The 46,726-nt window shown below is 71.3% G+C and carries 49 protein-coding genes and 1 tRNA gene; 30 read left to right on the top strand and 20 right to left on the bottom strand.

The window, feature by feature from the left end:
- Positions 1–207: 207 nt before the first annotated feature.
- From ABZ215_RS27460 to ABZ215_RS27475, 4 genes are read left to right on the top strand one after another with little or no spacing between them, the layout of a single operon-like run.
- Positions 208–498, top strand: coding sequence for a DUF6403 family protein (locus tag ABZ215_RS27460; RefSeq protein ID WP_020416247.1), 291 nt, complete (start codon positions 208–210; stop codon positions 496–498).
- Entirely contained in the window at positions 495–1,808 is a 1,314-nt protein-coding gene (locus tag ABZ215_RS27465) for a hypothetical protein (protein WP_354952704.1), read from the top strand. The genes ABZ215_RS27460 and ABZ215_RS27465 overlap by 4 nt, the downstream gene beginning before the upstream one ends.
- Positions 1,805–2,641: a hypothetical protein gene (locus tag ABZ215_RS27470; RefSeq protein WP_354952706.1), complete on the top strand. Its 837-nt coding sequence runs from the start codon at positions 1,805–1,807 to the stop codon at positions 2,639–2,641. The genes ABZ215_RS27465 and ABZ215_RS27470 overlap by 4 nt, the downstream gene beginning before the upstream one ends.
- A gap of 10 nt (positions 2,642–2,651) precedes the next feature.
- Complete coding sequence (locus ABZ215_RS27475) at positions 2,652–3,530, top strand: fused MFS/spermidine synthase (protein ID WP_020416250.1); 879 nt, start codon at positions 2,652–2,654, stop codon at positions 3,528–3,530.
- On the opposite strand, the gene ABZ215_RS27480 is transcribed toward ABZ215_RS27475, so the two are convergent.
- Positions 3,520–4,149, bottom strand: a complete 630-nt coding sequence (locus ABZ215_RS27480; protein ID WP_354952708.1) for a helix-turn-helix transcriptional regulator — start codon at positions 4,147–4,149, stop codon at positions 3,520–3,522. The genes ABZ215_RS27475 and ABZ215_RS27480 overlap by 11 nt on opposite strands.
- Positions 4,150–4,182: 33 nt before the next feature.
- On the bottom strand, positions 4,183–5,214 hold the full coding sequence (locus ABZ215_RS27485; RefSeq protein WP_235716043.1) for a M14 family metallopeptidase: 1,032 nt from the start codon (positions 5,212–5,214) through the stop codon (positions 4,183–4,185).
- A 99-nt stretch (positions 5,215–5,313) separates the two neighbouring features.
- On the opposite strand from ABZ215_RS27485, the gene ABZ215_RS27490 reads away from it, so the two are divergent.
- Together ABZ215_RS27490 and ABZ215_RS27495 are read left to right on the top strand one after the other, a co-directional pair.
- Complete coding sequence (locus ABZ215_RS27490) at positions 5,314–5,829, top strand: DUF2020 domain-containing protein (protein ID WP_020416253.1); 516 nt, start codon at positions 5,314–5,316, stop codon at positions 5,827–5,829.
- Positions 5,830–5,990: 161 nt separating this feature from the next.
- Positions 5,991–6,443: a hypothetical protein gene (locus ABZ215_RS27495; protein WP_027935584.1), complete on the top strand. Its 453-nt coding sequence runs from the start codon at positions 5,991–5,993 to the stop codon at positions 6,441–6,443.
- 150 nt (positions 6,444–6,593) lie between these two features.
- Here the strand turns inward: ABZ215_RS27495 and ABZ215_RS27500 are convergent, their stop codons facing one another.
- Positions 6,594–7,196: a hypothetical protein gene (locus ABZ215_RS27500; protein WP_354952710.1), complete on the bottom strand. Its 603-nt coding sequence runs from the start codon at positions 7,194–7,196 to the stop codon at positions 6,594–6,596.
- A 97-nt stretch (positions 7,197–7,293) separates the two neighbouring features.
- On the opposite strand from ABZ215_RS27500, the gene ABZ215_RS27505 reads away from it, so the two are divergent.
- On the top strand, positions 7,294–7,845 hold the full coding sequence (locus ABZ215_RS27505) for a peptidylprolyl isomerase (protein WP_354952712.1): 552 nt from the start codon (positions 7,294–7,296) through the stop codon (positions 7,843–7,845).
- A gap of 22 nt (positions 7,846–7,867) precedes the next feature.
- Positions 7,868–8,809: a rhomboid family intramembrane serine protease gene (locus ABZ215_RS27510; protein WP_354952714.1), complete on the top strand. Its 942-nt coding sequence runs from the start codon at positions 7,868–7,870 to the stop codon at positions 8,807–8,809.
- Here ABZ215_RS27510 and ABZ215_RS27515 read toward each other — a convergent pair.
- The gene (locus ABZ215_RS27515; RefSeq protein WP_020416257.1) at positions 8,806–9,105 is read right to left on the bottom strand and encodes a PH domain-containing protein; all 300 of its coding nucleotides are present in this window, start codon (positions 9,103–9,105) and stop codon (positions 8,806–8,808) included. The two genes, ABZ215_RS27510 and ABZ215_RS27515, sit on opposite strands and share 4 nt — an antisense overlap.
- Positions 9,106–9,294: 189 nt before the next feature.
- Complete coding sequence (gene crgA / locus ABZ215_RS27520) at positions 9,295–9,561, bottom strand: cell division protein CrgA (protein ID WP_027935586.1); 267 nt, start codon at positions 9,559–9,561, stop codon at positions 9,295–9,297.
- 92 nt (positions 9,562–9,653) lie between these two features.
- Here crgA and ABZ215_RS27525 point away from each other — a divergent pair, with 92 nt between their 5' ends.
- Together ABZ215_RS27525 and ABZ215_RS27530 are read left to right on the top strand one after the other, a co-directional pair.
- Positions 9,654–10,490 carry a class E sortase gene (locus tag ABZ215_RS27525; RefSeq protein ID WP_354952716.1) on the top strand — a complete coding sequence of 279 codons (837 nt, stop codon included), beginning with the start codon at positions 9,654–9,656 and terminating at the stop codon, positions 10,488–10,490.
- The gene (locus ABZ215_RS27530) at positions 10,490–10,645 is read left to right on the top strand and encodes a hypothetical protein (RefSeq protein ID WP_020416260.1); all 156 of its coding nucleotides are present in this window, start codon (positions 10,490–10,492) and stop codon (positions 10,643–10,645) included. The genes ABZ215_RS27525 and ABZ215_RS27530 overlap by 1 nt, the downstream gene beginning before the upstream one ends.
- On the opposite strand, the gene ABZ215_RS27535 is transcribed toward ABZ215_RS27530, so the two are convergent.
- Positions 10,642–11,958 (bottom strand): FAD-dependent oxidoreductase, encoded by a 1,317-nt coding sequence (locus tag ABZ215_RS27535; RefSeq protein ID WP_354952748.1) that lies wholly within the window; start codon positions 11,956–11,958, stop codon positions 10,642–10,644. The genes ABZ215_RS27530 and ABZ215_RS27535 overlap by 4 nt on opposite strands.
- Before the next feature lie 116 nt (positions 11,959–12,074).
- Here ABZ215_RS27535 and ABZ215_RS27540 point away from each other — a divergent pair, with 116 nt between their 5' ends.
- The 5 genes from ABZ215_RS27540 to ABZ215_RS27560 are packed head-to-tail and all read left to right on the top strand — an operon-like array spanning position 12,075 to position 16,190.
- Positions 12,075–12,716, top strand: coding sequence for an aminodeoxychorismate/anthranilate synthase component II (locus ABZ215_RS27540; RefSeq protein WP_027935587.1), 642 nt, complete (start codon positions 12,075–12,077; stop codon positions 12,714–12,716).
- Positions 12,713–13,492, top strand: a complete 780-nt coding sequence (locus tag ABZ215_RS27545) for an ATP-binding cassette domain-containing protein (RefSeq protein WP_354952718.1) — start codon at positions 12,713–12,715, stop codon at positions 13,490–13,492. The genes ABZ215_RS27540 and ABZ215_RS27545 overlap by 4 nt, the downstream gene beginning before the upstream one ends.
- Entirely contained in the window at positions 13,489–14,124 is a 636-nt protein-coding gene (locus tag ABZ215_RS27550) for a hypothetical protein (RefSeq protein ID WP_354952720.1), read from the top strand. The genes ABZ215_RS27545 and ABZ215_RS27550 overlap by 4 nt, the downstream gene beginning before the upstream one ends.
- 33 nt (positions 14,125–14,157) lie before the next feature.
- Positions 14,158–14,838, top strand: a complete 681-nt coding sequence (locus tag ABZ215_RS27555) for a response regulator transcription factor (protein WP_157358391.1) — start codon at positions 14,158–14,160, stop codon at positions 14,836–14,838.
- Positions 14,835–16,190, top strand: coding sequence for a HAMP domain-containing sensor histidine kinase (locus ABZ215_RS27560; protein ID WP_354952722.1), 1,356 nt, complete (start codon positions 14,835–14,837; stop codon positions 16,188–16,190). The genes ABZ215_RS27555 and ABZ215_RS27560 overlap by 4 nt, the downstream gene beginning before the upstream one ends.
- On the opposite strand, the gene ABZ215_RS27565 is transcribed toward ABZ215_RS27560, so the two are convergent.
- The 8 genes from ABZ215_RS27565 to ABZ215_RS27600 form a co-directional block, all read right to left on the bottom strand.
- Positions 16,184–17,920: a hypothetical protein gene (locus ABZ215_RS27565; protein WP_354952724.1), complete on the bottom strand. Its 1,737-nt coding sequence runs from the start codon at positions 17,918–17,920 to the stop codon at positions 16,184–16,186. The two genes, ABZ215_RS27560 and ABZ215_RS27565, sit on opposite strands and share 7 nt — an antisense overlap.
- A gap of 114 nt (positions 17,921–18,034) precedes the next feature.
- Entirely contained in the window at positions 18,035–20,020 is a 1,986-nt protein-coding gene (pknB, locus tag ABZ215_RS27570; RefSeq protein ID WP_354952726.1) for a Stk1 family PASTA domain-containing Ser/Thr kinase, read from the bottom strand.
- Between the two features lie 37 nt (positions 20,021–20,057).
- A complete protein-coding gene (locus ABZ215_RS27575; RefSeq protein WP_020416269.1) occupies positions 20,058–21,239 on the bottom strand; it encodes a serine/threonine-protein kinase in 1,182 nt (393 codons plus the stop codon).
- A 3-nt stretch (positions 21,240–21,242) separates the two neighbouring features.
- Positions 21,243–22,709: a penicillin-binding protein 2 gene (locus ABZ215_RS27580; protein WP_020416270.1), complete on the bottom strand. Its 1,467-nt coding sequence runs from the start codon at positions 22,707–22,709 to the stop codon at positions 21,243–21,245.
- Positions 22,706–24,202, bottom strand: coding sequence for an FtsW/RodA/SpoVE family cell cycle protein (locus ABZ215_RS27585; protein ID WP_020416271.1), 1,497 nt, complete (start codon positions 24,200–24,202; stop codon positions 22,706–22,708). Before ABZ215_RS27585 ends, ABZ215_RS27580 begins: the two co-directional genes overlap by 4 nt.
- Positions 24,202–25,527, bottom strand: a complete 1,326-nt coding sequence (locus tag ABZ215_RS27590; protein ID WP_020416272.1) for a PP2C family serine/threonine-protein phosphatase — start codon at positions 25,525–25,527, stop codon at positions 24,202–24,204. The genes ABZ215_RS27585 and ABZ215_RS27590 overlap by 1 nt, the downstream gene beginning before the upstream one ends.
- Positions 25,524–25,991 (bottom strand): FHA domain-containing protein, encoded by a 468-nt coding sequence (locus ABZ215_RS27595; RefSeq protein ID WP_026153666.1) that lies wholly within the window; start codon positions 25,989–25,991, stop codon positions 25,524–25,526. The genes ABZ215_RS27590 and ABZ215_RS27595 overlap by 4 nt, the downstream gene beginning before the upstream one ends.
- A gap of 124 nt (positions 25,992–26,115) precedes the next feature.
- Positions 26,116–27,324 (bottom strand): FhaA domain-containing protein, encoded by a 1,209-nt coding sequence (locus ABZ215_RS27600; protein ID WP_354952728.1) that lies wholly within the window; start codon positions 27,322–27,324, stop codon positions 26,116–26,118.
- Between the two features lie 132 nt (positions 27,325–27,456).
- Between ABZ215_RS27600 and ABZ215_RS27605 the strand changes: the two genes are divergently transcribed.
- Positions 27,457–27,539, top strand: a tRNA-Leu gene (locus ABZ215_RS27605).
- Between the two features lie 270 nt (positions 27,540–27,809).
- Here the strand turns inward: ABZ215_RS27605 and ABZ215_RS27610 are convergent.
- Entirely contained in the window at positions 27,810–28,709 is a 900-nt protein-coding gene (locus ABZ215_RS27610; protein WP_354952730.1) for a serine/threonine dehydratase, read from the bottom strand.
- Positions 28,710–28,782: 73 nt separating this feature from the next.
- On the opposite strand from ABZ215_RS27610, the gene ABZ215_RS27615 reads away from it, so the two are divergent.
- Positions 28,783–29,664 (top strand): LysR substrate-binding domain-containing protein, encoded by an 882-nt coding sequence (locus ABZ215_RS27615; RefSeq protein WP_237335814.1) that lies wholly within the window; start codon positions 28,783–28,785, stop codon positions 29,662–29,664.
- Here the strand turns inward: ABZ215_RS27615 and ABZ215_RS27620 are convergent.
- Complete coding sequence (locus ABZ215_RS27620; RefSeq protein WP_020416278.1) at positions 29,657–30,031, bottom strand: FKBP-type peptidyl-prolyl cis-trans isomerase; 375 nt, start codon at positions 30,029–30,031, stop codon at positions 29,657–29,659. The genes ABZ215_RS27615 and ABZ215_RS27620 overlap by 8 nt on opposite strands.
- Before the next feature lie 85 nt (positions 30,032–30,116).
- Between ABZ215_RS27620 and ABZ215_RS27625 the strand changes: the two genes are divergently transcribed.
- Complete coding sequence (locus tag ABZ215_RS27625; RefSeq protein ID WP_354952732.1) at positions 30,117–31,166, top strand: PLP-dependent transferase; 1,050 nt, start codon at positions 30,117–30,119, stop codon at positions 31,164–31,166.
- Here the strand turns inward: ABZ215_RS27625 and ABZ215_RS27630 are convergent.
- On the bottom strand, positions 31,151–31,573 hold the full coding sequence (locus ABZ215_RS27630) for a PPOX class F420-dependent oxidoreductase (RefSeq protein WP_020416280.1): 423 nt from the start codon (positions 31,571–31,573) through the stop codon (positions 31,151–31,153). The two genes, ABZ215_RS27625 and ABZ215_RS27630, sit on opposite strands and share 16 nt — an antisense overlap.
- Positions 31,574–31,660: 87 nt before the next feature.
- Between ABZ215_RS27630 and ABZ215_RS27635 the strand changes: the two genes are divergently transcribed.
- Positions 31,661–32,824: a macrolide family glycosyltransferase gene (locus tag ABZ215_RS27635; RefSeq protein ID WP_354952734.1), complete on the top strand. Its 1,164-nt coding sequence runs from the start codon at positions 31,661–31,663 to the stop codon at positions 32,822–32,824.
- Here ABZ215_RS27635 and ABZ215_RS27640 read toward each other — a convergent pair.
- Positions 32,821–33,843 (bottom strand): patatin-like phospholipase family protein, encoded by a 1,023-nt coding sequence (locus ABZ215_RS27640; RefSeq protein WP_354952736.1) that lies wholly within the window; start codon positions 33,841–33,843, stop codon positions 32,821–32,823. The genes ABZ215_RS27635 and ABZ215_RS27640 overlap by 4 nt on opposite strands.
- 85 nt (positions 33,844–33,928) lie before the next feature.
- On the opposite strand from ABZ215_RS27640, the gene ABZ215_RS27645 reads away from it, so the two are divergent.
- Positions 33,929–34,267, top strand: coding sequence for a helix-turn-helix domain-containing protein (locus ABZ215_RS27645; protein WP_027933143.1), 339 nt, complete (start codon positions 33,929–33,931; stop codon positions 34,265–34,267).
- Positions 34,264–34,752: an SRPBCC domain-containing protein gene (locus tag ABZ215_RS27650; RefSeq protein WP_237335809.1), complete on the top strand. Its 489-nt coding sequence runs from the start codon at positions 34,264–34,266 to the stop codon at positions 34,750–34,752. Before ABZ215_RS27645 ends, ABZ215_RS27650 begins: the two co-directional genes overlap by 4 nt.
- On the opposite strand, the gene ABZ215_RS27655 is transcribed toward ABZ215_RS27650, so the two are convergent.
- Together ABZ215_RS27655 and ABZ215_RS27660 are read right to left on the bottom strand one after the other, a co-directional pair.
- A complete protein-coding gene (locus ABZ215_RS27655) occupies positions 34,749–35,600 on the bottom strand; it encodes a methyltransferase domain-containing protein (protein ID WP_354952738.1) in 852 nt (283 codons plus the stop codon). The genes ABZ215_RS27650 and ABZ215_RS27655 overlap by 4 nt on opposite strands.
- 44 nt (positions 35,601–35,644) lie before the next feature.
- A complete protein-coding gene (locus tag ABZ215_RS27660) occupies positions 35,645–36,385 on the bottom strand; it encodes a FadR/GntR family transcriptional regulator (RefSeq protein WP_354709814.1) in 741 nt (246 codons plus the stop codon).
- Between the two features lie 74 nt (positions 36,386–36,459).
- On the opposite strand from ABZ215_RS27660, the gene ABZ215_RS27665 reads away from it, so the two are divergent.
- From ABZ215_RS27665 to ABZ215_RS27705, 9 genes are read left to right on the top strand one after another with little or no spacing between them, the layout of a single operon-like run.
- The gene (locus ABZ215_RS27665) at positions 36,460–37,941 is read left to right on the top strand and encodes an ABC transporter substrate-binding protein (RefSeq protein ID WP_237335917.1); all 1,482 of its coding nucleotides are present in this window, start codon (positions 36,460–36,462) and stop codon (positions 37,939–37,941) included.
- Positions 37,941–38,888: an ABC transporter permease gene (locus ABZ215_RS27670; protein ID WP_354952741.1), complete on the top strand. Its 948-nt coding sequence runs from the start codon at positions 37,941–37,943 to the stop codon at positions 38,886–38,888. The genes ABZ215_RS27665 and ABZ215_RS27670 overlap by 1 nt, the downstream gene beginning before the upstream one ends.
- Positions 38,885–39,703, top strand: a complete 819-nt coding sequence (locus ABZ215_RS27675) for an ABC transporter permease (RefSeq protein ID WP_020416289.1) — start codon at positions 38,885–38,887, stop codon at positions 39,701–39,703. The genes ABZ215_RS27670 and ABZ215_RS27675 overlap by 4 nt, the downstream gene beginning before the upstream one ends.
- Positions 39,700–40,470 carry an ABC transporter ATP-binding protein gene (locus ABZ215_RS27680; protein WP_354952743.1) on the top strand — a complete coding sequence of 257 codons (771 nt, stop codon included), beginning with the start codon at positions 39,700–39,702 and terminating at the stop codon, positions 40,468–40,470. The genes ABZ215_RS27675 and ABZ215_RS27680 overlap by 4 nt, the downstream gene beginning before the upstream one ends.
- Positions 40,467–41,231: an ATP-binding cassette domain-containing protein gene (locus ABZ215_RS27685; protein WP_020416291.1), complete on the top strand. Its 765-nt coding sequence runs from the start codon at positions 40,467–40,469 to the stop codon at positions 41,229–41,231. The genes ABZ215_RS27680 and ABZ215_RS27685 overlap by 4 nt, the downstream gene beginning before the upstream one ends.
- Positions 41,231–42,670: an aldehyde dehydrogenase family protein gene (locus tag ABZ215_RS27690; protein WP_354952750.1), complete on the top strand. Its 1,440-nt coding sequence runs from the start codon at positions 41,231–41,233 to the stop codon at positions 42,668–42,670. Before ABZ215_RS27685 ends, ABZ215_RS27690 begins: the two co-directional genes overlap by 1 nt.
- Positions 42,667–43,431, top strand: a complete 765-nt coding sequence (locus tag ABZ215_RS27695) for an SDR family NAD(P)-dependent oxidoreductase (protein WP_354952744.1) — start codon at positions 42,667–42,669, stop codon at positions 43,429–43,431. The genes ABZ215_RS27690 and ABZ215_RS27695 overlap by 4 nt, the downstream gene beginning before the upstream one ends.
- 10 nt (positions 43,432–43,441) lie before the next feature.
- Entirely contained in the window at positions 43,442–44,818 is a 1,377-nt protein-coding gene (locus ABZ215_RS27700; RefSeq protein WP_354952746.1) for an amidase, read from the top strand.
- Between the two features lie 30 nt (positions 44,819–44,848).
- A complete protein-coding gene (locus tag ABZ215_RS27705; protein ID WP_020416295.1) occupies positions 44,849–46,564 on the top strand; it encodes a hypothetical protein in 1,716 nt (571 codons plus the stop codon).
- Positions 46,565–46,726: the final 162 nt, after the last annotated feature.

Consider the following 46,726-nt stretch of genomic DNA (forward strand, 5'->3'; position numbering starts at 1 on the left):
CCCGACGCTCTTCCGCTCTGCCCCCACGCCCCGCTCGGGGGCGCGCCCCCGAACCCCCCGCGTGTGGTTGCGTTGGTCGCGTAAGGGGGCACCGGAGGGCGAAGCGTCTGATGTGACATCTTGGGTGAACCTGTCGCGCCCGGCCTTCCGATCATGGACAATCAGGGCTCGTTGATCACCTGATCCACTGGGGTTCCCTTGTCCTCCTTGGCCGTCTGGCTCGCCGCTGCCGTGGTGCTCGTCCTCGCGGGCGGTGGTGTCGTCTTGCTTCCGCGGTGGCGCGACCGGCGCCGCTCCACCGGCACCGCTTGGTCGTCGGCGCGGGCGGCTGTCGCCAGGGCGCAGATCAGTCGTGATGCCGCCCGGACCGACGTCGAAGAGGCCGAACACCTCCTCGCCAAGGCGGAGCGCCTGCTCGCCGACGGTGGCGGCACCGGCGCGGCCGAGACCGCCGAGCACGCCGCCCGCCGGGCCGATCAGCTGTGGCGCGACGCGTGAAGCGCGGGCTCGAATGGCTGCGCTGGGGCTGCCTCGCCGCCGCGATCGGCGTTCTCGTCGTCTTCCTCGTTGCCCAGGGGCAGGCCTTCGACGTCAGCTACGGGCAGTCGCCGACGCACACCGAACCCATCCGTGAGGGCGAGGCCGGCGAGCTCAGCGACACCACCGTCCCCTCCGTGGAGGAGATGACCGCGCTCGTCGCCGCCAACCCGGTCACCCGCCTGCCCGGTTCGATCGCGCGGTGGGACGAACAGCAGGTCCGCGCGGCGATCGGCGGCACCGACGTCCGCATCCTCGTCGCCCCGCCCGGGCTGGACAAGGCCGAGCGCGACCGAGTCCGCGACGTCGAGAACGCGAACATCACGATCATGGGCACCCAGGTCACCGGCGACCCCGGCCAGGTCGTCGCCGACCGGCTCACCGGCTGGCGCGCCCAGTTCGCCGCCGGTGACGTCACCGACCTGCTGCTCTTCCTGATCGCCCACATCCAGGACCGGCCCGAACCACCCGACACCGACACCATCCGGTACCGCCAGCCGACCGCCGCCGAGCTCGAACCCGTCGTCGCGGACCTACGCGCCACCGGCGTGCACGGCATGACCGACATCCCCTCCGCGGCCGACGCCTTCCCGAACGGCGCGCTGTTCGTCGTCCTCCCGCGGCAGCAGGCCGGGCAGCCCATCCCGGACTACGGCACCGCGCTGACCAGCGTCTTCCCGGGCAAGCCGATCGTCGTCATGGTCGGCGAGTGGGTCGAGTACCACGGGCCGCAGGCCGCCGACTTCGCCGAGGTCGCGGCGGCCAGCTTCTACGGCCAGTACAGCGACCGGCTCAGCCTCTACGCCTACCCGCAGCGCAACATCCTCGGCGCCTACCTCGACCGCGTCACCGACGTCCGCTACGCGGGCCTGTTCGACCGCCCCCTGCCGTACCAGCCGTTCGACCCCGTCCGGGTCGCGCTGCCCGCGCTGCCGTGGATCTTCGCGGCCTGCGCGGTGGTCTTCCTGGTCCTGACGGCGCGGGCGGTGCGCACGGCCGCGCAACGGCGGTCGGGCGCGAGTGTGCGGATGGCCGGCCTCACCGCGCTGGCCATCGAGGTCTCCGGCCTCACCGGTGACACCACCGACCCCGCGCTGACCAGGGCGATCGCCACCCTCCAGTCCGCGCGGGAAGCCGTCGCCCAGAAGCTGCCGGACCAGCACGTCGCCGCGCTCCTCGACGACGCCGAGGCCGAACTCGACCACGTGGCGAAGACCCTGAAGCGCCGGGAGTACCGGCCCGTTGTCTACCTCCGGGGCAGGCTGGCATGACGAAGTTCTTCCGCAGCACCTTCGGCATCGCCACCGTCGTCTGCTTCGCCTTCGCGCTCTGGGCACTGTGGACCGGCGGGATCTTCGACGGCGACATGGCCCGCGACGTGCGCACGTCCTCGGTGTACGTCGCGGACGGGGTGGACCTCGACGAGGCCGCGGCCGAACGGGTCATCGGCAACCGGCGGCTCGTCGTCATCCTCGACGAACCCGGCGCGGACCTCCGCGACGGCTGTGACGACGTCGAGCGCGCCGCCGACGGCAACCTCGTCCTGCTGCTCAGCCAGGACGGCGACGAGTACGACACCTACGGCTGCGCGCTCCTGCCCGACCGCGACGACGAAAACTTCGGCAAGGCCTTCGTGGCCGAACAGATCATCAAGCGCGGCATCGACCAGTTCGCCGACCGGCCACTGGAGGCGATCAAGGTCGCCGCGGTGAACTACGACCTGCTCGTCCGCGCCGGCACCGTCCCGGACGGCGCGCGTGAGGTCAGCGCGCCGCTGCCGCGGTTCCTCATCGCCGGAGCCGCGGTGCTGGCCGTCGTCCTCGGCGCGGTCGGTCTCAACCTCGCGGCCCGGCGCGCCGCCCGGCTCGCGATCCGCGTGCAGGAACAGCGGACGGCGGAAGGCGACGCCCGCAGCAGGCTCAACGCCGGAGCCGCGGTGCTGGCCCAGCAGATCATCGACCTCGACGGACGGCACCCCGCCTCGATCATCAACGACTACGTGCGGTTGCTGGACGACATCCCGGACGCCCGCACCGAGGCGGACTACAACGCGCTGGCCAAGCGGGTCGACGCGCTGAGCGAACGCTGCCGCCGCGTCACGTAGAGTTGCGGCAATGGCAGGCAGAGGCACGAAGCGGCGCGGCGCCGCCCGACCGGTTCCAGGCCGCTACCCGGTCCGCTTCGGACTCGCCGAGTTGCTCGCCGACGCCGACCGCCCCAACGCCTGGCTCCTGACCGTCGACGAGGTCGCGCAGTCCTATGTGGACCTGGACGATCCGACGCACCTGGAGTTCGAGTACGTGCGGCGCATCGGCGACGTGATCGACTGCCTCGCCGGCGGCCCGCTGGAGGCGCTGCACCTCGGCGGCGCGGGCTGCACCGTGCCGCGCTACATCGCGGCCACGCGGCCCGGCTCGCGGCAGCTCGTCTTCGACGCCGACGAGCCGCTCATCGACCTCGTCCGCGAACAGCTCGACCTGCGCGCGGTCCCGAACCTGCGGGTGCGCATCTCCGACGGCCGCGAGGGCGTCGCAACGCGCCGCGACGACTCGGCCGACCTGGTCGTCGCGGACGTCTTCCAGCGCGCGAAGATGCCGGGCGACGTGGCGACCCTGGAGTTCACCACCGACGTCGCGCGGGTGCTGCGGCCGGCGGGCACGTACCTGATCAACGTCGCCGACGGGCCGGGCCTGAAGTTCGCCCGCCGCGTCGTCGCCACCATCGGCGCCGTGTTCCCGCACGTCGTGATGCTCGCCGACTCCGGGGTGCTGCGCGGGCGGCGGTTCGGCAACGTCGTGCTGGTCGCCTCGCGCGCGGACCTGCCCGTCGACGAGATCACCCGCCGCGCCGCGTCCGCGGCCTTCCCGGCCCGCGTCACCAGCGGCGAGGAGCTGGACCGGTTCCGCGGCAACGCGAAACCGATCCACGACGACGAGGCGCTGGACACCCCGCGTCCGCCGTGGAACGTCTTCGGCCTGCCGCCTAGGACCTGATCTCGGCCAGGTGGTTGTAGGCCGACGCGCGGGAGATCCCCATCGCGGCGGCCACCTCCGGCACGGCCTTCTGCAGCGCGAACAGCCCGCGCTCGTCGAGGGCCCGGAACAGGTCCAGCCGCTCGGCGCGCGTCATGCGGCTCACCGGACGGCCGAGCTTCAGCTCCTCCTCGGCCACGACCGCGCGGATCAGCTGCCCGACGTCGTTCGTGAACGTCGTGGTCGCGTCGGGCAGCGCGGTCACCGCCGCCAGCTCGCCGAGCAGCACGGCCGCGTGCCGCAGGTCGGTCACGTCCAGGTTCACGCACAGCGCCCCGAACACCTCGCCGTCGCGGTCGCGCAGCAGCATCGTGGAGGCCTTGATCACGCGCCCGGCCGGGGTGCGCGTCAGGTAGTTGATCTGGTCGCGCGCGTCGCGGCCCTGCTTGAGCAGGCTCAGCCCCAGCTCGCTCATCGAGCCGCCGGGCGCCCGGCCGGTGACTTCGCCCGCGACGGCGACGACGGAGCCCTCCGGCCGCCGGTAGTCGTGCAGGACGACCTCGCAGTTGCCGCCGAAGGTGGCGGCCAGGCCGTCGAGCACGGGTCGGAGCGCGGAGAGCACCGCGTCGGCATCGGTCACCTGGGCATGATGTACAAAACCTGGATCGATTGTCTAGCGCGCCTCGGAGATCAGGATGTCCACGGCCGCGTCGTTGCGGGTCGTCTCCCGCACGATGTCCTCGTCCGGCGGGTAGAAGCCGGGGAACGGGCTCGTCGGGTACATCTCGAAGGTGAACGTCAGGATCTTGTGGGTGCCCCACATCCAGTCGTTGATGTCACCGTCGGTGACGTAGAGATCGCTGGACTGCTGGGCGGTGTACCCGTTGGTCGCCGCCATGCGCTGTCCGACGTCGCGGAAGCGGGCGTTGTCCTCGGCCGTCATGCCCTCGCCGGTGTCCTCCTCGGTGTGCCCGAACGGCCAGAGCACCAGCTCGGAGTAGGTGTGGAAGTCGATGTGCGCCTTGATCCGCTGCTTCCCGCCCGACGCGCGGGAGTCGACGAACCTCGACACGGCCTGCGTCTCCGGCTCGGAGAAGGCCGACGGGCCGCGGTAGGTGTCCGAGGCGGGCCGCGTGCTGGAGCCGTCGCAGCAGCCCCACTTGTAGCCCCAGTTGCGGTTGAGGTCGGTGCCGATCTTGCCGCCGTCCACGGGCCTGCGGTTCTTGCGCCAGTACTTGTAGTCGGTGTCCGAGATGTCGTACTCCGAGCCGTCCGGGTTGACGTTCGGGATCACCCAGATCACGTGGCCGTCGACCAGCGAGCGGATGTGCGGGTCGGTCGCGTAGCCGTCGGTGAAGCGCTGCACGATGTGCAGGCACATCTCGGTGGTCAGGTGCTCGCGGGCGTGCTGGTTGCAGGTGAACAGCACCTCGGGCTCGCCCTCGTCGGCGGCGGCGTTGTCGCTGATCTTCACCAGGTTCAGCTCGCGGCCCTCGTAGGACTTGCCCACGCTGGAGAGCACCGCGATGTCCGGGTGGTTCGCGGTCGCCTTCTGCAGTTCCGTCGTGACCTCGGCGTAGGTGTGGTAGCCCTCGTCGCCGGCCGGGAATTCGGCCGCGACGGCCTGCGCGGGCGCGGTCCCAGCCAGCAGGGCGGCTCCGGTCACCAGGGCGAGCACGCCACCGGCGGCCCGACGTGAATACATTTCGCCTCCGAACGAACACGTAGAGTAGTGCCTTCTACCCTGCTGTAGCGGTGCGCCCGCCACAACCCGGCGGGCGCCGGGTGGTTCACTGATCGGGTTATGCGACGAGTTCTGCCCGCCCTGATCGCGGCCGCCGCGTTGGCCGGTTGTGCCGCCCAGCAGGCTCCGGAGACGCCGCCGTCCCCGAGTGCGCCGGCGACGACCGCCGTGCAGCTGCCGCCGGAGCCCACGCCGGCCCGTGCCGCGCCCTGCCCGTACCTGGAGAACTCGTTCGTCGCGGACGCCAACGGGCAGCGGGTGTCGAAGGTGGAGGTCTCCGCCGACCAGCCGCACCCGACGTGCTTCTTCTACGCGCGCTCCGGGAAGCTCCAACTGACCGTGCGCGTCTACACCGGCGATCCGGCGGTGGCGAAGGCGATCGTCGACCAGGCGGCCCCGGTGGCCACCAGCAACCCCGCGACCGATCCGCCAGGGTGGCAGGGCGGTTACGCAGCGAAACCGGACGGCGCGGTATATGCCGTGGCCAAGGGCGGTACGGCGGTCGTGGTGACCACCGATCAGCAACAGACGGTGAAGGCGAGAACCGTTGCCCGGCAGGCGATCTCGCGGCTTTAAGGCCGCCAGGGTGCAGTGTCAAGTTGATCTTGTATTACCCTGATCGCACCTCGCAGCCGGGGGAGGACCAGCACGCGTTCGGTCGAGACCTGCGGCCGGCGCCGTGCCACGGGCTGCGAGAAGCCCCCCGTGTACCTCGATGTGAAGAAGGACAGACATTCGTGGCTGACACCCTCAAGGAAATCCTGCTCGACTCCAGCAGGCGTCCGGCCGTTGTGACCGACCTGGAGACGCTGGTCGACGAAGAGGTCTCGGACAAGGGCGGCGTGTCCGGCGCCGTCATCAAGACCGGCTTCGCCGCGGTCAAGAAGATCAAGCCGGGCATCATCGGCTCCGCCGTCGACAGCCTGCTCGACGACTTCACCGCCGCGCTCGAGCCGTTCTACGCCGACTTCAAGGGCCAGGGTGGCGGCGACTTCGGCGCCTACCTGTCCAGCCGTGGTGACCAGGCCGCCGACGCGCTGCTGGGCGTGACCGACGCGCGCGCCGCCAAGAGCAGCCGCGACAGCATCAAGAAGGTCTACGAGAAGCTGCGCCCGAACGGCAAGAAGAACGTCGAGGAGGCGCTGCCCCGCCTGGGCAAGCTGATCGACAAGCACGCGGCCGCCGCCTGAGGCAGGCCACGCGCGCGAAGCGGCCGTTTTCCCTTCGGTACCAGTAGGGAAAGCGGCCGTTTTCGCATGTGCGGGCATCCCGCGGACGTCGCCCGCGCAGGCGGAAGCGCCGCTCGGCTCAGAGCCGAGCGGCACCTCCGGTGGAACGTGTCAGTTCTGCTTTTCCGCAGGTGACGGGCTCGGCGCGTGCTGGCCGTTCGCCGTCGACTCCGGGGTGGCCGGCTTCGGCGCGGCGCGCGGCGGCTCGGTGGCCACCGGCGGCTCCTGCTTGTCACGCAGCGCGACCGCGGCGCCCGCCGCGGCCAGGACGCCCAGCACCAGGAAGAGCGGCCACTTGCGGCTCTTCTTCGTGCCCTTGGCGGCCAGCTTCGCCTCCTCCAGCGCGGCCCGGAAGTCCTTCTTCGCCTGCTTGAAGTCCTTCTTGGCCTTGCGCTTCGACTCGCCGGCGGCCTTCGCGGCCTGCACCGCGGCCTTGCGGGCCTTGCGGCCGGGCTTGCGCAGCTCGGCGAGCCGCGCCGCGGCCTCCTTGCGCGCCTGCTTGCTGGCCCTGCTCAGGTCCTTCCGGGCCTGACGGCCCCGCTTGGCGGCTTCCTTGCGCGCCTCCTCGGTGCTCTCGGAAAGCCGTTTCTCGGCCGCATGGGCGGCCTGAGCGGTCACCTCGGCGCCTGCCTTGCCGACCTCGACGGCCCGCTTGCTCAGGCCGAGCAAGCCGGCCTTGACCGACTCACCCACCGAGTCCGCAGCTCGGGTCATGGCCTTTCACCTCGACAATCGTTTCGTCTCACGTTCCATCCCCGTAACCATCCTGCCCGTTTCCGGCCGATCTCGCTGCGGATGGCACGATGAAGCGGTGACCCAGAGCAGTGAATCCCTCGTTGGTGCGAAGGCGACCGCCGTCCTGCACACCAACGCCGGGGACATCCGGATCAACCTTTTCCCTGATCACGCCCCCAAGACGGTGGCCAACTTCGTCGGCCTCGCGGAGGGCACGAAGGAGTACCAGCGCCCGAACGCCAAGGGCGAGAACTCCGGCCCGTTCTACGACGGCGCGATCTTCCACCGCGTCATCTCGGGCTTCATGATCCAGGGCGGCGACCCGACCGGCACCGGCCGCGGCGGCCCCGGCTACCAGTTCGGCGACGAGTTCCACCCCGAACTCCAGTTCGACCGGCCGTACCTGCTGGCGATGGCGAACGCGGGACCGGGCACCAACGGCTCGCAGTTCTTCATCACCGTGGCCAAGACGCCGCACCTGAACTTCAAGCACACGATCTTCGGCGAGGTCGCCGACCAGCAGTCGCGCGACATCGTGGACTCGATCGCGAACACCGCGACCGGCCCGGCGGACAAGCCGCTGCAGGACGTCGTCATCGAGAAGATCGACATCGAACGCGCAGGCTGAGCCAGGGTAGGTTGGAGGCATCGTGAACATGCCTCCCCACCCGCCTGCCTCGCAGCCGCCCCAGCAGTCGGCCCTGCCCGGTTGCTGGTGGCACCCGTCGCGCCCCACCGGGCTCAGCTGTGTCCGGTGTGGCCGTCCGGCGTGCCCGGACTGCCTGCGTGAGGCCTCGGTCGGCTACCAGTGCATCGACTGCGTGCAGACCGGGCGGCGCGAGCAGAACGTCCAGCGCTACACGCCGCGCACGGTCGCCGGCGCCCAGGTTTCGCACCGGCCGGTGGTCACGCCGATCCTCATCGTGCTCAACGTGCTGGCGTACGTGGTCACGGTGTCGCAGGCGGGCAGCCTGACCCGCAACGACACCGCGGCGCTGTTCGGCGACGGGGTGTTGTGGCCGCTGGCGATCGCGGGCGAAGACGAGTGGTGGCGGCTGGTCATGTCCGGCTTCCTGCACTACGGCCCCATCCACCTCGCGGTCAACATGCTCGCCCTGTGGATCCTCGGCCGCGACATGGAGACGCTGCTGGGGCGCGTGCGCTTCACGGCGCTGTACCTGGTGTCGCTGCTGGGCGGCGCGGTGGCGGTGTACCTGTTCGACGGGGTCGACCGGGGCACGGCGGGGGCGTCCGGTGCCATCTACGGGTTGCTGGGCGCGATGCTCGTCGCCGTCATCCGGCTGCGGCTGAACCCGGCGTACGCGATCGGCACGATCGTGCTGAACCTGATCATCACCGTGTCGCTGCCGAACATCTCGTTGCTCGGCCACCTCGGTGGCCTGGTCGTCGGCGCGCTCGTCACGGCGGCGATGGTGTACGCCCCGGCGAAGGGGCGCCAGTACTGGCAGGGCGGCGCGGTGGCGGTGCTGCTGATCGCGTTGCTGGTGCTGGTGTTCGTGCGTGACGCGCAGCTGGCGAGCGTGGTGTGCGGCTACCGTGGTGACGAGCTGTACTGCGGGATCCCCGGCTAGGGCCGCAACGCGGTCAGCGTGTCGAGCACGTCACGCGGGTCGGCGCCGAGTTCGAGCCAGCCGAAGACGAACAGCTGCTCGCCCGCTTCGATTTCCAGCGTCGCCGAGTCGCGGCCGAGGCGGCGCGTGGTGCGCACGCGCGCGGTCACCTCGGGCCAGTGCAGGTCGTGTTTTCCCGTCGTGGTGCGGATCCGCAGCCCACGCGGATCCGCGGTGAGACGGGGGCGGACGAGCAAACCGTGCAGGGACAACGCGGTCAGCGCGATCGCCGCGACGGCGAAGAACACGGTGCCCATGCGGTCGCTCGCCAGTACCGCCGCGGCCGCCGCGAAAACGGCCGCGGCACAACCGGCTCCGACCAGAACGGGTCGCGGAGCCCAGTGCGGAGACGAGTTATCCACAGTGGTTATCCACACTGGGGAAAAGTCACAGTGCTGTAATTAGTGGTCAAGCGGCTGTTCGGGGCAATCGCTGTGATCTTCCGCTCAGCGCCAGCGCATCGTCATGAGCAGACCGACGATCATCAACGCGAAGCCGACCGCGAAGTTGCCGTTGCCGAGGTCCGCCATGAACGGGATCTTGTCGCCCGCGATGTAGTTCACGACGAGCCAGACCAGGCCGAGCAGCATCAGCCCGAACATCACGATCTTGTAGATCAGGCTGGACGGCCCAGCGGCACGCACCTTGACCGGCGTGCGCCGATCGGCCGGCGGCGTGTAAGCCGTCTTCTTGCGGACCTTGGACTTGGGCATCGGAACCTCGCGGTGTTCGGGTTTGGCCAGGTGGTGCGCATCCACCTCCTACCTCACACGTTAACGTAAGCGTCCCCGAGAGAGGAGCGCGCGTGGCAGTCCTCGACGCCCCGCCACCGCAGAAGTCCGGTGGCGGTTTCGCCAGGACCGTGCGGACGATCGGCGAACTGCTGATCACCGCCGGACTCGTCGTGCTCCTGTTCGTGGTCTACGAGCTCTACGTCACGGACCTGTTCTCCGCGCGCAAGCAGGCCAGCGCGACGGTGGCGCTGGACCAGGACTGGGCGCAGGGCCGCACGCTGCACGCCGACCTGATCGACGGCGAGGCGTTCGCGAAGATGTACATCCCGAGCTTCGGCGCGGACTACCACTTCACGATCCAGGAGGGCACCGACGCGAAGGCGCTCGAAGTCGGGCCGGGGCACTACAAGGGCACCGCGCTGCCGGGCGAGCCGGGGAACTTCGCCGTCGCCGGGCACCGCGTGGGCAAGGGCGCCCCGTTCAACGACCTCGACCTGCTCGCTTCGTGCGACGCGATCGTGATCGAGACTCAGAGCGACTTCTTCGTCTACCGCGTCCTGCCGCACTCCGACGAGCTCGCGAACTGGAACGCGGACAAGGCCGCGCGGCCGCAGTGCGCGAACGTCGGCACGCTGCGCACGGACGCGCCGGACGGCGGCCCGTACGGCCGCACCTTCGGCCGGGAGATCGTGCGGCCGGACCAGGGCGAGGTGGTCGCGCCGGTGCCGCACCAGACCACCGACGTGCTGCCGACGGCCCAGCAGGTCGCCCTGCTCACGCTGACCACCTGCCACCCGCGGTTCTCCGACAAGCAGCGGCTGATCGTGCACGCGGTGCTGACCAACCAGTACCCGAAGACCCCGGGTGCCACCTACGAACAGCTGCTGCAGGCGATCGGAGGCGTGTGATGTACGGCTGGATCTGGCGCAAGCTGCCCGGACCGGTCGCGGTCCGGGCTCTGATCGCGCTCGTGCTGGTGCTCGGCGTTATCGCGTTGCTGCTGTTCGTCGTGTTCCCCTGGCTGGAGCCGATGCTCCCGTTCAACCAGGTGTCGGTGAACTAGCCGCGCGAGACGCGGATCATCTCCTCGCGCTCCACGACCTTCACGCGCTCACGGCCCTGCGGCTCGCCCAGGGCGCGTTCGTGCGCGTCCAGCTTGCCCCAGCCTTCCCAGGTGGTGAACGGGACGCCGCGGTCGGCGAGGAACGACGTGATCGCGTCCGGGTCGGCCTGCTTCGGCGCGGTCAGCTGGTCCGCGTCGGCCAGCAGGTTGCGGATCGTCTCGGCCGCGTCGCCCTTGGTGTGGCCGATGAGGCCGACCGGGCCGCGCTTGATCCAGCCGGTCACGTACACGCCCGGCAACTGGTCGCCGTCGATGTCCAGCACCCGGCCGCCCTCGTTCGGGACCGTGCCGCTGTCGTGGTCGAACGGGATCTCCGGCAGCTCGGACGACAGGTAGCCGACCGCGCGGTACACGGCCTGGACGTCCCAGTCGTGGAACTCGCCGGTGCCGCGGACGTTGCCGTCGCCGGTCAGCTCGGTGCGCTCGGTGCGCAGGCCGGTGACCCGGTCGTCGCCGAGGATCTCCGCCGGCGAGTGGAAGAAGTGCAGGTGCAGCCGCTTCGGCCGGTCGCCCTGGTCGCGGATCGCCCACTCCTGGAGCGTCTTGACCACCATGTCGACCTGCTTGGAGGCGCGGATCGCGGCGATCGAGCCGTCGTCGAACTCGATGTCCTCGGGGTAGACGATGACCTCGACGTTCGGCGAGTGGTCCAGCTCGCGCAGCTCGAGCGGGGTGAACTTGGCCTGGGCGGGCCCGCGGCGGCCGAACACGTGCACGTCGGTGACCTTGCTCGACTTCAGGCCCTCGTACACGTTCGGCGGGATGTCGGTGGTCAGCAGCTCGTCCGCGGTCTTCGCGAGCACCCGGGCGACGTCCAGCGCGACGTTGCCGACACCGAGGACGGCGACACTGGTCGCGTCCAGCGGCCAGGTGCGCGGGACGTCCGGGTGGCCGTCGTACCAGGACACGAAGTCCGCGGCGCCGTAGCTGCCGGGCAGGTCGACGCCCGGGATGTTCAGCGCGCGGTCGCTCATCGCGCCGGTGGCGAAGATGACCGCGTCGTAGAACTCGCGCAGGTCGTCCAGCTTGATGTCGGTGCCGTAGTCGACGTTGCCGAGCAGGCGGATGCCGGGCCGGTCGAGCACCTTGTGCAGCGCGGTGACGATGCCCTTGATGCGCGGGTGGTCGGGCGCGACGCCGTACCGGATCAGCCCGAACGGCGCCGGCATGCGTTCGAAGATGTCGATGCTGACGTCGGCGTCGGACTTGTCGAGGATGTCGGCGGCGTAGATGCCGGCGGGGCCGGCGCCCACGATGGCGACGCGAAGAGGACTGCGGCTCACCCTTGCCACGGTAAAGATAGGTGACCCTTACTTTCACTGTGATATGAATTGCGGTCCACATCGTGGACGCCGGTACGCTGGGCGGCATGCGCGTATTGGTCGTCGACAACTACGACAGCTTCGTCTACAACCTGGTCCAGTACCTGGCCCAGCTCGGCAACGAATGCACTGTCTGGCGCAACGACGTCGTCGACCTCGACCGCGTGCCGGAGTTCGACGGGGTGCTCGTCTCGCCCGGCCCGGGCACCCCGGAGCGCGCCGGCCAGAGCATCGACGTCGTGCGCAAGTGTGCCGACACTCACACCCCGATGCTCGGCGTCTGCCTCGGCCACCAGGCGATCGGCGTGGCGTGGGGCGCGACGGTGGACCGCGCGCCGGAGCTGCTGCACGGCAAGACCAGCCAGGTGCACCACGAGGGCAGCGGCGTGCTGGCCGGCCTGCCCGACCCGTTCACCGCGACCCGCTACCACTCGCTGACCGTGCTGCCGGAGACGATCCCGGACTCCTTCGAGGTCACCGCGCGCACCGAGTCCGGTGTGGTGATGGGCATGCGGCACCGCGAGCTGCCGGTCGAGGGCGTGCAGTTCCACCCCGAGTCGGTCCTGACGCAGGGCGGTCACCGGATGCTGGCGAACTGGATGGCGACCGCCGGGCACCCGGTCCAGGCGCCCGTGGTCGACGCGCTGGAGCGTGAGGTCGCGGCGTTGCAGAAGGCCGCCGCTGCGTGATCCGGCTGCTGGGGGTCGGCAAGCGCTACGGTGACGCCCCGGTGCTGACCGGGGTCGACCTCGACGTGCGCCCCGGGACCGTGGTCGGCATCGTCGGCGCCAACGGCTCCGGCAAGTCGACACTCCTGCGGATCCTCGCCGGACTGTCCCGGCCCACGTCCGGCACGGTGACCGGCCGCCCGCGCGTCGGGTACGTGCCCGACCGGTTGCCGGCTTCGACGCGGATGAGCGCGCTCGCCTACCTGCGGCACCTCGGCCGGATCTCCGGAGCATCCGAAGTGGACCCGCGGGCGCTGCTGGACCGGCTGGCGCTGGCCGGTGGCCCGCGCGCCCCGTTGCGGCAGCTGTCGAAGGGCAACGCGCAGAAAGTCGGGCTGGCCCAGGCGTTGCTGACCGAACCGGACCTGCTCGTGCTGGACGAACCGTGGTCCGGGCTCGACCCGGACGCGCACGGCGTGCTGGCCGAGATCATCGCCGAGACCAGCGCCCGCGGGGCGAGCGTGGTGTTCACCGAGCACCGCGACGAGCGCGCCCACGCCCACGCGACCGAGGTCTTCCGCCTGACCGACGGCGTGCTGCGGGTGGTGGACCGGGCCGCACGCGTGGTGCTGCGCGGCTCCGGCTCGGTGGACCTGCCCGGGGTGCTCGCCACCCACCACGACGGCGACCACGTCGAACTGACCGTCGCCGCGGAGAGCGCGGACGAACTGCTGCTCAAGGCGCTGAGCGGCGGCTGGTCGGTGGTGCGGGTCGACACCCCGGAGGCACGCCGGTGATCCGCTACCAGCTCGCGCTGCTCGGGCATTCGCAGCGCTGGCTGCCGCCGTCGCTGGCCTACCTGGTCCTGCTCGCCGTCCTGTACAACGATCCGACGGCGCCGGTTCCGCCGGAGTTCGCCGTCAGCGCGGGCGGTCTCACGGTCGTGGCGTGCTGGCTGACCATCGCGCTGGTGGACGCCGAGGACCCGGTTCAGCGGCTCATCACGCTGGTCCACGCCCGCCGGCTGTCCACTGTGCTCGCCGGGTTCGTGGCCGCGGCCGCGCTCTGCTGCGTGGTGCTCACCGCGGTGTCCCTGGCGTGGGCGGCCCTGGTGCACCACGGTCTGCCCGCCGCCGTCCTGACCGACGGGGTGGTAGCGCACGCGGCCTGCGCGGCGGCCGGAATCGCGCTCGGCTTGCCCTGCTCGCGGCTGCTGCTCCCGCGGATCGGCTACACCGTGCTGGCCGCGCTGGCGCTGCTCGGGGTCGTGCTGCTGGTCCGGTGGGTGCCGGTGGTGAACCCGATGCTGCGCTCCCTGACCGGCGCGGGCTCCCACAGCGGCGCGGTGGCGCTCGGCCTGCTCGGTGGCGCGCTGCTGCTGGTGGCGAGTGCCGCGGCCACGGGCTGGCTCGTGCACCGGCGGGCTTGAGTATCGTGCCGGAACACCGGTTTGGGGGTGTTCGTGGCGTCGGTGATGTTGGTTGAGGACGACGAAGCACTGGCGGAGGCGTTTTCGCTCGCGCTCGGCGGGCTCGGGCACGACGTGGTCGTTGCGGAGTCCGGCGAGAGCGCGCTGGCGGAGTTGTTCGACGGCGCACGCGTGGTCGACCTGATCCTGCTGGACGTCATGCTGCCGGACGTCGACGGTTTCGAGGTCTGCCGTCGCATCCGGGCCCGCAGCCTGGTGCCGGTCATCATGCTGACCGCGCGCGGCGACCCGGTGGACGTCATCGTCGGGCTGGAGGGCGGCGCGGACGACTACGTGGTGAAACCCGTCGAACCGCGGGTCGTCGACGCCCGGATCAAGGCGATCCTGCGGCGCGGTGCCGCGCCGTCCACCCCGAAGTTGCAGGTCGGTCACCTCGAGGTGGACACCGACGGCCTGACGGTGCGGGCCGACGGGGCGGAGCTCAACCTCACCGCCACCGAGCTGAAACTGCTCGTCGAGTTCGCGAACCACCCGGGGCAGGTGCTGAGCAGGCAGATGCTGCTCAAACGGGTCTGGGACTACGGCTACGTGGGCGATTCGCGCATGGTCGACGCCGCCGTGGCCCGGCTGCGGGCGAAGATCGAGAAGGATCCCGCGCATCCCGAGCTGATTCGGACCGTACGCGGCCTCGGGTACCGGCTGACCAGGCCATGAGGCCGCACTTCGGTCTGCGCGCACGCATCGCGGCCGCGGTCGTCGTGGTGACGGTGGCAGCGACGGCGGCGATGGCGCTGGCGGCCTACCAGCTCCAGTCGAACGACACCACGCGGCGCTTCCACTCGGCGTCGCGCGCCGACTTCGCGTCGGATCTCGCCCAGGTGCGGTTCGTCGCTCAGAACTTGTCCACCGACCGGGTGATCGACTACATGTCGCGCGAACACGCGGTCGCGTGGAGCGTGTTCGACTACACCGGCGAGCAGGCGGTACTGCACGGCGCCGAGCCGCCGGTGGCGGTGCCGGGATGGCTGCTGTCCGCCGCTCGCGCGGGGGACGAGCCGCTGGGCACCGAGCCCGAGAACTCACCGTTCCTGGTGCTGGCCGGGTCGCCCGTCAAGCACGTTGTGCTCGTCGAGTACTACACCCTGGACGCGCTGCGGGCGGACCTGTCGAAGTTGCGGCGCAACCTCGCCGGTATGGCGTTGCTGGTGACGGTGCTCGGGATCGCGGGCGGGATGGTGGCCGCCAAGCGGATCCAGCGGCCGGTGCGGGCGGTCGCGAACGCCGCGATCCGGCTGGGCGGGGGTGAGCTCGACACGCGCCTGGTCGTTCGGGGAGGCGACGAGCTCGCGGACCTGGCCGGGTCGTTCAACGCCATGGCCGAGCAGGTCGGGCGGTCGATCGCGGAGCTGCGCGCGAAAGAGGAACAGCAGCGCCGTTTCGTCGCCGACGTCGCACACGACCTGCGCACACCGGTGGCGACGGTGGTCGCCGCCGCCGACGGAGTCGACAGCGAGAACCCGGACGCCCGCCAGCGCGCCGCCCGGCTGCTTTCCGTGCAATCGCGGCGCCTCGCGAACCTCGTCGAGGACCTGCTGGAGATGTCGCGGTTCGACGCGGGTGTGGCCGACTTCCATGCCGGCCCCCTGGACCTGGCCGACCTGTGGGCGGAGGCGATCGACCTGGTCGGTGGCGCTGACGGCACCACCCTTCACACGGTCGGCGACGTGACGGTGTGCGCCGATCCGCGGCGGGTGCACACCATCGCCCGCAACCTCTTGACCAACGCGCTCACCCACGGTGCCGCGCCGATCACCGTCACCATCGACGGAACGCGGCCCGGGGTGGTCACGGCCGAAGTGGCCGACTCCGGTCCGGGTGTTCCCGAGGATCTCCGCGAGCTGGTCTTCGACCGCTTCGCCCGCGGCGACCGGGCGCGCACGGCGACCTCCGGCAGCGGACTCGGACTGGCGATCGCCCAGGAGAACGCCCGCATCCACGGCGGCCGCATCACGGTGTCCGAACAGGACGGTGCGGTGTTCACCGTGGTCTTGCCGCGGGGTCAGTGAAGTCCGAGCGTCGTCTGTCCCGGTGCCAGCGTGTCACCGCACTGCCGCAGGCCCCACGCGTTGATCCGGCTCTCCGTCACCGGGATCGTCTCCCGGGCGTACTCCCGTGCCGCGTCGAGCAGCACCGGGTCGCCGGCCACGTCACGGCGCACGAAGTCGCCGCCGTACTCGGCCGGGAGCGGGTACTCGTAGAGCGGCACGTAGTCGCGTGCGAGTCGTGGATCGCCGGCGAGTCCGGTGACTCCGCCCCAGTACAAGCGGAAGTGCACGAACGTCGGCTGGACCGTCTCGAACACGTGGTCGCGCAGTCCCGCCATGTCCCCGTCGTGGTAGAAGTCCGCGATCTTCGCGTCCACGAGACCGGCCAGGTCGACCACGTGCAACCGGCTGGTCAAGGCCGTGCCCCCCAGGTCGGGTTCGAGCACCGAGCCCTCCTGCACGCCCAGGATGTCCGCGTACTGGTTGAACATCCGCCCGAACCGGTCTGCGATGAAGCACATCGGCAGTGTCGGCGTCCGGCTGAACTTCTCGCCCGCCTCCGCGAGCACCGCACCGGACGGCAGCAGCGTCGCGACGAGCGCGACTGTGATCAGTGCGCGGCCACGCGCTCGCGCGGCTCGGAAGACCTCCACCGTCGTGAGCGCGGCGATCAACGCCAGCAGCGCCCACACGGGTGTGGCGAACCGGAACTGGCCCATCCAGTCCGGTTCGAGCACCGCGTACGCGAGCGACGCGAGACCGAGCGGCACCAGCAACGCGACCAGACCGTCTCGCCACGACGAGGAGCGGGCGAGGGCGAGTCCGATCAGGACGACCAGCACGAGCACGGCCGGCGCCCCGAGGTACTGCACCAGGTCACCGGCGCGGGTCAGCTGCTCGATCTCCGGCACGCCCTGCTTCTTCGCCACGGCGGTGTTCGGCACCATCCGCCCGAACTCGGCGTAACGCCACAGGAGGTACCCGCCGTACGGGACCGCGAACGCCGCTACCGAGACGAGGACGTGCCGGACGCTCGACCACAGCACCGGCCCGCGCAGGTGGATCAGCAACACCAGCGGGTAAACCGCCGCGTAGACCGCGCCCTCCGGCCGGGTCAGGGCCGCCGCCGCAGCGAGTACCCCGGCCGCCGCCGCGACCCCCCGCGTCCGCAACCGCCCGGCCAGGACGGCTCGGAAGACCGTCACCGCGAGCGCGACGACCACCAGCGCGTACAGCGAGTTCTCCAGACCGGAGAACGACCAGATCACGAACGACGGCACGGACGCGAGCGCAACCCCGGCGACCAGGGTCACCACCCAAGGCCGACGCCCCACGACCGTCGCCGCCGAGTGGACCGCGGCGAGGATGCCCGCACAGCACACCAGCGCCAGCGCCTTCGGGAACAGGACGTAGTCCGGGATGCCGAGGATCGCGCCCCGGTCGAACAAGCCGAGCAGCTTGCCGATCGCCAGCAGCGCGGTCCACGTGGGATTCGAGTACCCCTCCACGGCTTCCGCGCCGGGCTGCACAACCGGCCCCAGACCTTCCGCGAAACCGCGGGCGTAGCCGAACGTGATGGCGGCGTCGTCGACGATCCAGTTGCCGTACCGCGCGGCTTGTGCCGCGATCAGGGCGGTCCCACCGGCCACTGCCACGACCGCCTGCCATCGCTTGCCGCTCTCGATCGGCTCGCGCGAGGCGAGATCGGGTTCCCGAATCCGGGCAGGGGGTATCGGCGGAGCGGAGACCATGTCCGCACGCTATTCGCGTTGTGTGCCAGTTCTGTCACAGCCACTCGCTGATCGTGTGCCAAACGAAAGGGCCCGCCTCCCCTGGGGGAAGCGGGCCCTTCGTCACTCACGGGTTTACGGGAATCCGGGGATCCGCGTCGGCGTGGTCGGGGTCGTGCTGTCGTTGCCGCCGCCACCGCCGCTGTTGTCGGAATCCCCGATCAGCAGCGTGATCGTCTCGTTCTTCTTGATCTGGCTGCCCGCCGTCGGCACGCTGCCGGTGACCTTGCCGTCCATGTCCTCGTCGGACAGCTTGTCGGACTGGTAGTTCACCTGGCCGTCCCAGCCGAGCTGCTGCATCCGCTGCAGCGCCTCGTTCTGGGTCAGGCCACGCAGGTCCGGCATCGAGATCCTCTGCTCCGACCCGTTCGACACCGTCAGGGTCACGGTCGAGCCCTCGCGCTGCTGGCCCGCGTTCGGCTTCTGGTTGAGGACCTGGCCCTCCGGCTGGTCGGAGTCGGCCTCCTGCTTGCTGACCCTGAACCCGAGCGCCTCCAGGCCGGCCTTCGCGACGTCGTACTGCTGGCCGGTGTAGTCGGTGACCTCCACCATGTTCGGCGTCTTGCCGATCTTGATGGACACCGTGCTGCCCTGCGCGATCTGCGTGTTCGCGTTCGGGTTCTGGCTCTGGACCTTGCCGTACTGGTCTTCGTCGTTGACGTCGACCTCCTGGACGTTCGGGTCCAGGAGCAGCCCGACCTGGTTGAGCAGGGCCAGGGCCTCCTCCCGGGTCTTGCCGAGCACGCTCGGCACCGCGACGTTCGCCGGCGCGCGTCCGATGTACAGCGTGATCTTCTGGTCGAGCGCGACGCTCACGCCGGCGGCGGGATCGGTGTTGATCGCCTTGCCGATCGCGTCGGCCGAGCAGGTCTCGACGCCGTTGGGCTGGCGCACGCACGGCTTGTCCGCGAGCACGATGTTGGTGAAACCCTTGTCCCGCAACGTCGCCTCGGCCTGCGCCTGCTGCTGGCCGTTGACCTCGGGAATCATCGCGGTCGCCGGCTTCGACTCGAACGCGCCCGCCAGCCACATGATGAACGCGATCAGCCCGAGGGCGATCAACGTGAAGATCACCGCGGCCGTGACACGCCTGCGCTTCCGGCGCTTCTCGTCCTCTTCGACCGCGTCGGGGTCGTAGTCGTAGTCGGCCGCGTGGCCGGGCGCCCCGCCGATCACCTGCGTCCGCTCGTCGGCGGTCATGACCATCGGCGCCGACGGCCGCTGCCCGGACAGCGTCCGCACCAGGTCGGCGCGCATCTCGGCGGCCGACTGGTACCGGTTGGCCGGGCCCTTGGCCAGCGCCTTCAGCACGATCGCGTCCAGCTCCGGCGACACCGCGGGGTTGACCGCCGACGGCGCCTTCGGGTCCTCCCGCACGTGCTGGTAGGCCACCGCGACCGGCGAGTCACCGGTGAACGGCGGCTCGCCGGTGATCAGCTCGAACAGGACGCAGCCCGCGGCGTAGACGTCACTGCGGGCGTCCACACCCTCGCCGCGCGCCTGCTCCGGCGACAGGTACTGGGCCGTGCCGATCACCGCGGCCGTCTGGGTCATCGCGGCCTGGCCGTCGTGCATCGCGCGGGCGATGCCGAAGTCCATCACCTTGACCGCGCCCTGGTCGGTGATCATCACGTTGGCCGGCTTCACGTCCCGGTGCACGATGCCGTGCCGGTGCGAGAAGTCGAGCGCGGCGCAGACGTCGGCCATGACCTCCATGGCCCGCTTCTGCGACAGCGGCCCCTCGGTCTTGACGATGTCCCGCAGCGTCCGGCCGCGGACGTACTCCATCACGATGTAGGGCAGCGGACCGTACTCGGTCTGCGCCTCACCGGTGTCGTACACGGCGACGATCGCCGGGTGGTTCAGCGCCGCGGCGTTCTGCGCCTCGCGGCGGAACCGCTCCTGGAACTGGGGGTCGCGGGCGAGGTCGGCACGCAGGATCTTCACGGCGACCTCGCGGCCCAGCCGGACGTCCGTGCCGTGGTGGACCTCGGACATGCCGCCGTAACCGAGCGTGTCGCCCAGTTCATAGCGGTTGGACAGCATCCTGGGTGCAGTCATCGGAGAAAGCCGTTCCGTTCCGTCCAAGGTGTGCTCATCATGCCTCGTAGGTCGTCTCTTCGGGGGGAGGGAGTTGCCGCGTGCCGGGAACCATGTCGGTCGTGCCGACCTGACCGCCCGGGACCCGGCCGGTTCCGCTGTCGCCGCCCCAGTCGGGCAGGAGCACCAGCAGAACCACCACGATCCCGGCCACCAGAACGGCCAGCAGCACCCACACGGCGATCGGCACCCGCCGCCGTGGTGGCACCGGCATCGGCAGCACCCCGCTCGGGTGCGGCATACCGGGTGGGCTCACCGGCTGCATCGCCGGCTGCGAAACCGGGCCGACGGCAGCCACCGGGCCGACGACCGGGGCATAAGTCTGCACCAGTCCGGACGGCGTCGGTAGCGCGTGCCCGTTGCGGACCGCGGCGATGGCGGCCGCGAACTCGCCGCCGCTGTTGTAGCGCTGCCGCGGGTCCTTGACCAGGGTCGCCTCGATGACCGCGCGGGCGTGCGGTGGCACGTCCGGCGGCAGCGGCGGCGGCAGGTCGCGGATGTGCATCATCGCGACCGTGACCGCGTTCTCGGACAGGAACGGCCGGTGCCCGGCCAGGCACTCGTAACCGCACACGGCCAGCGAGTACACGTCGCTCGCCGGCTCCGCGTCGTGGCCGAGCGCCTGCTCCGGCGCGATGTAGTGGGCGGTGCCCATGACCATGCCGGACCTGGTCACCGGCGCCGCGTCGGCCGCCTTCGCGATGCCGAAGTCGGTGACCTTCACCGTGCCGTTCGGGGTGACCAGGATGTTGCCCGGCTTGACGTCCCGGTGCACCAGACCGCGTTCGTGCGCGGCCTGCAGCGCATTGCCCGCCTGCTCGAGGATGTCCAGCGTCCGGTCGGCCGCCAGCCTGCCCTCGCGCATCAGGATCCCGGCCAGCGGCTCGCCGTCGACGTGCTCCATCACGAGGTAGGCGATCGCGTGCTCGCCCGCCACCGTTTCGCCGTAGTCGTGCACGGCCGCGATGCCGGGGTGGTTCAGCGACGCGGTCGTGCGCGCCTCGGTGCGGAAGCGGTGCAGGAACTCCGCGTCCTGGGAAAGCTCGGCCTTGAGCACCTTCACCGCGACGATCCGGTCCAACCGGGTGTCGCTGGCCTGCCAGACCTCGCCCATCCCGCCGACGGCGATGCGGTGGACGAGACGGTAGCGATCGGCCAGCAGCTGACCGGTGGACAGCATGCGCTACCCACCCCCGAGCTGGGCGTTGATCGCGGCGCGGCCGATCTCGGCCGCCACGGTGCCACCGGTGGCCTCCAGGCCGCGGTTGCCGCCGGACTCGACGATGACCGCGACGGCGATCTGCGGGTCGGCGGCCGGCGCGAACGCGGTGTACCAGGCGTGCGGCGGCGTGGCCTTCGGGTCGGTGCCGTGCTCGGCGGTGCCGGTCTTGGACGCGATCTGGATGTTCGCGCGCTTGCCGCCGCCCTTGGTGTTGGCCTCGGAGGCGATCATCATGTCGCGCAGCACGGCCGCGTTCTCCGCGGACAGCGCCGGCGTGCCGGTCAGCTCCTGCGGCGAGAAGGTCTCCAGGTCGGACAGGTCCGGCGCGAGCAGCTTCTTGATCAGCTGCGGCTTCATGGCCATGCCGCCGTTGGCGATCGTGGCGGACAGCATCAGGTCCTGCAGCGGGGTCAGCCGCACGTCGCGCTGGCCGATGCCGCTCTGGTACAGCGCGGCCTGCGAGTCCATCTCACCGAGGCTGGACGGCGCCACGTTCATCGGGATCGACAGCGGCGTGCCGATGCCGAAGTTGACCGCGATCTGGTTCAGCTTGTCCGCGCCCAGCTGGCCGGCGAACGTCGCGAACGGCACGTTGCAGGAGTGCGCCAGTGCCTCCTTGAACGTGGTGCCGGGGCAGGCCGCGCCGCCGTAGTTCTCCAGCGTGACCCGGGTGCCCGGCAGCTGCACGTTCGGCGCGTTGCTCACCGGGGTGTCGGCGGTGGCGCCGTTCTCCAGCTCGGCGGCCGCGACCAGCAGCTTGAACGTCGAGCCCGGCGGGTAGGTCTGCGAGATCGCCCGGTTGAGCATCGGCTCCTTCGGGTCGTCGGTGAACCGCGTCCACGCCTCCTGCTGGGCCGTGCTGTCGTGCGAGGCCAGCGCGTTCGGGTCGTAGGACGGGGTGGAGACCATCGCGAGGATCTCGCCGGTCTTCGGGTTCATCGCGACCGCGGCGCCGGTGTAGCCCTTCGACGTCATCGCGTTGTACAGCGCCGACTGGACGGCCGGGTTGATCGTCAGCTGCACGTTGCCGCCGCGCGGGTCCCGTCCGGTGACCATGTCCGACAGGCGGCGCACGAACAGCCGCGGGTCCTCGCCGTTGAGGATGTCGTCCTCGGCGCGCTCCAGGCCGCCGGAGCCGTAGCGCACCGAGTAGTAGCCGGTGACCGGCGCGTACATCGGGCCGTCGGTGTAGCGGCGCTCGAACTTCAGCTTGTCGTTCGTCGCCACCACGTCGGCGAGCACCTGGCCGTCGTACTGCGACACGATGCTGCCGCGCTGCCGGGAGTACTGGTCCAGCAGCACCCGCTGGTTGCGCGAGTCGGTGCGGTAGTCGTCGGCCTTCACCACCTGGATGTAGGTGATGTTGACCAGCAGCAGCACCACCATGGTGATCATGGCGATGCCGACGCGGCGCATGGGCTTGTTCATGCCGTCGGTTCCCCTGTCGGATTGCCCCCGGCCGGCGGCCGCTGCACCATCACCGTGTGCGCCTCGGCCAGCGGAGCCTGCTGCTGCGGCTGCTTGGGCCGGGGTTTCTGGGCGGGCCGCCGCGCCGCGTCCGAGATGCGGAGCAGCAGGGCGACCAGGATGTAGTTGGCGAGCAGCGACGAGCCGCCGTAGGACAGGAACGGCGTCGTGATGCCGGTCATCGGGATCAGCTTGGTGACCCCGCCGACGATCACGAACACCTGCATGACGATCGCGAACGACAGGCCGCAGCCGAGCAGCTTGCCGAAGGTGTCCCGCACCGCCAGCGCGCTGCGCATGCCGCGGGTGGCCAGCAGCAGGTAGATCATCAGGATCGCGGCGAGCCCGACGAACCCGAGCTCCTCGCCGAGGCCGGCGGTGATGAAGTCGGTGTTGGACTCCGGCACGATCTCCGGGCGCCCGGCGCCGAGGCCGGTGCCGCCGACGCCGCCGGTGCCGAGGCCGAACAGGCCCTGCGCGATCTGGTAGCCGCCGCCCGGGTCGGAGTAGGTCGCCAGCGGGTCGATCCAGTTCGCCACGCGCTGCTCGACGTGCGTGAACAGCTGGTAGGCGATCAGGCAGCCGACGATGAAGAAGCTCAGCCCGGTGACCACCCAGATCGCGCGCTCGGTGGCGACGTAGAGCATCACCAGCACGATGCCGAACAGCAGCAGCGAGGTGCCCAGGTCCTTCTCGAACACCAGGACCAGCAGGCAGACACCGGCCGCGATGAGCAGCGGGCCCAGGTCACGCGCGCGGGGCAGCTCGACGCCGAACACCTTGCGGCCGGCGATCATGAACAGGTCGCGTTTGGCCACCAGGAAGGACGCGAAGAAGATCATCAACAGGATCTTCGAGAACTCCGCCGGCTGGATGGAGAAGCCCGGCAGCTTCAGCCACACCTTCGCGCCGTTGACCTCGGACAGCGAGCTGGGCAGCACCGCGGGCAGCGCCAGCGCGACCATGCCGACCAGGCCGGCGGTGTAGCCGTAGCGGGTCAGCGTCCGGTGGTCCTTGACCAGGATCAGCACGGCGAGGAACAGCACCAGCGCGAGCGCGGTGAACAAGACCTGCTTCGGCGCGTCCGCGGTGAAGTCCTTGCTGGCCTGCGTCGCCTTCTCGGCGTTGGCCAGGTCGATCCGGTAGATCATCACCAGGCCGAGGCCGTTGAGCAGCGCGACGCACGGCAGGATCAGCGGATCCGCGTACGCCGCCCACTTGCGCACGGCGGCGTGGGCGACCGAGAACAGCCCCAGGTAGGCCAGCCCGTACCAGACGATCGACCAGGAGAGCTCCTGCTCCTGGTTCGCCTGCACGAGCACGAACGCGCACGTCACGATGAACGCGGCGAAACCCAGCATGGCCAGTTCCGTGCCACGCCGGGTCGGCATTTCCCGCGGGGGGTTGGTCGCGTAGATGGAGGCTGCCTGGTCCGACAGCGGTGGCTGGCTCATCAGCCACCGCCACCTGGCACCGTCGTCGTCGCGCAGTCCCTCCCCGCCTGCTGGCTCGTCGATTCGCTCGGCAGCGTCGGCACGCCGGGAATGGTGGTCTGGGTGCAGTCCCGCAGCGTCTTGTAGCGCAGGAAGTTGTCGATGTAGTCGCGCGCGTCGGCCAGGCTGTCCTTCTTCACGCCGTTGCGCACCGCGGCCTGCGCGTCCTGCTGCAGCTGCGGCACGGTCAGCTCGTCGCACACCTGGTCACCGGACGGGCACGAGCCCTCGGCCTGCTGGTGCAGCGGGATGCCGAGGATGCTGCCGGGCACGCCGCGGAAGATCGCGACCTCCGAATTGGCGCCCTCGCCGACGTAGTACTGGCTGAGCACGAAGTAGCGGGTCGCGATCGCGCCCGCGCCCAGCACCACCAGCACCAGCAGGACGCCCACGATCCAGCGCCACTTGCGGCGCTTCTTCGGCTCCTCCGGCGGCGCGATCATCTGCGGCGGCGGAGGCGGCGGCTGGGTCAGCGCGCGTGCCCTGGCCGCGGGGGAGTCGCCCTGGTGGTCGTACTGGTCGCTGCCGTCGCCGGCCGCGCCGCCCACGATCGGGGCGTTTTCGCCGTAGTCGACGTCCACCACGTCCGCGACGATGACCGTCACGTTGTCGGTGCCGCCGCCCTTGAGCGCGAGCTCGATCATCCGGTCGGCGCAGTCCTGCGGGTCCGGGATGCGGATCGCCTCGGCCAGCGTCTCGTCGCTGACCATGCCGGACAGGCCGTCCGAGCACAGCAGGTAGCGGTCGCCCGCGCGGGCCTCGCGCACGGTCAGGCTCGGCTCCACCTCGTGCCCGGTGAGCGCCTTGAGCAGCAGCGAGCGCTGCGGGTGGGTCGCGGCCTGGTCCGCGGTGATGCGGCCCTGTTCGAGCAGCTCGTTGACGAAGCTGTCGTCGCGCGTGATCTGGGTGAGCTGCCCGTTGCGGAACAGGTAGGCGCGCGAGTCGCCGACGTGCACCATGCCGAGGCGCGAACCGGAGAACAGCATCGCGGTGAGCGTGGTGCCCATCCCGTCGAGGTCCGGGTCGTTCGCCACCAGTTCGCTGATGGCCGCGTTGCCGCCGGCCACCGCGTCTCTCAGCATGGTCAGCAGGTCGTCGCCGGGCTCGTCGTCGTCGAGCGGGGCGAGCGAGGCGATCACGACCTTGCTGGCCACCTCACCCGCGGCATGGCCACCCATGCCGTCGGCGAGTGCGAGCAGGCGGGGGCCCGCGTACACCGAGTCCTGGTTGCTGGACCGCACCAGGCCACGGTCGCTGCGGGCCGCGTAGCGAAGAACGAGTGTCATGGGCGAAGCTCGATCACCGTCTTGCCGATCCGGATGGGGACACCGAGTGGAACTCGGAGGGGTGCAGTGACCTTAGCCCGGTCCAGATAAGTCCCGTTGGTCGATCCCAGATCTTCCACGTACCAGTCCGTGCCGCGCAGCGACAGCCGGGCGTGCCGGGTCGAGGCGTAGTCGTCGTCCAGCACCAGGGTGGAGTCGTCGGCCCGGCCGAGCGTGATCGGCCTGCCGTCGAGGGTGATCCGCGTGCCGGCCAGCGCCCCGTGGGTGACGAGCAGCTGGCGGGGCGTCTTGGCGTTGCCCCGCGGCTTCTTCTGCTCCTTGGCGCGGCGTAACCCGGGCATCGCGACCTTCAGGCCCGACGCCGCGTACAGGTCCGAGCGCACCACCCGAAGGGCAGCCAGCACGAACAGCCAGAGCAGCACGAGAAAGCCCACTCTGGTGAGTTGAACGACCAGCTCCGGCACGTGTCTCCGCCTTCTGTTCTCCCGACCGTGGCACGCGTGCGCCGCGGCGTCCCGCAGGGGTCATTCTGCGGGACACGGGATTTCGGGTGCGAACCCGGTCAGGCGCAGGTTACCGGCGCGCGTGTCAGCCCTGCGTGCGGAACACCAGCGAGGAGTGGCCGACCCGGATCACGTCGCCGTCCGCGAGCTGCCACGTCTGCACCGGCGTGCCGTTGACCGTGGTGCCGTTCGTGGAGCCGATGTCGGCGAGCGTCGCGCTCTGGCCGTCCCAGGTGATCTCCAGGTGGCGGCGGGAGACACCGGTGTCGGGCAGGCGGAAGTCGGCGTCCTGGCCGCGGCCGATGACGTTGCCGCCCTGCTTGAGGGTGTAGTTCCGGTTCGAGCCGTCGTCGAGCTGGAGGACGGCCTGCAGCTGGCGGCCCGCACCCGGCGCGGCGGGCGGCGGAGCGTAGCCCTGCTGCGCGTACGGGTCCGGAGCGCCCTGCGGCGGGCCGTAGCCACCCGGCGGGGTGCCGTAGCCGGGCTGCTGCCCGTAGCCCTGGTCGTACCCGGGCTGCTGGCCATAGCCCTGGTCATAGCCGGGCTGCTGGCCGTAACCCTGGTCGTACCCGCCCTGCGGCTGGCCGTAGCCCTGGTCGTAGCCGGGCTGCTGCCCGTAACCCTGGTCGTAACCCGGCTGGCCGCCGTAGCCGGCGCCCTGGTCGTACCCGGGCTGCTGGCCATAGCCCTGGTCGTACCCGGGCTGCTGGCCGTAACCCTGGTCGTAACCCGGCTGGCCATAGCCACCCTGGTCATAACCGGGCTGTCCCTGCTGTCCGTAGCCGTACTGGCCCTGCTGGCCGTACGGGTCACCCTGGTCGTATTGGCCTTGGCCGTAGCCGGGGGGCTGGCTCATTGCTGGGTCTCCTGCGTTGCTGGGTCGTGCTGACCGTCCTGCACCCGCGACGTTACGCGCGCTGACGTCGGGGTCGACGGATGAACGGGTCTTGAATTGTCCAGTATGCAGCGCGTCGTTGCGCTCGAGCGAAACTACGACGTCACCATAGGTGTCCCAACCGTGTTCGGCGAGGTGCTCCTTGACGGCTTCCGTGAGCACCCTGGTGACGCGCAACTCATCGCCGGCCATCCGGTCGTAGTCAGTCGGCCCCAGTGACACGATGTAGTGGTTGGGGGCGAGCAGCCTGCCACCGGCCAGCTCACGAACGTTGTCCTCGCCTTCGCGTTCCAGGGCCTGCGCCACTTCTTGCGTGACGACATTGCCGCCGAACATGCGTGCGAAGGTGTTTCCCACCAGGGATTCCAGGCGTCGATCGAAGCGCTCAACGCGACCCACGGAACCCCTCACCCTCCTTCGCACCATGTGCTTTCGCATCGATCCTATCGGGATCCGCGCCCTTCGACACGACCCCCGGTGAAGGGCCCCGAAACGGCCTGCTAGAGTTCTCTTCGCTGTCGCAGGCAACTCGGGCGAGTGGCGGAATGGCAGACGCGCACGGTTCAGGTCCGTGTGTCCGAAAGGACGTGAGGGTTCAACTCCCTCCTCGCCCACCCGATGACCCGGGCTCTGGATCCCAGAGCCCGGGTTTTTTCGTTCCACCCCGCCGCGGTGCGGAGCGCTCCCGCGAGGTGGTGGGCGTTCTGATGCACAACGACGGGGACTGTCACATGCGTGACCGCGTCGACGGGACAACCTGAACGTGGCCGCGGCGGGGCGGCTGGACGAGATCGGCGAGGACCTCGACGGTCTCCGGCGCCTCAGGCGTAGCGGCGGCGGTGGCGATGCTCACCAGAATCGGTTCCGGCCCTGCCCCGCGGTAGTCACGGCGTCCAATCCGCGTTGGCGCCGCAGAGCAGGACGCACGGCACTTCGCCGGGCACGGCGCCGGCCAGCCACGCGGCGAACGGCACCGCGGCCGCCGGTTCGACGGCCAGCCGGAACTCGTCCCACAGCCGGTCCCGCGCCGCGAGGATTTCCGCCTCGCTGACCACCAGCGACCGCACGCCCGGCCCGGACAGCACCTCGAACGGGACCTCCCCGACGCGGGTCGCGCCCAGCGCCGACGCGGCGACCGAGTCCACCTCCGCGTCCACCGGGCGCCCGGCCGCGAGCGCCTGGTGCAGGCAGGAGCACCGCTCCGGCTCGACCGCGACCGTCAGCCGCCCGCCGGAGCCGAGCGCCACCCCGGCCGCGAGCCCGCCGCCGCCGACGGCCACCGCGATCGCATCCACCTCGGGCGCGTCGGTGACGATCTCCGCCGCCACCGTGCCCTGGCCGGCGATCACGACCGGGTCGTTGTAGGCCTCGACGTACCGCGCGCCCGGCGCCTGCGCGGCTTCGTGGGCTGCCGCCGCCGCGTCGGCGTACCGCGCGCCCGCCCGCACCAGCCGCGCGCCGGCCGCCTCGATCCGGCGTGCCTTGCCGGCCGGGACGCCGTCCGGCACGAACACGGTCGCGGGCAGGCCGAGGATCGCTGCGGCGGTTGCCACGCCGATGCCGTGGTTGCCGCCGGACGCGGTGACGACCTGCTCCGGCCGCTCCCCGGCGAGCAGGGCGTTCAGCGCGCCGCGCAGCTTGAACGAGCCGGTGCGCTGCAGGTGCTCGAGCTTCAGCACGAGCGGGCGACCGTCGACTTCGGCGCGCAGCACCGGGGTGTGGCGGACGTACGGGCGGATGCGCTCCGCGGCGGCGGTGACGTCGGGGACGACCGTGCTTGTCATGAGTCCACTGTGCGCAGGACGGCCGTAAGCCGCCAGCGCTTTCCCGTTGCCCGGCATTAGCGATACTTACGGCATGCTCGTCGCCGAACGGCTGCGCGTCCTGGTCGAGGTCGCCCACGCCGGGTCCATCGCCACCGCGGCGCGGAACATGGGCTTCACCGCCTCCGCGCTGTCCCAGCAGCTGGCCCGGCTCGAACGCGAGGCGGGCTGCGCGCTGCTGGAGCGCCGCGCGACCGGGACGGTGCTCACCGAGGCCGGACGGCTGCTGGTCCGGCACGGCGAGGCGATCGCGGGGGAGCTGCGGGAGGCGGAGCAAACGCTTGCGGCGCTACGCGACCAGCCGCCCGCCGCGTTGACGGTCGGCACCTTCGCGACCGCGGGGCAGGTGCTGTTGCCGCAGGTCGTGGGGGAGTTCCGGCGCGCGTACCCGTCGACCCGGCTGCGGCTGGTGGACCTGGAGCCGCCGGAGGGCTACGACTTGGTGGTGTCGGGCGAGCTGGACCTGCTGATCACCCACCGCTACCCGGGGCGGCAGCTGCCGCCGTCACGCGGGCTGACACGGGTGCCGCTGCTCGCCGACCGGCTGCGGCTGGTGCTGCCCGCCCACCACCCGGCCGCGCGCAAGCCCGAGGTGAAGCTGATCGACCTCGCCGACGACGACTGGATCTCGGCCGACCGCCAGTGCCTGGACCTGCTGGCCGCGAAGGACGGGGTGGAGCCGCGGATCGCCTACGAGACCCGGGACTACGCGGCGATCCTCGCGCTGGTCCGGGCCGGGCTGGGCGCGGCACTGGTGCCGGCGAGCGTGGTGCGCGGCGCCGACGGGATCGTGGTGCGCGACCTGGCCGGGAGCGCGCTGGACCGCGAGGTGTACGCGGTGCACCGCCCCCGGCCGGCCGCGCACGTCGAGGCCGTGGCCGGCCTGCTGGCGCGGGTGGCGTCCCGGCTCAGCTGACGTCGACCAGGTCCACCACGAAGACGAGGGTCTCGCCCGGCTTGATGACGCCGCCCGCGCCGCGGTCGCCGTAGGCCAGGTGCGGCGGGATGACCAGACGGCGGCGGCCGCCGACCTTCATGCCCTGCACGCCCTGGTCCCAGCCCGGGATGACGTGCCCGGCGCCGAGCGGGAAGCGCAGCGGCTCACCCCGGTTCCAGGACGCGTCGAATTCCGCGCCGGTCGAGTGCGAGACGCCGACGTAGTGCACGGACACGACGTTGCCCGCGGCGGCTTCGGGACCGTCGCCGACGGTGAGGTCGGTGACCTCCAGCTCGGCCGGGGGCGGCCCGGTCGGCTTGTCGACCTCGGGGCGTTCGAGTGCCATGCGTGTTCCTCCCTGTGTTTGCGGTCGCTGCACGGTACCCAGCGGCTCCGGGGGCCGCACGCCCAGCTCGTGGTCGGCTGTTGTAATGAGCAGCGTGAACCTCGACGACCTCACGCCGCGCAGCCGTGCGGTGGCCGCCGGACGACCGGACGAACCCGGTGAGCCGCTGAACACCCCGCTGGTCCCGGCGAGCACCTACCTCGCCGGCGCGGGCTTCCGGTACGCGCGGGAGGACGGCACGCCGACCTGGGCCGCGCTCGAAGAAGCCGTGGGAGCGCTCGAAGGCGGGCACGCGACGGCGTTCGCCTCCGGCATCGCGACCGCGGCCGCGGTGCTGGACCTGCTGGACGTCGGCGCCGAGGTCGCCGTGCCGGTCTACAGCTACGCGGGCACCCGCGGGCTGCTCGACCACGCCGCGGCCAAGGGGCGGCTGAAGGTGCGCCGCATCGAGCCGTCCGACCGGGAGGGCTGGCTGGCCGCCGCCCGCGAGGCCGACGTGGTGTGGGTCGAGTCGCCGACCAACCCGACCCTCGACCTGATCGACATCGCCGCGCTGACGGGTCAGCGCGCGCGGGTCGTCGTGGACAACACGTTCGCCACGCCGCTGGCCCAGCAGCCGTTGTCGCTGGGCGCGGACATCGTCGTGCACAGCGCGACCAAGCTGATCGGCGGGCACAGCGACCTGCTGCTCGGGCTGACGATCGCCGCGGACGAGGGCGTGGCCGCGGAGCTGCGCGACGCCCGCACCCGCAACGGCGCCACCCCCGGCGCGCTGGAGGCGTGGCTCGCGTTGCGCGGGTTGCGGACGCTTCCGGTCCGGCTGGCCGAACAGTCCCGCACCGCGGCGCTGCTCGCGGAGCGGCTCGGCGCGCACCCGGCGGTGACGAAGGTGCGCTACCCCGGCCAGGGCACGATGATCGCCTTCGACCTCGCCGACGCGGACGCCGCCGACCGCCTGTGCGCGTCGCTGCGGCTGATTCGGCACGCCACCAGCCTCGGCGGGGTGGAGAGCATCGTCGAGCGCCGCGCGATGTGGCCGGGCGACGCGCACGTGCCCGCCGGCCTGGTGCGGTTCAGCGTCGGCCTGGAGGACCCCGAGGACCTCTGGCGGGACCTGGCTCAGGCGCTGACCTGAGCCCGCCGCGTCAGCTGGTCCGGGTCCAGGTGCCAGGCGTGCACGACGCGCGGGTGGATCCGGATCAGCTCGTCGCTGAAGAAGCCGCGGCCGAACTCCGGCGGCTCGACGCCGGTGATCAGTTCGGCGGTGCCGCGGACCTCGACGCCGCGCCCCCAGCCGGGCTTGACGGCGCCCGGCTCGTCCGGGGTGATGTCGTCGACGACGAACGACACCTCGGGGTTGCGTTCGAGGTTGCGCCACTTCTGGCTCTTGCTGAGCGCGGGGCCGCCGATGTCGATCGTGCCGTCGTCGTTGAGCCGGAAGCTCAGCGGCCGGACCTGCGGGCGCCCCTTGGCGTCGACGGTGCCCATGCGGCCGAGCCGCTGGCCGGCCAGGTACGCGCGCTCGCGTTCGGTGAAGATCATGGGATTCACGCTAGAACCTCCAGGTAACTGGAGGTCAAGGAAATCCGGATGCCCGCCCGGCGTGATCACGCTAGGGTCGCCGCTGACATGAGCAAGCACATCGCCATGGTCGGGGTTCCGGCCGTCAGCCACGTCCTGCCCAGCCTCGAAGTGATCCGCGAGCTGGTCGCCCGCGGCCACCGCGTGACCTACGCCAACGACCCGGCCGTGGCCCACCTGATCGAGCCGACCGGCGCCGAGCTGGTGCCGTGCACCTCGACGCTGCCGGTGGCCGACAACGACTGGCCCGCCGACCCGATCGCGGCGATGGACCTGTTCCTCGACGACGCGATCCACGCGCTCCCGCAGCTGCGTGCCGTGTACGACGCGGATCCGGCGGACCTCTACCTCTACGACATCGGCGCCTACGGCGCGCGCGTCCTCGCCGAATCGCAGGGGCGCCCGTTGGTGCAGTTGTCGCCGACGTTCGTGGCCTGGAAGGGCTACGAGGAAGAGGTCGCCGCGCAGCTGTGGGCGCTGCCCGGCGCCGACGCGCACCGGGCGAAGTTCGCCGGCTGGCTCGCCTCGTCCGGAGCGACCACTTTGGACAGCGACGCGTTCTCCGGCAAGCCGCCGCGTGCGCTGGCGTTGATCCCCCGCGCGATGCAGCCGAACGCCGACCGCGTGGACGACAGCGTGACCTTCGTCGGGCCGTGCCTCGGCGACCGCGCGGACGCCGGCGCGTGGACGCGGCCCGCGGACGCCGGGAAGGTCCTGCTGGTCTCGCTCGGCTCGGCCTACACCCGCCAGGCCGCGTTCTACCGGGAATGCCTCGCCGCGTTCGGGAACCTGCCCGGCTGGCACGTGGTGCTGCAGATCGGCAAGTACGTCGACCCGGCCGAGCTGGGGGAGGTCCCGGCCAACGTCGAGGTCCGGTCCTGGGTGCCGCAGCCGGCGATCCTGGCGCAGGCCGACGCGTTCGTCACGCACGCCGGCATGGGCAGCAGCGCGGAAGGACTGCACGCGGGCGTGCCGATGATCGCGGTGCCGCAGGCCGCCGAGCAGTTCATGAACGCCGACCGCGTGGTCGAACTCGGCGTGGCGCGGCGGATCGACACCCCGGACGCGACGGCCGACTTGCTGCGGAGCACCCTGCTGGAACTCGTCGCCGACCCCGAGGTCGCCCGCAGGTCCGCCCGGCTGCGCGAGGAAACCCGCGCCGAGGGCGGCTCCACACGGGCGGCGGACCTCCTGGAGGAGCTGCTCCGCTAAACGCCCGCGGCGGGGTAGGGGAAGTCCGCTGGTGGCTTGGCCTTCGGGTCGACCCACCGGCGCATCCCGGCGTCGCAGATGGCGTAGCCCCAGTTGATCAGCCGCTCCTGCACCGCGGCCGGGGTGCGCCGCAGCCGGGTGGGTGACTCGGCGAGCGCGCGGGTCCGGCTGAGCGGCGCGGGCAGCGCGTCGTCGACCTCGAAGTTGTCAATGTCGCTGTAGCTGCCCCAGTAGGCGCCCGCGAACGTGCCGTCCACATAGGACTTGATCAGCGACGACGTGCGCAGCGTGCGGACCTGGTTGTCCATGATGTCCAGCGTGCGCAGCAGCTGGCCCGGCCAGTTCCGGGACACCGACCGCAGCTTGTCCATCCGCTTGCCCGCGTCGCTGACGAGCACCGTGTCGCAGTGCCCGATCACCGGGTCCAGGCCGAGGTTGTCGAACACGCCGGCGTCGCTCAGCTCGATGCGCCGGTCCTCGCCCGGGACCGGCGTGGTCAGCACGACCGGCGACAGGAACGGCGGGAACGCCGACGACGCCGCGACCGCGGTCGCGAGCTGGACCGGCGGGTCCTGCTGCCGTTCCCGGTAGAACCACCACTGGTCGCCGTCCTGCAGGTCGGTCGCGGTGAACACGAAGTGCGGGCCGTGCGCGGGCAGGTCCGGCAGCAGGAGGTCGCCGAACAGGTGCTTCCGGTACGCCGCCGCGAGGACCTCCCCGGTGCTGCGGCCGGGCGTCACCAAGCCGCGCAGGATCACCGGCACGTCGAGCGTCCGCCCGGCGAGCGCGCGCACCGGCCGCACGACCTCGTCGGTGAAGTTGGCCGCCACCCCGCCGGTGAACTCCAGCCGCGGCCACGCGACGGCGAGCGCGCCCGCGGTGATCGAGCCGCCGGAGACGCTGGAGATCCGCGTCAGCTCGGGCAGCCAGCCCAGTTCGTTGATGCGCCACAACGCGCCCAGGTGGAACAGCATCGCGCGATAGCCGCCACCGGACAGGCAAAGCCCGACCCCAGTCATACGGACGGGTGTACTACGGGTGTCCCGCCGGGAGCAAGGAGTCACCTCTTGCCAGACGGTTCCGCGGCCACTAACGTACAACCATGTGGTTGTAAGTCAACTCGACGACGCGGAGATCGACCGCATCTTCCACGCACTCGCGGACGCCACCCGGCGCGACATCGTCACCAGGGTGCTCCGCCAGGAGGAGTCGATCTCGCAGCTCGCCCGCAGGTACGACATGAGTTTCGCCGCCGTGCAGAAGCACGTGGCGGTGCTCGCGCGGGCGTCGCTGGTCGTCAAACAGCGGAGCGGAAGGGAGCAGCTCGTGCACGGCAATCCCGAGGTCCTGCGCAAGGCGGCCCGCCTGCTCGACGAATACGAACAGATCTGGCGCCACCGCGCCGACGCGATCGGCGACATCCTGTCCGAGGAGGACGAATGACGGTCATCAGCTCGCACAAGGACACCGAGGCCCTCACCCTCACGATCGTCGCGGAGTACGACGCCGCGCCGGAGCGGGTGTGGCGGGTGTGGGAGGACCCGCGCAAGCTCGAGCGGTGGTGGGGCCCGCCGACCTGGCCCGCCACGTTCGAGCAGCACGACTTCAAGGCAGGCGGCCGCTCCAGCTACTTCATGACCGGCCCGGACGGCACGAAGTCCCACGGCTGGTGGGAGATCACCGCGGTCGAGGCCCCGCACCGGCTGGAGTTCGACGACGGTTTCGCCGACGACAAGGGCGAGCGGAACACGGAGATGCCGGTCATCCACTGCGCGGTCACCATCGAGGCGAACGGCGGCGGCACCCGGATGACCACCGTGAACTCCTTCGACAGCCTGGAGCAGCTGGAAAAGCTGATCGAGATGGGCATGGAGGAGGGCATGAAGCTCGCCGAGGGCCAGATCGACGCGCTACTGGCCGAGGACTAGTTCCGGAACTCCCACAGGATCATCGACGGAACACCGGCGCCGGCGGCCTGCGCGGCCGCCGGCGCCAGTCCGGCCAGCGACCACGGCCACGTCTCCCACGGGCCGGGCTCGGACGCCGGGATCTCCCTGGCCGGCGCCACCGGTTCCGCGCACCGCACCGGTTCCAGCCCGGCGGCGAGCGCGGCCCGCAGGTAGTCGCCGGTGCGGTGGCAGTGCGAAAGCACCCGGCCGGGCGCACCGTCCGCGCGGCGCACCGCCGGGACGTGACCACGTGCCACCTGCTCCGGGTGCACGTCGGCGATCACCACGTGCCCGCCGGGGCGCAACACGCGCGCGAACTCCGCGAACACCGGGCCCAGGTCCGGCACGTGCGTCAGCGCGAGCGAGCAGGTCACCAGGTCGACCGGCCCGGACGGCAGCGCGGTGAGACTCCCGACGTGGAATTCCCCGTCCGGCAAGCGTTTCCGGGCCAGTTCGAGCATCCCCGGCGACGAGTCGACGCCCACCACCCGGTGGCCGCACTCCGCGAGCACCGCCGTCACCCGGCCAGTTCCGCAGGCCGCGTCCAATGCCACCCCCGGGGACAGCCGGCCGGCGACCTCGCGCACGAACGGCTCGTCGAAGTCGAACGCCGGGTTCGGGGAGTCGTAGGTCGGCGCCCACAGGTCGTAGCCCTCGACCGGGTCGACGTGCGCGACCTCCACGCCGTCCGGGGAATCCGCCAGCAGCCGGCGGATCTCGGCGAGGCGTTCCGCGACGAACGCGCGGTCGTGCTCGCCGCGGAAGGATCGCAGCAGCGCCAGGCCTTCCAGGCCGAGGACGTAGGCCAGCGGGTGTTCATACGCCACGCCCGGACGGTAGCGATCATCCACGGCGTGGCACCACGGAATTTTCAGTCCAGCAGGTGTTCCAGCACGATCCGCTCGTCCGCGCCGACGTACTCGGCGTAGTAGTCGAACAGGGCGCGCCGCGCCAGCCGGGCCGCCAGCGGGCCGTCGCCGTCCTCCACCGCGCGCAGCACTTCCTTGTGGTGCGCGACCGACGCCGCCATCAGCGACTGCCGGTCCGTCGAGTTCTCCAGCTTGCCCGCGATCAGGTCCAGCACCACCCCGCGCACGACCTTGCCGCACACCACGATCAGCGTGTTCCGCCCGGCCCGCGCGACCACGTCGTGGAACGCGACGTCCGCGCGGCTGAAGGTCGCGTAGTCGTCCAGGCTTTCGGTCATCGCCGCCAGCGCCGCGCGCAGCTCCGACAGGTCCTCTTCGGTCCGCAGCTCGGCGGCCAGCCGGTACGCCGAGCCCTCCAGGATCATCCGGAACTGCAGCAGCTCGGCCAGCCCGAGCGTTTCCGCGCGCGCCAGCCGGTCCAGCGACTTCTGCAGGCTCGCCGGTGACGCGGGCAGGACCTCCGGCCCACGCGGATCACCCGGGCGCGAGCGGATCACCTCGCCGGCCTGCAGGACCCGCAGCGCCTCGCGGATCGTGGAGCGGCTGACCCCGAACTGGGCCATCAGCTCGCGTTCACCGGGCAGCCGCTCGCCCGGCCGGAGCCGGCCGGTGAGCACGGCCTGCTCGATCTGTTCCACGATCCGCTCGTAGGCGCGGACCGGGCTGACCGGCTCGAATTCCATCGTGTCTTGACCTTCACCCCGTGTGGTGCAAACCTAGGCTACTGGTCGGACCAGCATACTGACTCGGGGTGAGGATGAAAGTCCGAATTTCCGCGGCACTGGCACTCCTGCTGGTGGTTTCGGCCTGCTCCGCCGGATCCACGGCGACGGTCGGCTCCGGCCCGGACACGCTCGCGGTCGGGTTCACCGCCGAGCCGGCGAACTTCGACTTCACCCGCACCGACGGCACGGCCATCCCGCAGGCCCTGCTCTACAACGTCTACGAGGGCCTGGTGAAGCTGGACAGCAGCGGCAAGATCGTGCCGCTGCTCGCCAGGTCCTGGACCGTGAGCGAGGACAGGCGCACCTACGACTTCCAGCTCCAGCCCGGCGTGACGTTCAGCAACGGCGCGCCGTTCACCGCCGACGACGTGAAGTTCTCCATCGACCGCGTCAAGACCGACTGGACGATCTCCATCAAGTCCAAGATGGACGTCGTGGACCACGTCGAGGTGGTCGACCCGCTGCACGCCCGCGTGGTGCTGAAGAAGCCCAGCAACGGCTGGCTGTTCGACATGACCGGCCGCGTCGGCGCGATGTTCAGCCCCACCGGGGTCGCCGACCTGGCGGGCAAGCCCGTCGGCACCGGGCCGTACGAGGTGCAGTCCCGGCGGCGCGGCGATTCGATCGTCCTGGCCGCCAACCCCGGCTACTGGGGCCGGAAACCGGCTTACCGGACCGTGATCCTGAAGTACATCAAGGATCCGACCGCGTTGAACAACGCGCTGCTCAGCAACGGCATCGACGTCATCGCGCAGATCACCGCGCCGGACTCGATCCCGCAGTTCGAGAACGACAACCGGTTCACCGTCCTGCAGGGCACCACGAACGGCGAGGTCGTGCTCTCCTTCAACGGCGCGAAAGCACCCTTCAACGACGTGCGCGTCCGCCGCGCCCTCACCCTGGCCATCGACCGCAAGGCGTTGCTGGACACCGCGTGGGCCGGTCGCGGCACGGTGCTCGGCAGCATGGTCCCGCCCACCGACCCCTGGTACGAGGACCTCGCCGGCTACTACCCGCACGACCCGGTGCAGGCGAAGACGCTGCTCGCCGAGGCGGGGCAGACGAACCTGTCGATCCGGCTGCGCGTCGCGAACCTGCCGTACGCGACGGCCGCCGCGCAGGTGGTCGCCTCCGATCTGGCGGACATCGGCGTGCGAGTCACGATCGAGCCGCTGGACTTCCCGGCCGTGTGGCTCAAGCAGGTCTTCACCGACCACGACTTCGACGCCTCGATCGTCCAGCACGTCGAAGCCCGCGACATCACCACCTTCGGCAACCCCAAGTACTACTGGGGCTACGACAACCCGCGGGTCAAGCAGCTCATCTCGGACGCGGACGCGGGCACGCCGGAGCAGCAGGTCGCGGACATGCGCGAGGCCGCCCGCACCATCACCGCGGACGCGGCCGCCGACTGGCTGTTCCTGTACCCGAACGTGGTGGTGGCGAAGAAGAAGGTGACCGGGCTCGCCGCCAACCAGGTCAGCGAGTCCTTCGACCTGACGGGGCTGGGCTGATGACCGCCGCGATCCTGCGCCGCGTGGCGATCCTGGTGGTCAGCGTGCTGGTCGCCTCCATCGTGGTGTTCGCGTTCATGGCGGTGCTGCCCGGCGATCCGGCGCAGGTCGCGCTCGGCATCAACGCCACTCCGGAGTTGCTCGCCAGGACGCGCGCCGACTTCGGCCTCGACCGGCCGCTGGTCGAGCAGTACCTGAGCTGGATGGGCGGGGTGCTGCAGGGCGACTTCGGCCGCTCCTACGTCACCGGCGAGGCGATCGGGCCGCAGCTGGTGGACCGGCTCGGCGTCACGTTGTGGCTGGTGGGCGCGGGGATGCTGGTCGCGGTCGTGCTCGCGGTGCCGTTCGGCGCGCTGGCCGCGGTGTGGCACCGGCGCTTCGGCGGCACGGCCATCTCCGGCCTGTCGCAGCTCGGGGTGGCGGTGCCGGCGTTCCTCGCCGGGATCCTGCTGGTGCAGGTGTTCGCGGTGCAGCTGCGGTGGCTGCCGTCGGGCGGGTGGACGCCGCCGAACGTCGACACCGGCGAGTTCCTGCGCGGGCTGATCCTGCCCGCGTTGTCGCTCGGGCTCGTGCAGGGCGCGGTGCTCACGCGGTACGTGCGCTCGGCGGTGCTGGACACGCTCGGCCAGGACTACCTGCGCACCGCCCGCTCGAAGGGCCTGCGCCCGTACCCGGCGCTGATGCGGCACGGCATGCGCAACGCCGCCGTCCCGGTGGTGACCGTGCTCGGGCTCCAGCTGACCACGCTGCTGGTCGGCGCGGTCGTGGTGGAGCGGGTGTTCGTGCTGCCCGGCCTGGGCAGCATGCTGCTGGACTCGGTGTCGGCGCGTGACCTGCTGTCGGTGCAGGGCATCGTGCTCGTGCTGGTGGCCGCGGTGCTGGTGGTCAACTTCGTGGTCGATCTGCTGTACGTGGTGATCGACCCCCGGCTGAGGACGGCGCGGTGAAGGGGCGGACATCGCCGGCGTTGATCGCCGGGGCGGTACTGGTCGGGCTCGTGGTGCTGGCGGCGCTGGTGTCGTTCGTGTGGACGCCGCACGATCCGCTGAAGGTCGAATCGACCGCCCGGCTGCTCGGGCCGACCGGTGAGCACTGGTTCGGCACCGACAAGTTCGGCCGGGACGTGTTCAGCCAGATCCTCGTCGGCGCGCGCACGACGCTGTACGTCGGCGTGATCGCGGTCGGCGTCGCCGCGCTGGTCGGGACGCCGCTGGGGATCCTGGCCGGGATGTCGAAGCGGTGGCTCGGCGAGTTCGTCATGCGGGTCAACGACCTGGTGCTCGCGTTCCCGGCGCTGCTGCTGGCGATCATGCTCGGCGCGGTCTACGGCGCGAGCACGGTCACCGCGATGATCGCGATCGGAGTCGCGACCATCCCGTCGTTCGCGCGGGTGGCCCGCTCCGGCACGTTGCAGGTGATGAGCACGGAGTACGTGCTGGCGGCGCGCTCGGCGGGCCGGTCGCGGTTCTTCATCGCGCGGCGGCACGTGCTGCCGAACATCGGCGGGCTGGTGATCGTGCAGTGCTCGGTGTCGTTCGGCATCGCGGTGCTGGCCGAGGCGGCGCTGTCGTTCCTCGGGTTCGGCACGCGGCCGCCGACGCCGTCCTGGGGGCGCATGCTGCAGGAGTCCCAGGAACTGCTGACGGTGCAGCCGCGGCTCGCGCTGGTGCCGGGTCTCGCGATCGCGATCGCGGTGCTCGGGTTCAACCTGCTTGGCGACGGTCTGCGCGACCGACTCGACCCCCGGCTGGAGCGGCGATGACCCTCGAAGTTTCGGAGTTGTCCGTGCACGCCGGCGCGCACCCGCTGGTGCGCGAGGTGTCGTTCGCGGTCGGCGCCGGTGAGCGGGTCGGGCTGATCGGCGAGTCCGGGTCCGGCAAGTCGCTGACCGCGTCCGCGGTGATGGGCCTGCTGCCGGAGGGGTTGCGGGCGAGCGGTTCCGCGAAGCTGACCGGGACCGAGCTGCTGGGCGCGTCCGAACGCGAGCTGTCGCGTCGGCGGGGACGGGACCTGGCGATGGTGTTCCAGGAGCCGATGACCGCGCTGAACCCGCTGATGCGCGTCGGCCGCCAGGTCGCCGAGGCGATCCGGCTGCACACCCGCAAGTCGCGGCGAGCCGCACACGAGGCCGCGGTGGCGTTGCTGGACGCGGTGAAGCTGCCCGATCCGGAGCAGCTCGCCCGCGCCTACCCGCACCAGCTCTCCGGCGGTCAGCGGCAGCGGGTGGTGCTCGCGATCGCCCTGGCCAACGATCCGGCGCTGCTGATCTGCGACGAGCCGACGACGGCGCTGGACGTCACCGTGCAGGCGCAGGTGCTCGACCTGATCCTGACCGGAGTCACCGAGCGGGAGACGGCGCTGCTGTTCATCACGCACGACCTCGCGGTGGTGGCGCGGGTGTGCACGCGGGTGCTCGTCATGTTCGAGGGCCGGATCGTCGAAGAGGGGTCCACTTCGGACGTTCTCACCCGGCCGCGGCACGACTACACGAAGAAGCTGCTGGCCGCGTCGGACCTGGAGGCGGCGTGATCGAACTGCGGGACGTCCACCGCCACTACCGACGGCCACGCGAGGTGCACGCGCTGCGCGGGGTGTCGTTCACCGTCGCGGCCGGGCAGCGCTTCGGCATCGTCGGCGAATCCGGCTCCGGCAAGTCCACCCTGGTGCGCCTGCTGGCCGGGCTGGACCGGCCCACCTCCGGCGAGATCTCCTTCGACGGCAGGCGCATCGACGGCCTGCCCGAGCGGAAGCTGGGGTTCCTGCGCAACGCGTTGCAGGTGGTGTTCCAGGACCCGATGGGCTCGCTCGACCCGCGGATGCGCGTGCGGGACATCATTTCCGAACCGCTGGGCCGCCGCGATCCGGACCGCGTCGCGGAGCTGCTGACCGCGGTCGGGTTGCCGCCGGACGCGGCGAGCCGGTACCCGCACCAGTTCTCCGGCGGCCAGCGGCAGCGGATCTCGATCGCCCGCGCGCTCGCGCCGCGCCCGCGGGTGCTGATCGCGGACGAGCCGGTCAGCGCACTTGACGTGTCGGTGCGCAAGCAGATCCTCGACCTCCTCGCCGAGCTGACCGAGCGCTTCGAGCTGACGCTGGTGTTCGTTTCGCACGACCTCGCCGTGGTACGCCGGGTCTGCGACACGGTCGCCGTGATGCGTTCCGGGGAGCTCGTCGAGCTGGGCGCGGTGGAACAGGTCTACGGCGATCCGCGACATCCCTACACGAGGGAGCTCGTCGCGGCGGCCCCGAACCTGCGTGCGGAACTGGCCAGGCTGCAGGGAGGACGATGATGTTCGACCCCTATCCCGACGGACTGCCGATCGGGTCCGACTGGGTGTCCACACCGGACACGACGGAGATCAGGTTCCCCTACGACGGCTGCGTGGTCGCGCGGGCGCCGGTCGGCACGCCCGACCTGGCGCACCTCGCGGTCAACGAGGCGGTGCTCGTCGCGCGTGAGGTGGCGAAGCTGCCCTCGCACGTGCGCCGCGAGGTGCTGCTGGGCGTGCACCGGTCGCTGGTGGAGTGGCGGGACGAGCTGGAGGGACTGCTGGTCGTGGAGACCGGCAAGCCGCTCGTCGACTGCCGCGTCGAGGTCGCCCGCACCATGGTGACGTGGCAGGCCGCGGCCGAGGAGGTCGCCCGGCTGCACGGCGAGACCGTGCCGCTGGACCTGCTGCCCGCCGGCGAGGGGCTCACCGGGTTCTGGGTGCGCAAGCCGATCGGCGTGGTCGTCGGCATCGCCGGGTTCAACTACCCGCTGCTGCTCGCCTCGCACAAGATCGCGCCCGCCGTCGCCGCGGGGTGCCCGGTGATCGTGAAGCCGGCGCCGCAGACGCCGCTGTCGACGTTGTGGCTGGTGCACCTCGTGCGCGAGGCGGCGGCTGCCGTCGGCGCACCGCTGCCGATGGTCCAGCTGGTCACCGGTGATGCCGAGGTCGGATCCGCGCTGGTCACCGACCCGCGGATCGGCGCGGTGTCGTTCACCGGCTCGGCTGCCGTCGGGCACCGGATCGCGAAGGACGCGGCGCCGCGGAAGACCCTGCTGGAACTGGGTTCGAACTCGGCGCTGGTGGTCGCCGAGGACGCCGACCTCGACGCGGCCGTGGACGCGGTGCTGCGCGGCGGGTTCTACGCGTCCGGGCAGGCGTGCATCTCCGTGCAGCGGCTGCTCGTCGTCGACGCGGTGGCGGACGAGTTCACCGAACGCCTGCTGGCCCGGCTGCCCGAGGTCGTCACCGGCGACCCGCGGGACGAGAAGACCCGGGTGTCCGCGTTGATCGACGAACGGTCCACCCGTCGCGTGCTGGACTGGATCTCGGCGGCGGTCGCCGCGGGCGCGAAGGTGGCCGCGGGCGGCGAAGCGGTGGACGGGATCATCCGGCCGACCGTGCTGACGGACGTGCCCGACGGCGTGGACTGCTGGGACGAGGAGATCTTCGGGCCGGTGGTCTGCCTGCGCCGCGTGCCCGACGTGGACACGGCGTTCGCGCAGGTCAACGACTCGCGGTACGGGCTGCACGCGAGCGTGTTCACCCGCTCGCTGCGCACCGCGATGCGGGCGGTCGACGAGCTGGAGGTCGGCGGTGTCGTGGTGAACGAGGTGCCCGGGTTCCGCTCGGACACCATGCCCTACGGCGGCGTGAAGGACTCCGGCATCGGGCGCGAGGGGCCGCGGTTCGCGATCGACGAGCTGACCGTGACGCGGATGGCGGTGATCAGGGCGTGAACTACGAGAAGCTGTTCCGGCTCGACGGGAAGCGTGCCGTGGTGCTCGGCGCGGGCAGCGGCATCGGCCGCGAGTCGGCGCTCGCGCTCGCCGCGCACGGCGCGGAGGTGATCTGCGCGGACCGCAACGCCGCCGCCGCGGCGGAGACCGCGCGCGAGATCCGCGGCGACTCCTACGAGATCGACGTGCTGGACTCCTCCGCCGTCGAGCGGGCGGCGGGCGAGCTCGGTGTGCTGGACGTCGTCGTGCTGACCGCGGCGACGAACGTGCGCAAACGCCTGCTCGACTACCGGCGCGAGGAGTTCGACCGGGTCGTCGCGCTCAACCTCGGCGCGACCTTCGACGTCGTCCGGGCCTTCGGCGCGGGGATGGTCGAGCGTGGGCGCGGCAGCATCATCGGGTTCTCCTCGATCCGCGGCACCACCGTCGAACCCGGTCAGGGGCCGTACGCGGCGACGAAGGCGGGGCTCGTGCAGCTGTTCCGCACCGCGGCCGCCGAGTTCGGGCCGTCCGGCGTGCGGGTCAACGCGATCGCGCCCGGCGTGGTCGAGACGCCGCTGACCGAACAGATCAAGGCCAGCCCCGACTGGTACGCCGCGTACGCGGGCAAGAGCGCGCTCGGCCGCTGGGCCAAGGCGTCCGAGCTGGCCGGGGCCGTCGTCTACCTGGCCTCCGACGCCGCGAGCTTCGTCACCGGGGCGGTGCTGGCCGTCGACGGCGGCTGGACCGCGGTGGACGGCCGCTACACACCGCCGGAATGAGGAGGGACCCGTGGAGCCGACCGATCTGACCGCGACCGAATTGCTCGCCGCCTACCGCGCCGGGACGTTGTCCCCGGTCGAGGTCACCGAGGCGGTGCTGACCCGCATCGACGCACTCGAACCGTCCCTGCACGCGCTCTACGCCTACGACCCGTCGCAGGCGCGGGACGCGGCCAAGGCGTCCGAGCAGCGGTGGGTCGCGGGGGAGGCGGGGCCGCTCGACGGCGTGCCGCTCACGCTGAAGGAGAACATCGCGACCAAGGGCACGCCGGTGCCGCTGGGCACCGCGGCCACCGACCTGGTCCCGGCCCCGGCCGACGCGCCCGCCGCCGCCCGCGTTCGCGAGGGCGGAGCGGTGCTGCTCGGCAAGACCACGATGCCCGACTACGGGATGCTGACCTCGGGGTTGTCCAGCTTCCACACCGCGAGCCGCAACCCGTGGGACCTGTCGCGGACGCCCGGCGGGTCGAGCGCGGGCGCCGCCGCCGCGGCCGCCGCCGGGTACGGGCCGCTGCACGTCGGCACCGACATCGGCGGTTCGATCCGGCTGCCCGCCGGGTGGTGCGGGCTGGTCGGCCTGAAGCCGAGCTTCGGGCGGGTGCCGGTGCACCCGCCGTTCCCCGGCCGGGTCGCCGGGCCCATGACGCGCACGGTGGCGGACGCGGCGTTGCTGATGGGTGTGGTGTCCGCGCCGGACAGCCGGGACCACCTGAGCCTGCCGCCGGCGGAAATCGCCTGGTCACAATTGGAACTCGACGTCACCGGACTGCGCCTGGGCCTGCAGCTGGACGCCGGGGTCGGACTGCCGGTGGAGGACGACGTGCGGGCCGCGGTGCTCGACGCGGCGAGCCGGTTCGAGGCGGCCGGCGCGATCGTCGAACCGGTCGAACCCTTCCTGACCAGGGAAATGCTGGACGGGCTCGACGACTTCTGGCGCGTGCGGGCGTGGTGCGACATCAGCGCGCTGCCCCCGGAACGGCAGGCGCTGGTGCTGCCGTACATCGCCGCCTGGGCGCAGGGCGGCGCGGAGGTCTCCGGTGTCGCGGCGTACCGCGGGTTCGCCCAGATGGACGCGATCAGCGTCGCCGCGCTGCGCGCCGGTGAGCCGTACGACTTCGTCCTGTCGCCGACCTGCCCGGTTTCCGCCCCGCCCGCGGAGTGGGCGTCGCCGACGAACGACCCGGAGCGGCCGTTCGAGCACATCGCGTTCACCGTGCCCTACAACATGTCCGGCCAGCCCGCGGTGTCGTTGAACTGCGGTTATACGAGTGGGGGACAGCCGGTCGGGCTGCAGATCGCCGGACGGCGCTTCGACGACCTCGGTGTGCTGCAGCTGGCTGCGGCGTTCGAAGGAATTCGCGGCCCGCAACGGTCGCCGGGGGTGTGAAGACGCGCCATCTGGGGGACGATCGGACCCATGCGGATGGTGTACACCGGAGCGGACGAGGAAGAGTTCATCGACGCCCGGCAGCGGCTGCTCGTCGAGCTGGACGCCTGGTCGCAGATGCGGCAACGGGTGGTGGACCCGGTGGTCGCCGGGGCGATGCTGGACTTCCGCTTCGAACGGGACGGCCTGCTCGGCCGCTGGACGCGTGACATCCTCCGCAACGCGCTGCTGGTGTGGTTCCCGCGCAAGGTCGTGCTGCTCGACCCGCACTCCTCGGCCGTGCTGTCCACGGTCGAGGCGCTGATGGACTTCTTCGACGACGCCGACCTGCTGGACGAGCGCAGCGAGCAGCCGGCCGTGCTGCGCACTTACCTGACCGCGATCGCCGACCGGTTCGACACGGCGATGAACGAGCCGTCGAACTTCGGGCTGGCCAAGTTCTGGGCCGTCGCGATGGCCGAGCACGGCATCGACCCGCTGAACGAGGTGGCCGCGCAGGCGTTCATCGACCGGGTGCGGCGGGGTGAGGTCGAGGTCGACCAGACGCTGCTGCACGACCTGGCGTACCGCCACTACCAGGGCGACCCGGACGCGGAGGCGGCCGCGCCGTCCCCGGTGTTCCCGCTCGCGTCGCCCGACCGGCTGGCGGCGGAGGCCGAGGTCACGGCGGTGGTGCCGCAGCTGCGCCGGTTCGTCGAGTGGGTCGGCGACGGCCGGGACCTGGCGGAGATCAGCGCGCCTGCCGAGTTCGTCGCGATGGCCAAGCGGGCCGGGGTGGTGCGCGTCTACCGCGGTCGGCTGGTGCCGGTGAAGAAGGCGGCGCGGCGGCTGGCCGACCCGGTCGAGCTGTGGCGGGCGGCGGTGGCGTCGGTCCTGGGCAACCCGGTCGCGGCCGAGATGGTCACCGAACTGGCTTCGGAGCCTGCCACGATCCCGATGCTGGTGGAGATGCTGGGCGGCGACGGCGGCACGATCCTGCGCGTGGTGCACCGGCTGGCCGAGTACGGGCTGGTGGAGATCTTCCCGGCGGGCGAGGAGCACGTCGAGGACCTGCTGGACTTCGCCGGGGTCGACTACCTCGACGAGGTGCCCGAAGAGGAGCGGCAGGTCGTGCAACTGCTGCCGCTCGGCGTGCAGGCGGCCTACGAACTGCGGGTCGCCGAGGGCGAGCCGGTGCTGACGGTGGACGACCTCGCGACCGAGACGGCGGAGGTCCTGTTCGCGCGCCTGGCGCCGCTGGACGCGCAGGTGCTCGACGAGGGCTCGGCGACGTGGCTGCGCGCCCGGGACCCCGAACGAGCGATCGCCGAGCTGTCGGCGCTGGCCCGCCGCACGGACGACTTCGAACACCTGATGCTGACGTTCCGGCTGCTGGCGCGCCTCGGCGGCGACGGCGTCGCGGCGATCGCCGCCCTGCGGGACCACTCGGCAGCAGGCCCAGCCGCGACGACGTGGCTGTTCGACGCCGGCCTGATCGACCGCAGCGAGGTCGCCGGCCGCGAGCGCACGTACAGCAAGGTGGACCTCCTGGCGGCGGACATCCGGACGGAAGGCCGGGAAAAGGCCCTCGCCGACTTCGCCTCACAACCCCGGCCGGACCAACTGCTGTTCCTGGCAGGCGCGACGATCTGCGGCCACCCGAGCGCACGCGAAGTGCTCGAATCGGTCGTCGTGGCACACCCCGACCGCGCCGTGTCCAATGCGGCGCGCAAGGCACTGGACTGGCTGCACGACGAACCGTTCTGAACGAACGAACCAAGGTAGCTGGGTGGTCATCCCGTCGCCTGACACGTGACGATCACCTTGAGCCAGGGCCGCAACCCAGGCCGCCAACCGGCGGCCGAACATGCCAACCTTGCGGCCCTGGATCAAGGTGATATGCACAAACCGGAAGGCGACGGGATGACC

Source organism: Amycolatopsis sp. NPDC006131, from assembly GCF_040614175.1.
In the GTDB taxonomy this organism is placed as follows: domain Bacteria; phylum Actinomycetota; class Actinomycetes; order Mycobacteriales; family Pseudonocardiaceae; genus Amycolatopsis_E; species Amycolatopsis_E tucumanensis.

Excerpts from the sequence above, each read along its gene's own strand:
- ABZ215_RS27470 (WP_354952706.1), top strand. The coding sequence starts at position 1,805 with ATGACGAAGTTCTTCCGCAGCACCTTCGGCATCGCCACCGTCGTCTGC.
- ABZ215_RS27475 (WP_020416250.1), top strand. The coding sequence starts at position 2,652 with ATGGCAGGCAGAGGCACGAAGCGGCGCGGCGCCGCCCGACCGGTTCCA.
- ABZ215_RS27485 (WP_235716043.1), bottom strand. The coding sequence starts at position 5,214 with ATGTATTCACGTCGGGCCGCCGGTGGCGTGCTCGCCCTGGTGACCGGA.
- ABZ215_RS27490 (WP_020416253.1), top strand. The coding sequence starts at position 5,314 with ATGCGACGAGTTCTGCCCGCCCTGATCGCGGCCGCCGCGTTGGCCGGT.
- ABZ215_RS27500 (WP_354952710.1), bottom strand. The coding sequence starts at position 7,196 with ATGACCCGAGCTGCGGACTCGGTGGGTGAGTCGGTCAAGGCCGGCTTG.
- ABZ215_RS27515 (WP_020416257.1), bottom strand. The coding sequence starts at position 9,105 with ATGGGCACCGTGTTCTTCGCCGTCGCGGCGATCGCGCTGACCGCGTTG.
- crgA (WP_027935586.1), bottom strand. The coding sequence starts at position 9,561 with ATGCCCAAGTCCAAGGTCCGCAAGAAGACGGCTTACACGCCGCCGGCC.
- ABZ215_RS27530 (WP_020416260.1), top strand. The coding sequence starts at position 10,490 with ATGTACGGCTGGATCTGGCGCAAGCTGCCCGGACCGGTCGCGGTCCGG.
- ABZ215_RS27540 (WP_027935587.1), top strand. The coding sequence starts at position 12,075 with ATGCGCGTATTGGTCGTCGACAACTACGACAGCTTCGTCTACAACCTG.
- ABZ215_RS27560 (WP_354952722.1), top strand. The coding sequence starts at position 14,835 with ATGAGGCCGCACTTCGGTCTGCGCGCACGCATCGCGGCCGCGGTCGTC.
- ABZ215_RS27565 (WP_354952724.1), bottom strand. The coding sequence starts at position 17,920 with ATGGTCTCCGCTCCGCCGATACCCCCTGCCCGGATTCGGGAACCCGAT.
- pknB (WP_354952726.1), bottom strand. The coding sequence starts at position 20,020 with ATGACTGCACCCAGGATGCTGTCCAACCGCTATGAACTGGGCGACACG.
- ABZ215_RS27575 (WP_020416269.1), bottom strand. The coding sequence starts at position 21,239 with ATGCTGTCCACCGGTCAGCTGCTGGCCGATCGCTACCGTCTCGTCCAC.
- ABZ215_RS27580 (WP_020416270.1), bottom strand. The coding sequence starts at position 22,709 with ATGAACAAGCCCATGCGCCGCGTCGGCATCGCCATGATCACCATGGTG.
- ABZ215_RS27585 (WP_020416271.1), bottom strand. The coding sequence starts at position 24,202 with ATGAGCCAGCCACCGCTGTCGGACCAGGCAGCCTCCATCTACGCGACC.
- ABZ215_RS27590 (WP_020416272.1), bottom strand. The coding sequence starts at position 25,527 with ATGACACTCGTTCTTCGCTACGCGGCCCGCAGCGACCGTGGCCTGGTG.
- ABZ215_RS27610 (WP_354952730.1), bottom strand. The coding sequence starts at position 28,709 with ATGACAAGCACGGTCGTCCCCGACGTCACCGCCGCCGCGGAGCGCATC.
- ABZ215_RS27615 (WP_237335814.1), top strand. The coding sequence starts at position 28,783 with ATGCTCGTCGCCGAACGGCTGCGCGTCCTGGTCGAGGTCGCCCACGCC.
- ABZ215_RS27620 (WP_020416278.1), bottom strand. The coding sequence starts at position 30,031 with ATGGCACTCGAACGCCCCGAGGTCGACAAGCCGACCGGGCCGCCCCCG.
- ABZ215_RS27625 (WP_354952732.1), top strand. The coding sequence starts at position 30,117 with ATGAGCAGCGTGAACCTCGACGACCTCACGCCGCGCAGCCGTGCGGTG.
- ABZ215_RS27630 (WP_020416280.1), bottom strand. The coding sequence starts at position 31,573 with ATGATCTTCACCGAACGCGAGCGCGCGTACCTGGCCGGCCAGCGGCTC.
- ABZ215_RS27635 (WP_354952734.1), top strand. The coding sequence starts at position 31,661 with ATGAGCAAGCACATCGCCATGGTCGGGGTTCCGGCCGTCAGCCACGTC.
- ABZ215_RS27640 (WP_354952736.1), bottom strand. The coding sequence starts at position 33,843 with ATGACTGGGGTCGGGCTTTGCCTGTCCGGTGGCGGCTATCGCGCGATG.
- ABZ215_RS27650 (WP_237335809.1), top strand. The coding sequence starts at position 34,264 with ATGACGGTCATCAGCTCGCACAAGGACACCGAGGCCCTCACCCTCACG.
- ABZ215_RS27660 (WP_354709814.1), bottom strand. The coding sequence starts at position 36,385 with ATGGAATTCGAGCCGGTCAGCCCGGTCCGCGCCTACGAGCGGATCGTG.
- ABZ215_RS27665 (WP_237335917.1), top strand. The coding sequence starts at position 36,460 with ATGAAAGTCCGAATTTCCGCGGCACTGGCACTCCTGCTGGTGGTTTCG.
- ABZ215_RS27670 (WP_354952741.1), top strand. The coding sequence starts at position 37,941 with ATGACCGCCGCGATCCTGCGCCGCGTGGCGATCCTGGTGGTCAGCGTG.
- ABZ215_RS27680 (WP_354952743.1), top strand. The coding sequence starts at position 39,700 with ATGACCCTCGAAGTTTCGGAGTTGTCCGTGCACGCCGGCGCGCACCCG.
- ABZ215_RS27690 (WP_354952750.1), top strand. The coding sequence starts at position 41,231 with ATGTTCGACCCCTATCCCGACGGACTGCCGATCGGGTCCGACTGGGTG.
- ABZ215_RS27705 (WP_020416295.1), top strand. The coding sequence starts at position 44,849 with ATGCGGATGGTGTACACCGGAGCGGACGAGGAAGAGTTCATCGACGCC.